This window comes from Sphingomonas sp. RIT328 (genome assembly GCF_000632225.1).
Lineage (GTDB): Bacteria > Pseudomonadota > Alphaproteobacteria > Sphingomonadales > Sphingomonadaceae > Sphingomonas > Sphingomonas kyungheensis.
In genome coordinates, this window is record NZ_JFYV01000001.1 from 1 (window position 1) to 53636 (window position 53636).

Annotated in this window: 62 protein-coding genes and 1 other RNA gene (1 of these 63 running past the window's edge); 32 read left to right on the top strand and 31 right to left on the bottom strand. The window is 68.4% G+C overall.

Going from position 1 to position 53636, the window contains the following annotated elements:
* Nucleotides 1–213: 213 nt before the first annotated feature.
* Entirely contained in the window at nucleotides 214–1287 is a 1074-nt protein-coding gene (locus BW41_RS00005) for an aldose epimerase family protein (protein WP_200870312.1), read from the top strand.
* Between the two features lie 24 nt (nucleotides 1288–1311).
* Here BW41_RS00005 and BW41_RS00010 read toward each other — a convergent pair whose 3' ends face one another.
* The 3 genes from BW41_RS00010 to BW41_RS00020 all read right to left on the bottom strand — a co-directional run bounded on the left by BW41_RS00010 (nucleotide 1312) and on the right by BW41_RS00020 (nucleotide 3220).
* Nucleotides 1312–1830, bottom strand: a complete 519-nt coding sequence (locus tag BW41_RS00010) for an Hsp20/alpha crystallin family protein (RefSeq protein ID WP_037530761.1) — start codon at nucleotides 1828–1830, stop codon at nucleotides 1312–1314.
* A gap of 32 nt (nucleotides 1831–1862) precedes the next feature.
* Nucleotides 1863–2327, bottom strand: a complete 465-nt coding sequence (locus BW41_RS00015; RefSeq protein WP_037530089.1) for an Hsp20 family protein — start codon at nucleotides 2325–2327, stop codon at nucleotides 1863–1865.
* Nucleotides 2328–2476: 149 nt separating this feature from the next.
* Entirely contained in the window at nucleotides 2477–3220 is a 744-nt protein-coding gene (locus BW41_RS00020; protein WP_037530091.1) for a phosphatase PAP2 family protein, read from the bottom strand.
* A 182-nt stretch (nucleotides 3221–3402) separates the two neighbouring features.
* On the opposite strand from BW41_RS00020, the gene BW41_RS00025 reads away from it, so the two are divergent.
* From BW41_RS00025 to BW41_RS00065, 10 genes are all read left to right on the top strand, one after another.
* Complete coding sequence (locus BW41_RS00025) at nucleotides 3403–5694, top strand: chemotaxis protein CheA (protein WP_037530092.1); 2292 nt, start codon at nucleotides 3403–3405, stop codon at nucleotides 5692–5694.
* Nucleotides 5694–6119, top strand: a complete 426-nt coding sequence (locus tag BW41_RS00030) for a chemotaxis protein CheW (RefSeq protein WP_037530093.1) — start codon at nucleotides 5694–5696, stop codon at nucleotides 6117–6119. Before BW41_RS00025 ends, BW41_RS00030 begins: the two co-directional genes overlap by 1 nt.
* Nucleotides 6120–6185: 66 nt before the next feature.
* Nucleotides 6186–6551 (top strand): response regulator, encoded by a 366-nt coding sequence (locus tag BW41_RS00035; protein WP_037530094.1) that lies wholly within the window; start codon nucleotides 6186–6188, stop codon nucleotides 6549–6551.
* Nucleotides 6552–6567: 16 nt separating this feature from the next.
* A complete protein-coding gene (cheB, locus tag BW41_RS00040; RefSeq protein WP_051583131.1) occupies nucleotides 6568–7668 on the top strand; it encodes a chemotaxis-specific protein-glutamate methyltransferase CheB in 1101 nt (366 codons plus the stop codon).
* Between the two features lie 2 nt (nucleotides 7669–7670).
* Complete coding sequence (locus BW41_RS00045) at nucleotides 7671–8519, top strand: CheR family methyltransferase (protein WP_037530765.1); 849 nt, start codon at nucleotides 7671–7673, stop codon at nucleotides 8517–8519.
* 41 nt (nucleotides 8520–8560) lie between these two features.
* Entirely contained in the window at nucleotides 8561–9250 is a 690-nt protein-coding gene (locus BW41_RS00050; RefSeq protein ID WP_037530096.1) for an N-acetylmuramoyl-L-alanine amidase, read from the top strand.
* A gap of 96 nt (nucleotides 9251–9346) precedes the next feature.
* An RNA gene (gene rnpB, locus BW41_RS19945) (RNase P RNA component class A) lies at nucleotides 9347–9729 on the top strand.
* Nucleotides 9730–9776: 47 nt separating this feature from the next.
* On the top strand, nucleotides 9777–11711 hold the full coding sequence (locus BW41_RS00055; protein WP_152542006.1) for a hypothetical protein: 1935 nt from the start codon (nucleotides 9777–9779) through the stop codon (nucleotides 11709–11711).
* A gap of 45 nt (nucleotides 11712–11756) precedes the next feature.
* Nucleotides 11757–12296 (top strand): J domain-containing protein, encoded by a 540-nt coding sequence (locus tag BW41_RS00060; RefSeq protein ID WP_037530100.1) that lies wholly within the window; start codon nucleotides 11757–11759, stop codon nucleotides 12294–12296.
* A complete protein-coding gene (locus tag BW41_RS00065; protein ID WP_037530102.1) occupies nucleotides 12281–12613 on the top strand; it encodes a hypothetical protein in 333 nt (110 codons plus the stop codon). Before BW41_RS00060 ends, BW41_RS00065 begins: the two co-directional genes overlap by 16 nt.
* Here BW41_RS00065 and BW41_RS00070 read toward each other — a convergent pair.
* The 9 genes from BW41_RS00070 to BW41_RS21930 form a co-directional block, all read right to left on the bottom strand.
* Nucleotides 12604–13008 (bottom strand): SufE family protein, encoded by a 405-nt coding sequence (locus tag BW41_RS00070; protein ID WP_037530103.1) that lies wholly within the window; start codon nucleotides 13006–13008, stop codon nucleotides 12604–12606. The two genes, BW41_RS00065 and BW41_RS00070, sit on opposite strands and share 10 nt — an antisense overlap.
* A gap of 317 nt (nucleotides 13009–13325) precedes the next feature.
* Nucleotides 13326–13559 carry a hypothetical protein gene (locus BW41_RS00075; protein WP_037530105.1) on the bottom strand — a complete coding sequence of 78 codons (234 nt, stop codon included), beginning with the start codon at nucleotides 13557–13559 and terminating at the stop codon, nucleotides 13326–13328.
* 173 nt (nucleotides 13560–13732) lie between these two features.
* Nucleotides 13733–14014, bottom strand: coding sequence for a hypothetical protein (locus tag BW41_RS00080; RefSeq protein WP_443026766.1), 282 nt, complete (start codon nucleotides 14012–14014; stop codon nucleotides 13733–13735).
* A gap of 10 nt (nucleotides 14015–14024) precedes the next feature.
* On the bottom strand, nucleotides 14025–14291 hold the full coding sequence (locus BW41_RS00085) for a hypothetical protein (protein WP_235199435.1): 267 nt from the start codon (nucleotides 14289–14291) through the stop codon (nucleotides 14025–14027).
* Between the two features lie 9 nt (nucleotides 14292–14300).
* Nucleotides 14301–14645: a hypothetical protein gene (locus BW41_RS00090; RefSeq protein WP_373276460.1), complete on the bottom strand. Its 345-nt coding sequence runs from the start codon at nucleotides 14643–14645 to the stop codon at nucleotides 14301–14303.
* A 48-nt stretch (nucleotides 14646–14693) separates the two neighbouring features.
* Nucleotides 14694–15068 carry an envelope stress response membrane protein PspC gene (pspC, locus tag BW41_RS00095; RefSeq protein ID WP_037530111.1) on the bottom strand — a complete coding sequence of 125 codons (375 nt, stop codon included), beginning with the start codon at nucleotides 15066–15068 and terminating at the stop codon, nucleotides 14694–14696.
* A gap of 1 nt (nucleotide 15069) precedes the next feature.
* Complete coding sequence (pspB, locus tag BW41_RS00100; RefSeq protein WP_051583132.1) at nucleotides 15070–15333, bottom strand: envelope stress response membrane protein PspB; 264 nt, start codon at nucleotides 15331–15333, stop codon at nucleotides 15070–15072.
* A 1-nt stretch (nucleotide 15334) separates the two neighbouring features.
* Entirely contained in the window at nucleotides 15335–16000 is a 666-nt protein-coding gene (pspA, locus tag BW41_RS00105) for a phage shock protein PspA (RefSeq protein ID WP_037530113.1), read from the bottom strand.
* A gap of 56 nt (nucleotides 16001–16056) precedes the next feature.
* Complete coding sequence (locus tag BW41_RS21930; protein ID WP_268747098.1) at nucleotides 16057–16191, bottom strand: hypothetical protein; 135 nt, start codon at nucleotides 16189–16191, stop codon at nucleotides 16057–16059.
* Between the two features lie 174 nt (nucleotides 16192–16365).
* On the opposite strand from BW41_RS21930, the gene pspF reads away from it, so the two are divergent.
* Together pspF and BW41_RS00115 are read left to right on the top strand one after the other, a co-directional pair.
* On the top strand, nucleotides 16366–17430 hold the full coding sequence (pspF, locus tag BW41_RS00110; RefSeq protein ID WP_037530115.1) for a phage shock protein operon transcriptional activator: 1065 nt from the start codon (nucleotides 16366–16368) through the stop codon (nucleotides 17428–17430).
* Between the two features lie 85 nt (nucleotides 17431–17515).
* Nucleotides 17516–18121, top strand: a complete 606-nt coding sequence (locus BW41_RS00115; RefSeq protein ID WP_037530117.1) for a superoxide dismutase — start codon at nucleotides 17516–17518, stop codon at nucleotides 18119–18121.
* A 140-nt stretch (nucleotides 18122–18261) separates the two neighbouring features.
* On the opposite strand, the gene BW41_RS00120 is transcribed toward BW41_RS00115, so the two are convergent.
* The 3 genes from BW41_RS00120 to mtaB are packed head-to-tail and all read right to left on the bottom strand — an operon-like array spanning nucleotide 18262 to nucleotide 21271.
* Nucleotides 18262–18900 (bottom strand): inner membrane-spanning protein YciB, encoded by a 639-nt coding sequence (locus BW41_RS00120; protein WP_037530120.1) that lies wholly within the window; start codon nucleotides 18898–18900, stop codon nucleotides 18262–18264.
* A 32-nt stretch (nucleotides 18901–18932) separates the two neighbouring features.
* Nucleotides 18933–19871, bottom strand: coding sequence for a signal recognition particle-docking protein FtsY (gene ftsY / locus BW41_RS00125; protein ID WP_037530122.1), 939 nt, complete (start codon nucleotides 19869–19871; stop codon nucleotides 18933–18935).
* A complete protein-coding gene (gene mtaB / locus BW41_RS00130; RefSeq protein WP_037530124.1) occupies nucleotides 19868–21271 on the bottom strand; it encodes a tRNA (N(6)-L-threonylcarbamoyladenosine(37)-C(2))-methylthiotransferase MtaB in 1404 nt (467 codons plus the stop codon). Before mtaB ends, ftsY begins: the two co-directional genes overlap by 4 nt.
* Nucleotides 21272–21311: 40 nt before the next feature.
* On the opposite strand from mtaB, the gene BW41_RS00135 reads away from it, so the two are divergent.
* The 5 genes from BW41_RS00135 to rimM all read left to right on the top strand — a co-directional run bounded on the left by BW41_RS00135 (nucleotide 21312) and on the right by rimM (nucleotide 24650).
* Nucleotides 21312–21845, top strand: coding sequence for a DUF924 family protein (locus BW41_RS00135; protein WP_037530126.1), 534 nt, complete (start codon nucleotides 21312–21314; stop codon nucleotides 21843–21845).
* A gap of 163 nt (nucleotides 21846–22008) precedes the next feature.
* Complete coding sequence (gene ffh / locus BW41_RS00140; RefSeq protein ID WP_037530128.1) at nucleotides 22009–23517, top strand: signal recognition particle protein; 1509 nt, start codon at nucleotides 22009–22011, stop codon at nucleotides 23515–23517.
* A 40-nt stretch (nucleotides 23518–23557) separates the two neighbouring features.
* Nucleotides 23558–23977, top strand: a complete 420-nt coding sequence (rpsP, locus tag BW41_RS00145) for a 30S ribosomal protein S16 (RefSeq protein WP_037530130.1) — start codon at nucleotides 23558–23560, stop codon at nucleotides 23975–23977.
* A 57-nt stretch (nucleotides 23978–24034) separates the two neighbouring features.
* Nucleotides 24035–24184, top strand: coding sequence for a hypothetical protein (locus BW41_RS21405; protein ID WP_200870313.1), 150 nt, complete (start codon nucleotides 24035–24037; stop codon nucleotides 24182–24184).
* A complete protein-coding gene (rimM, locus tag BW41_RS00150) occupies nucleotides 24150–24650 on the top strand; it encodes a ribosome maturation factor RimM (RefSeq protein ID WP_037530134.1) in 501 nt (166 codons plus the stop codon). Before BW41_RS21405 ends, rimM begins: the two co-directional genes overlap by 35 nt.
* Nucleotides 24651–25359: 709 nt before the next feature.
* Here rimM and BW41_RS00155 read toward each other — a convergent pair.
* Nucleotides 25360–26268, bottom strand: coding sequence for an NAD(P)/FAD-dependent oxidoreductase (locus tag BW41_RS00155; protein ID WP_051583133.1), 909 nt, complete (start codon nucleotides 26266–26268; stop codon nucleotides 25360–25362).
* Between the two features lie 51 nt (nucleotides 26269–26319).
* On the opposite strand from BW41_RS00155, the gene BW41_RS00160 reads away from it, so the two are divergent.
* The 4 genes from BW41_RS00160 to rplS are packed head-to-tail and all read left to right on the top strand — an operon-like array spanning nucleotide 26320 to nucleotide 28099.
* A complete protein-coding gene (locus BW41_RS00160) occupies nucleotides 26320–26592 on the top strand; it encodes an AbrB/MazE/SpoVT family DNA-binding domain-containing protein (protein WP_037530773.1) in 273 nt (90 codons plus the stop codon).
* On the top strand, nucleotides 26585–26980 hold the full coding sequence (locus BW41_RS00165; RefSeq protein ID WP_037530139.1) for a type II toxin-antitoxin system VapC family toxin: 396 nt from the start codon (nucleotides 26585–26587) through the stop codon (nucleotides 26978–26980). Before BW41_RS00160 ends, BW41_RS00165 begins: the two co-directional genes overlap by 8 nt.
* Entirely contained in the window at nucleotides 26977–27702 is a 726-nt protein-coding gene (trmD, locus tag BW41_RS00170; protein WP_037530142.1) for a tRNA (guanosine(37)-N1)-methyltransferase TrmD, read from the top strand. The genes BW41_RS00165 and trmD overlap by 4 nt, the downstream gene beginning before the upstream one ends.
* Nucleotides 27703–27706: 4 nt before the next feature.
* Entirely contained in the window at nucleotides 27707–28099 is a 393-nt protein-coding gene (gene rplS / locus BW41_RS00175) for a 50S ribosomal protein L19 (RefSeq protein WP_037530145.1), read from the top strand.
* A gap of 59 nt (nucleotides 28100–28158) precedes the next feature.
* On the opposite strand, the gene BW41_RS00180 is transcribed toward rplS, so the two are convergent.
* The 6 genes from BW41_RS00180 to BW41_RS00205 all read right to left on the bottom strand — a co-directional run bounded on the left by BW41_RS00180 (nucleotide 28159) and on the right by BW41_RS00205 (nucleotide 35086).
* Nucleotides 28159–28512: a hypothetical protein gene (locus tag BW41_RS00180; protein WP_037530148.1), complete on the bottom strand. Its 354-nt coding sequence runs from the start codon at nucleotides 28510–28512 to the stop codon at nucleotides 28159–28161.
* The gene (locus tag BW41_RS00185; RefSeq protein WP_051583134.1) at nucleotides 28505–30055 is read right to left on the bottom strand and encodes a PepSY-associated TM helix domain-containing protein; all 1551 of its coding nucleotides are present in this window, start codon (nucleotides 30053–30055) and stop codon (nucleotides 28505–28507) included. Before BW41_RS00185 ends, BW41_RS00180 begins: the two co-directional genes overlap by 8 nt.
* Nucleotides 30052–30366, bottom strand: coding sequence for a hypothetical protein (locus BW41_RS00190; protein ID WP_051583135.1), 315 nt, complete (start codon nucleotides 30364–30366; stop codon nucleotides 30052–30054). The genes BW41_RS00185 and BW41_RS00190 overlap by 4 nt, the downstream gene beginning before the upstream one ends.
* Nucleotides 30367–30509: 143 nt before the next feature.
* Nucleotides 30510–32546, bottom strand: coding sequence for an RNA polymerase sigma factor RpoD (gene rpoD / locus BW41_RS00195; RefSeq protein ID WP_037530151.1), 2037 nt, complete (start codon nucleotides 32544–32546; stop codon nucleotides 30510–30512).
* Nucleotides 32546–34426 (bottom strand): DNA primase, encoded by a 1881-nt coding sequence (dnaG, locus tag BW41_RS00200; protein ID WP_037530154.1) that lies wholly within the window; start codon nucleotides 34424–34426, stop codon nucleotides 32546–32548. Before dnaG ends, rpoD begins: the two co-directional genes overlap by 1 nt.
* Before the next feature lie 207 nt (nucleotides 34427–34633).
* Nucleotides 34634–35086 carry a GatB/YqeY domain-containing protein gene (locus BW41_RS00205; RefSeq protein WP_037530156.1) on the bottom strand — a complete coding sequence of 151 codons (453 nt, stop codon included), beginning with the start codon at nucleotides 35084–35086 and terminating at the stop codon, nucleotides 34634–34636.
* A gap of 144 nt (nucleotides 35087–35230) precedes the next feature.
* Here BW41_RS00205 and carA point away from each other — a divergent pair, with 144 nt between their 5' ends.
* The 3 genes from carA (at nucleotide 35231) to greA (ending at nucleotide 40341) form a co-directional block, all read left to right on the top strand.
* The gene (carA, locus tag BW41_RS00210; RefSeq protein ID WP_037530158.1) at nucleotides 35231–36418 is read left to right on the top strand and encodes a glutamine-hydrolyzing carbamoyl-phosphate synthase small subunit; all 1188 of its coding nucleotides are present in this window, start codon (nucleotides 35231–35233) and stop codon (nucleotides 36416–36418) included.
* 47 nt (nucleotides 36419–36465) lie between these two features.
* Entirely contained in the window at nucleotides 36466–39789 is a 3324-nt protein-coding gene (carB, locus tag BW41_RS00215; RefSeq protein ID WP_037530160.1) for a carbamoyl-phosphate synthase large subunit, read from the top strand.
* Between the two features lie 75 nt (nucleotides 39790–39864).
* Complete coding sequence (gene greA / locus BW41_RS00220; RefSeq protein WP_037530161.1) at nucleotides 39865–40341, top strand: transcription elongation factor GreA; 477 nt, start codon at nucleotides 39865–39867, stop codon at nucleotides 40339–40341.
* Nucleotides 40342–40419: 78 nt separating this feature from the next.
* Here the strand turns inward: greA and BW41_RS00225 are convergent, their stop codons facing one another.
* Complete coding sequence (locus tag BW41_RS00225) at nucleotides 40420–41988, bottom strand: alpha-N-arabinofuranosidase (protein ID WP_037530162.1); 1569 nt, start codon at nucleotides 41986–41988, stop codon at nucleotides 40420–40422.
* Between the two features lie 187 nt (nucleotides 41989–42175).
* Nucleotides 42176–42487, bottom strand: coding sequence for a hypothetical protein (locus BW41_RS00230; protein ID WP_235199436.1), 312 nt, complete (start codon nucleotides 42485–42487; stop codon nucleotides 42176–42178).
* 403 nt (nucleotides 42488–42890) lie between these two features.
* On the opposite strand from BW41_RS00230, the gene BW41_RS00235 reads away from it, so the two are divergent.
* Nucleotides 42891–43283, top strand: a complete 393-nt coding sequence (locus BW41_RS00235; protein WP_037530164.1) for a hypothetical protein — start codon at nucleotides 42891–42893, stop codon at nucleotides 43281–43283.
* Nucleotides 43284–43319: 36 nt separating this feature from the next.
* Here the strand turns inward: BW41_RS00235 and BW41_RS00240 are convergent, their stop codons facing one another.
* Together BW41_RS00240 and eno are read right to left on the bottom strand one after the other, a co-directional pair.
* The gene (locus BW41_RS00240; protein ID WP_051583136.1) at nucleotides 43320–43643 is read right to left on the bottom strand and encodes an FtsB family cell division protein; all 324 of its coding nucleotides are present in this window, start codon (nucleotides 43641–43643) and stop codon (nucleotides 43320–43322) included.
* Between the two features lie 32 nt (nucleotides 43644–43675).
* A complete protein-coding gene (gene eno / locus BW41_RS00245) occupies nucleotides 43676–44953 on the bottom strand; it encodes a phosphopyruvate hydratase (RefSeq protein WP_037530167.1) in 1278 nt (425 codons plus the stop codon).
* Nucleotides 44954–45090: 137 nt separating this feature from the next.
* On the opposite strand from eno, the gene BW41_RS00250 reads away from it, so the two are divergent.
* From BW41_RS00250 to BW41_RS00270, 5 genes are all read left to right on the top strand, one after another.
* Nucleotides 45091–45561, top strand: a complete 471-nt coding sequence (locus BW41_RS00250; protein ID WP_037530169.1) for a hypothetical protein — start codon at nucleotides 45091–45093, stop codon at nucleotides 45559–45561.
* A gap of 7 nt (nucleotides 45562–45568) precedes the next feature.
* Complete coding sequence (locus BW41_RS00255; RefSeq protein ID WP_037530172.1) at nucleotides 45569–45910, top strand: phage holin family protein; 342 nt, start codon at nucleotides 45569–45571, stop codon at nucleotides 45908–45910.
* A complete protein-coding gene (locus BW41_RS00260; protein ID WP_037530174.1) occupies nucleotides 45907–46242 on the top strand; it encodes a phosphatase in 336 nt (111 codons plus the stop codon). Before BW41_RS00255 ends, BW41_RS00260 begins: the two co-directional genes overlap by 4 nt.
* 24 nt (nucleotides 46243–46266) lie before the next feature.
* A complete protein-coding gene (locus BW41_RS00265) occupies nucleotides 46267–46650 on the top strand; it encodes a hypothetical protein (RefSeq protein WP_051583137.1) in 384 nt (127 codons plus the stop codon).
* A gap of 104 nt (nucleotides 46651–46754) precedes the next feature.
* Entirely contained in the window at nucleotides 46755–46985 is a 231-nt protein-coding gene (locus BW41_RS00270) for a DUF4170 domain-containing protein (protein WP_037530177.1), read from the top strand.
* A gap of 3 nt (nucleotides 46986–46988) precedes the next feature.
* Here BW41_RS00270 and BW41_RS00275 read toward each other — a convergent pair whose 3' ends face one another.
* The 4 genes from BW41_RS00275 to map are packed head-to-tail and all read right to left on the bottom strand — an operon-like array spanning nucleotide 46989 to nucleotide 50950.
* Nucleotides 46989–48308, bottom strand: a complete 1320-nt coding sequence (locus BW41_RS00275; RefSeq protein ID WP_037530180.1) for an ABC1 kinase family protein — start codon at nucleotides 48306–48308, stop codon at nucleotides 46989–46991.
* 13 nt (nucleotides 48309–48321) lie between these two features.
* Nucleotides 48322–49386 (bottom strand): SDR family oxidoreductase, encoded by a 1065-nt coding sequence (locus BW41_RS00280; protein ID WP_037530183.1) that lies wholly within the window; start codon nucleotides 49384–49386, stop codon nucleotides 48322–48324.
* A gap of 56 nt (nucleotides 49387–49442) precedes the next feature.
* Complete coding sequence (locus BW41_RS00285) at nucleotides 49443–50120, bottom strand: GNAT family N-acetyltransferase (RefSeq protein ID WP_037530186.1); 678 nt, start codon at nucleotides 50118–50120, stop codon at nucleotides 49443–49445.
* A gap of 2 nt (nucleotides 50121–50122) precedes the next feature.
* On the bottom strand, nucleotides 50123–50950 hold the full coding sequence (gene map / locus BW41_RS00290; RefSeq protein WP_037530187.1) for a type I methionyl aminopeptidase: 828 nt from the start codon (nucleotides 50948–50950) through the stop codon (nucleotides 50123–50125).
* A gap of 50 nt (nucleotides 50951–51000) precedes the next feature.
* Here map and BW41_RS00295 point away from each other — a divergent pair, with 50 nt between their 5' ends.
* Nucleotides 51001–51759 (top strand): competence/damage-inducible protein A, encoded by a 759-nt coding sequence (locus BW41_RS00295; protein ID WP_037530190.1) that lies wholly within the window; start codon nucleotides 51001–51003, stop codon nucleotides 51757–51759.
* A 292-nt stretch (nucleotides 51760–52051) separates the two neighbouring features.
* Here the strand turns inward: BW41_RS00295 and BW41_RS00300 are convergent, their stop codons facing one another.
* Nucleotides 52052–53636, bottom strand: the 3' portion of a protein-coding gene (locus tag BW41_RS00300) for an alpha-L-fucosidase (protein WP_037530192.1). Its footprint extends 326 nt past the window's final position; only the last 1585 of its 1911 coding nucleotides appear in the window; its start codon lies beyond the right edge, outside the window; the stop codon is at nucleotides 52052–52054.

The window sequence follows — 53636 nt, forward strand, 5'->3', positions numbered from 1 at the left end:
CGGGCCGTCGGCAGATCGCCGCGAGGGGTCGCGCCGAAGAGCGCCGTCATCTCGTCGGCAACGGCGCGGATCGCCGGGGCGGGAGCGGGGGCGGGCGTCTCGGAATCCATGGCGGTCCTGTTAAGCATAGCCGCTGAACCTCGGCTGTATTGCACGCAAGCGCAACGCCACGCGGGACTCGCCCACCTGCCGTCGCTGGCGTAGATCGCGTGGATGATGATTTTGCTCCCGCTTGCCGCGATCGCCGCCGCGACGCCACCCGCCGATCCGACGATCACGCTGCGCAACGCGCACGGCATGGTGGTGCGGCTGATCCCGCAGGGCGCGATCGTCACCGCGGTCGAGGTGCCCGATCGCGACGGCCATCGCGCCAATGTCGTGCTCGGCTATCCGACCCCGGCGGACTATCGCGCCAAGATCCGCAAGAGCGGCTTCGGCGCGACGATCGGCCGCTATGCCGGGCGGATCGGCGGTGCGCGCTTCGCCATCGACGGCCGGCCGGTGACGCTGGTCGCCAATGACGGCGCCAATGCGCTGCACGGCGGCGGTCCGCAGGGGTTCGACACCGTCGACTGGACGCCCGCCGCGATCCGCCGCGACAGCGTCCGCTTCACGCTCGTCAGCCCCGACGGATTCCAAAATTTCCCCGGCCGGCTGACGGTGAGCGTCACCTATCGGCTCGCCGACGACGATGCGCTGCATATCGACTATCGGGCGCAGACCACCCGGCCGACCGTGCTCAACCTCACCAACCACAGCTATTTCAACCTGGCGGGGGAGAGCAGCGGCAGCGTCGACGGCCAATATCTGCAACTGCGCGCGGCGCGGCTGGTCGACACCGACGCCGGCGGCATTCCGAGCGGCCGCTTCACCCCGGTCGCAGGGACGCCGTTCGACTTCCGCTGTCCGCACACGATCGGCGAACGGATCGCGCAGCCGCCGCTGACGCCACGCGGCTACAATCACGCCTGGCTGTTCGACAAGCCCGCCGGCACGCTGGCGCCGGTCGCGCGGCTGGTCGATCCCGGCTCGGGCCGGACGTTGACGATCGAGACGACCGAACCGTCGATCCAGGCCTATACTGGCGGCTATATCGACGGCAGCGATGCCGGTCCCGGCGGCCATGTCTACCGGCCGGGCGACGGCATCGCGCTCGAGATGCAGCATCTCGCCGACAGTCCCAACCAGCCCTCCTTCCCGTCGACGCGGCTGCGTCCGGGCGAGACCTATCGCCAGACGACGATCTGGCGGTTCGGGGTGGCGGCGAAGGGGGCGCCCGCCTGCTAGTTGGGCGGGCGCCGTCGCTGCGGCTCAGCCCGAGCCGGCGTGGATCGGGATGCGCCGCACCGCATCCCCGGCGGCGGCGGTGCGCGGTATCGTCACGGTGAGCACGCCATGGGCGAAGGCGGCGGTCGCCTTGTCGGCGTCGATGCCGCGCGGCAGGCCGATGCGGCGTTCGAAGCGGCCGTAGCGGCGTTCGGAATAGCCGCGCGCCTCGTCCGCCACCTCGGCCTTCTTATCGCCGCGCAACGTCAGCACCTGGTCCTCGATCGACAGCTCGACGTCCTTCCGTTCGAGCCCGGGCAGTTCCGCAGTGACGCGGATCGCCTGATCGGTCTCGCTCAGCTCGACGCTCGGCACGGCGAGGCGTTCGGTGGCGAAGGACGGCGCGCCGAAGCCGTGCAGCACGTCGTCGAACAGGCGGTTCATCTCGCGGTGAAGCGACAGCAAGGGAGGCGTGTCGCGGGCGCCCTCGGCATCGCGCAGGCCGATCGCCGGTACGGCGCGATGGTCCTGGCGGCTCCAGGGGATCAGATCACGGAAAGCCATCATCATTCTCCTGTCTGGCTGGGCTGTGGGGATCAGGCGGCCGCGGGCAGAGCGGCGCCGTCGTTGATCGCGATGCGGCGCGGCTTCATCGCGTCCGGCACGATGCGTTGCAGCGCGATGCTGAGCAGGCCGTCGCGGAAGTCGGCGGACTGTACCTCGACGTAATCGGCGAGCTGGAAGCGCCGCTCGAACGAGCGCGTCGCGATGCCGCGATGCAGGAAGCGGCTGCCGCTGTCGTCCGATCCATCCCGATCGGGTTCGGCGTGGCGACCGGTGACGGTCAGCTGGTTGTCGCGCGCGACGATCTCGATCTGCTCGGGCCGGAAACCGGCGAGCGCGATCGTGATGCGGTAGCGGTCGTCGCCCTCGCGGACGATGTCATAGGGCGGATAGCCGTCGCCGCCGTCGCCGCGGGTCCCCGTTTCGAGCAGGTCGAACAACCGGTCGTAGCCGACCGTGGCGCGCCGATACGGTGTGAAATCGAAATTGGTCCTCATCTCCAAATCCTCCTGACGAGCAATCTGGACCTGAGCTGCGCCGGAGCGAGAGCCGGCGCCCCCTACGTCCAACCGGACCCGAACACGGCGCCCGGCGACGGTGAATTAGAAAGCGCCGATTGCGGTTCAAGCCGACCGGCGCGAATTTTTTACGGAAGCATCTGCACCACGACGCGACCGCCGGCCGCGGCGGTGACGCGCGTCGTCTCGCCCGAGATCGACTCCTTGCCGAGCAAATATTTCACCAGCACGCGCTGATCCGCGAACAGCGTGCCGAAGCTCACCGCGACGAAGGCGAGAGCGGCGGTGATCGCCACCGGCGCGCGGCGATAGGCGAGGGCGACGATCCGGTTGGCGCGATGGCCGATATCGGTGAAGCGCCACAGGCCGGTGAAGGTCGCGACGCCGAGCCCGGCGCCGATCAGGATGTCGGTGGGATAATGGTAGCCGGCGAACATCTTGGCGATCGCGACCAGCACGCACATGGCGATGCCGACGATCCCCCAGCGCCGTTCCGCGGTCCACATCGCGGCGGTGAAGGACGAGAGGATGGCGAGCGTGTCGCTCGGCAGCGACGACCAGTCGAAGGGGAAATCCTGCCTGGTGAAGGGATACAGGCCGAGCGCGGCAGGACGGGGCCGCGCCGGCAGGAACAGCTTCGACGCCATCGCCAGCGCGACGACGACGATCGCGGCGATGAAGCCGGTCATGATGATGTCGCTGCGGCGGCCGTCGCGCGGCGCGGTCAGCCACATGGCGAAGGCGATCATCGCGATCGGCAGCGTCTGCACCGTATTGTAATGCAGACCATAGACGAAGACGTCGTCGAGCCCGCGATGGCCGTTCAGCCCGGCGAAGAAGCGCACGGCCGCCATGTCGAAGCCGTTCTGCATTGCTCTGCCCCCCTTACCCTCGTCGCGCCAAAACGTAGATCGGCCAGCGGGAATTGTCACTAATCTGTCATCTAAATGAAATGCGCCTGTCATGTGTCAGATCGGGCCGCGCCGCCCCCTCGCGAGTAAACGCAGCTTTAACGCATGTTCCGCCATGACCCAGGGATAACCCACGGGGACCCATGGACGACCTTCTGCAGGAATTCATCGCCGAGACCCGCGAGACGCTCGAGGCGTTGTCGGGGGAGATCGTCGCATGGGAGGCGGCGCCGACCGATCGGACGCGGCTGGATGCGATCTTCCGCTTCGTTCACACGGTGAAGGGCAGCTGCGGCTTCCTCGATCTGCCGCGGCTCGCCCGGCTCAGCCATGCCGCCGAGGATGTGCTCGCCGCGGTGCGCGACGGACAGCGCCTCCCTGACACCGCGCTGGTCGATGCGGTGCTCGCCATCGTCGACCGGATCGGCGAACTGGTCGAGGCGATTGACGCCGGCGCGCCGCTCGACGATTCGTGCGAGGACCTGCTGATCGCCGCGCTTGCCGAGGATGCCCGCCCCGCGGTCGTCGCGCAGCCGGCGGCGGCGATGCGTAGCAACGGCCGCTCGGTCCGCCTCAACGTCGACCTGCTCGACCGGATGATGAGCGGCATGTCGGAGATGGTGCTGGCGCGCAACGAGCTCGCCCGGCGACTGCGCGACGAACAGGTCGATCCGCTGGTCGAGGCGGCGCTGGAGCGGCTGTCGCTCACCGTCTCCGACATGCGCGACACCGTCACCCGCACCCGGATGCAGCGGATCGACGCGCTCTTCTCGGCTTTGCCGCGGATGGTGCGCGATACCGCGGGCGAGCTCGGCAAGTCGGTCGCGCTCAGCATTGACGGCGCCGATGTCGAGCTTGACCGCGAGATGATCGAGCTGATGCGCGATCCGCTCGTCCACATCATCCGTAACGCGGTCGATCACGGCATCGAGACGCCGGCCGAGCGCCGCGCCGCGGGCAAGCCGGAGACGGGCCGGCTGCTCGTCTCGGCGCGCCAGTCGGGCAACCAGATCCTCGTCGAGATCGCCGACGACGGCCGCGGCATCGACAGCGACCGGCTCGCCGCCAAGGCGCGCGCGCAGGGGCTGGTCAGCGACGCGGCGCTCGCGTCGATGGACGCGGCGGCACGGCTCGACCTGATTTTCCACGCCGGCCTGTCGAGTCGCGACACCGTCACCGCGATCTCGGGCCGCGGCGTCGGCATGGACGTGGTGCGGTCGAACATCGAACATATCGGCGGCCGCATCCAACTCGCCAACCGGCCGGGGCAGGGGCTGACGATCGTCATCTCGGTGCCGCTGACCCTATCGATCATGTCGACGATCGTCGTCGGCGTCGGCGACCAGCGCTTCGCGATCGCGCGCCAGTCGGTCGACGAGATCCTGCGCATCGGCGGCGAGACGGTGCGGATCGACACGGTCGGCGATGCCCAGGTGGCGACGGTGCGCGGACGGCGGCTGCCGCTCGTTTCGCTCGGCCGGCTGCTCGGCATCGGTACGGGCGGCGAGACCAATCTGGCGATCGTCGCCACCCGCGACGGCGATTATGCGCTGGCGATCGATGCGGTGATCGATGCCGAGGAACTGGTGGTCAAGCCCGCCGCGCCCGCGGTGATGGCGACCGGCGTCTATGCCGGCCATACCTTGCCCGATTCGGGACTGCCGATGCTGCTGCTCGACGCCTCGGGGATCGCCACCGTCGCCGGGCTGCGCTTCCTCCACGGCATCCTCGCCGAGGAGGAGGCCGCTGCCGCGGCACCGGCGCGCGGCGTGCTCGCGCTGATGTTCGAGGATCTCGACGACCAGCGCCGCGTGCTGCCGCTCGCCGCGATCGACCGCGTCGAGACGGTGTCGACCGCCGCGATCCGCCGCACCGGCGGCCAGTTGCGACTCGCGATCGGCGGCCACCTCGTGCCGCTCCACGCCGCCGCCGCGATCGGCGAGCGCGCCGACCTGCCCGTGCTGCGGCTGACCGACGGATCGACCGAGATCGCTTATGCGATCCACGAACCCGTCGAGATCGTGCAGCTGCCCGGCGAGGTCGCGCCGGCGCGCGGGGTCGGGCCGGTCGCCGGCGTCGTCATCATCGACGGCGAGCAGGTCGAATTGCTCGACGCGCACGCGCTGTTCGCCGGGGCGCTGCAACCCGCCGGCGATCGCCTGTGCTGGCTGCAACGCGATGCCGGCGGCTGGATGGAGACCTTCCTGCGGCCGATGCTCGAATCGATGGGCTATCGCTGCGTGATGCAGCCGCCGCCGGACGGACCGGCCGACGTGGCGCTGGTGATGGACGGAGCGACGATCGCCCCCGCCGCCGCGCGCAACGTCGTCCGGCTGCGCCAGGAGCGGCCGAGCGACGGCGATCCCGCCAGCATCTATCGCTATGACCGGCCGGCGCTGCTCGACGCGCTGGCGCATGCCGTGGGAGATCGCTGATGGGCCTGTTCCTGATCGCGCATATCGCCGGGCGCGGTGTCGCCATCGAGACCAGCCAGGTCGATTCGGTGGTCGATATCGCGCAGGTGATCGCGGTGCCGCGCACCGAGGCGGCGGTCCGCGGCCTCGTCGCGCTGCGCAGCCGCGTCGTGACCGTCATCGACACCGGCACCGCGCTCGGCCTCGATCCGACGCCGGCCAGCGCGCGCCGCGCCGTCATCACCCGTATCGACGGCCATCTCTACGCGATCCTCGTCGACGAACTGGAGGACGTCTCGGTCTTCGAGGCGCAGCCGCTGTCGCCGGGCCTCGCGCTCGACCATGGCTGGGCGCGCGCCGGCATCGGCCTCGTCGAGCGCGACGGCGAACCGTTGCTGATCGTCGATCTTGCCGCGCTCGTCCCGCAACAAACGCTCGCCGCTTAACGCGACGCTTACGCTTCGCTGCCACTGTCCCGAATGGCGAACACACGCCCGTATAAAGGCTTATCCATGAAGACCTGCCTCGTTGTCGACGATTCGAAGGTGATCCGGAAGGTCGCGCGCCATATCCTCGAAACGCTCGACTTCACCGTGTCGGAAGCCTGCGACGGGCGCGAGGCGCTCGACGCCTGTCTCGCCTCGCCGCCCGACGTGATCCTGCTCGACTGGAACATGCCGGTGATGAGCGGCATGGATTTCCTGCGCGCGCTGCGCGAGGCGCCGATCCCGACGCGGCCCAAGGTGGTGTTCTGCACCACGGAAAACGGCATGGCCTATATCCGCGCGGCGATCGAGGCGGGGGCGGACGAATATGTCATGAAGCCGTTCGACCGCGATACGCTCGAATCCAAACTCCAGATCGTCGGCATGGCCTGAGGCGGAGGCCGGCGTGATGGCCACCGCGATACCCCTCGACCGGCAGGAGGCCGCGACCGCCGGCGCGACTCCGGCGCGGGTGCTGATCGTCGATGATTCGGCGGTCGCGCGCGCGGTGGTCGAACGCATCCTGACCGCGACCGATCGCTATGCCGTCGTCGCCAGCGTCAGCACCGCCGCCGCGGCGCTCGACGTGCTGGCGCGGGCGAAGGTCGACGTGATCCTGCTCGACGTGCAGATGCCGGGCACCGACGGGCTGACCGCGCTGCCCGACCTGATCGTCGCCGGGGCGGGGGCGACGGTGCTCGTCGTCTCCGGCCAGGCGGGAGAGGGCGCCGCGACGACGGTGCAGGCGCTCGCGCTCGGCGCCGCCGACACGGTGTTCAAGCCGGCGAGCGGCGCGCGCCTCGGTCAATTCGCCGCGATCCTGATCGACAAGCTCGACCGGCTCGCCGGCGCCACCCCGTCACGCATGCCGTCGCCGCCCGCGCCGGCGCGCCCCGCACCGCCGCCGCGCATCGCGACCGGTGCCGGCAGCGACGAATTCGACATTGTCGCGATCGGCGCCTCGACCGGCGGCATCCATGCGCTGAGCGCCTTCCTCGCCGAGATCCCGGCGAGCTTCCGCCTGCCGATCCTCATCACCCAGCATCTGCCGACCGCCTTCATGCCCTATTTCGCCGCGCAGCTCGCGCTGATCGGCAAGCGCCCGTGCGAGGTCGCGACCGACCGGCTGCGGCTGCGTCCCGGCCGGATCGTCGTCGCGCCGGGGGATGCGCACATGCGCATCGTCGCGCTCGCCGACGGCTCCGCCGCGATCCGCCTCACCGCCGAGCCGGTGGCGAGCGGCTGCACGCCCTCGGTCGACCCGATGTTCGCCTCGCTCGCGGCGGTGTTCGGGCCGCGGCTGCTCGCCGTGGTGCTGAGCGGCATGGGCCGCGACGGATCGGACGGCGCGCGACGGGTGCATGAGGCGGGCGGCTGCGTGGTCGTCCAGGATCAGGCGAGTTCGGTGATCTGGGGCATGCCCGGCGCGGTGGTCGACGGCGGCAGCGCGGACGCCGTGCTGCCCCCCGCCGCGATCGGCCGCATCGCCGCCGCCCGGCGCCGGCCATGACCATGCCCGCGTCCGGGACGGTATCGCCCGTCGCCCTCAACGTCTTCAGCGCCTTGCTCGAGGCGCGCACCGGGCAGCAGATCGCCAGCTATCGTTCGTGGCGGATCGACGTCGCGCTCAAGCCGCTGCTGCGCGAACGCGGGCTCGACACGCTCGACCAATTGGTGACGCTGCTGCTCGACGGGCAGGACGTGCGGGTCGGCGATCAGATCGTCAACGCGCTGGTCAACCAGGAAACCTCCTTCTTCCGCGACGCGCCGGTCTTCGATCTGGTGCTCGAGGCGGTCGCCGGTGCCGAAGCCGCCGGGCGGCGGCCGCGCATCTGGTGCGCGGGCTGTTCGACCGGGCAGGAGCCGCTGTCGCTGGCGATGCTGTTCGCCGAACGCGCCGAAGGCGGGCGACCGATGCCGGAGATCATCGCCACCGACGTGTCCGAGGCGGCGGTCGCCCGCGCGCGCGCCGGCCGCTACAATCAGTTCGAGATTCAGCGCGGCCTGCCGATCCGCCGCATGATGCGCTGGTTCGACAGCGAGGGCGGCGACTGGGTCGCCCGGCCCGAGCTGACCCGGCTGGTGACGGTGCGCCGCCACAATCTCGTCGCCGATCATCCGCCGGGCGGCGCGTTCGACGTCATCCTCTGCCGCAACGTGCTGCTCTATCTCTCCCCGACGACCAAGGCGGCGGTCTTCGCGCGCTTCGCCGCGGCGATGCGGCCGGGCGGAACGCTCGTGCTCGGCGCCGGCGAGACGGTGATCGGCCAGACCGACGCCTTCGCCCCCAGCCGCCGGTTGCGCGGCCTCTACGAGCGGACCGGCGATAGGCCGGCACCGTCGCACGCCGCCGCGGCCTGATCCCCCTTACGCACCCGGCCCGGCTCGGCTAGGCTGACGCCATGACCATCCTCGACACGCCCTCGCCGAACTTCGACGAGCGGTCGCTGCCGATCTCCATGATCGTGCTGCATTATACCGGCATGCAGGACGGCCCGTCGGCGCTCGCGCGGCTGCGCGATCCGGAGGCCAAGGTGTCCGCGCATTATCTGGTCGAGGAGGACGGCACGGTCTGTCGGCTCGTCGCCGAACAGGACCGCGCCTGGCATGCCGGCCGCTCGTCGTGGCGCGGCATCACCGACGTCAATTCGGCGAGCGTCGGTATCGAGATCGTCAATCCCGGCCACGACTGGGGCTATCGCCCGTTCACCGAGGAGCAGATCGCGGCGCTGATCCCGCTGGTCGCGGCGATCAAGGAACGCCACGGCATCACCCGCGGCAATATCGTCGGCCATTCCGATATCGCCCCGGCGCGCAAGCGCGATCCCGGCGAGCTCTTCCCCTGGGGCAAGCTCGCCCGGCTGCGGCTCGCGCTGCCGCGCCCGACGCGCAACCTGCTCGACCCGATGTGGACGCAGGGCGGCTTCCTGCTCGCGCTCGAACGCTTCGGCTATGACGTCAGCGACGCGATGGCGGCGATCATGGCCTTCCAGCGCCGCTATCGCCCCGAGCTGATCGACGGCGAGATCGACGCCGAATGCCGGATGATCCTGCTCGCGCTGCTGCTGCCCAAGCCGCAGGGCGACCACTGAAGCGTCGTGCCGGACGCGGCGGCAGCGCGGCGTTCGGCATGGAAGCGCGCCGGCACCGCTTCCCTAGCGCGATTTCCCGCGCTAGGGCGCACCCGGTCAGAGGGTCGGGCGGCCGCGGGTATCCCAACGGATACGCGAGGAAAGTCCGGGCTCCGCGAAACAACGGTGCCGGGTAACGCCCGGCGGGGGTGACCCCAGGGACAGTGCCACAGAGAGCAGACGGCGACGGCTTCGGCCACGTCAGGGTGAAAGGGTGCGGTAAGAGCGCACCGCGCGCCTGGTAACAGGAGCGGCATGGTAAACCCCACCGGGAGCAAGACCGAATAGGGGCGACAGGGGGCTTCGTGCTCCGGGGCTTTGTTTCAGCTCGTCGCCCGGGTTGGTTGCTGGAGGCGGCGCGCAAGCGTCGTCGTAGAGGAATGGTCGCCCATCTTCCGTAAGGAAGAGGACAGAACCCGGCTTACAGACCCTCTGGCGTTTCATTGCCCCGTGGTGCAGGCTGCCCCCAAGGGACGGGGGACGGACGATGCGGATCGAAATGGGCGTGCTGGCGACGATGCTGGCCATCGGCAGTGCGGCCGTCGCGCAGCCCCAGCGGAGCGTCCAGCAGGATTTCGAGGCCGCCACGGCGCTGAGCGCGGGCGACGACCATGCCGCGGCGCTCGCGGCATGGCAGGCGCTGGAGCCCCGCGTTGCGGCCAAACCGCGCAGCCGCGGCATCGTGCTGGTGCGCAAGAGCCGGGATTTGGTCGCGCTCAAACGCTATGACGAGGCGGTCGCCGCGACCCGCGAGGGGCTGGCGCTGCTGCCGACCGGCGACAAGACGTTGAGCGCGGATCGCTTCGATGCCTATCTCAACCTCGCCGGGCTTGACCAGCAGACGCTCGATTATGCCAGCGCCGCCGACGCCTACCGCCATGCCGAGCAGGAGGCCGCGACCGCCGGCGAACGGCTTGCCGCCTTGCGCGGGCTGATCCGCACCGCGACCTTCACCGATCCCGCCACCGCAACCGCCGCAGCCGCACGCGCCGATGCGGTGATCGCCGCGACGCCGATCGACAATCCGCTCGCCGCCGATTTCGCCTCCGCCAAGGCGGTGCTCGCGCTCAACACCGGCAATCTGCCCGTCGCCACGGCCGAGGCGATGCGCGCCGTCAAGCTGCTCGGCGGACTCACCGAGAAGACCGACCTGCGCGATGTCGCGGCGCGATCGAACGTCGCCCTGGCGATGCTGCTCGCCGGGCGGAAGGACGAGGCGCGCCACTATATGGCGATGACCGGCGCGGGTCGGATGCCGGACGGCCAGTTCGATCTCGGCGCGGCGATGACCCCGCCCGATTGCGGCGGTGAGGCGGGGCTCAAGCCCGAGCAGCTCGCCGTCGTGCAATTCTCCATCGCCGACGATGGCAGCGTCCTGCTTGCCGAGCCGATCTATGCCGAAGGCGGGCGCACGGTCGCGCTCGCCTTTGCCCGCGCGGCCCGGCAGTGGGCGTGGAGTGCCGAGCAGGTCAAGGCGATACCCAGTTTCCTGCGCTACAATGCGCGGGTCGAATTACGCTGCAACATGGCCTTTCCGCGGCCGTCGATCACGGACGGGTTGCTCGCGGACCTGACGCGCTGGTCTGCCGAGCGCGGTGCTCCGATGGCCGACGCGCCCGAAAACCCGGCGCAGGCGCTGGCCGGCCAGCGTGCTGCACTGGCCGCCGCGCCGCCCGCGGGCAAGCTGCCGGCGCTGATCGCGCTGCTCAATTCGCCGGTGGTGCCGCGCGAGGAACGCGCCCAGTTCGCGGCCGAGGCCTTGCAGGCGGCGAGGGCGGCACAGGCGCCGGTGACGGGGCAGCTCGCGCTCGACCTCGACGCACGGCTCAACGGTGTCGCGGACCAGTGGCGCCCCGGCACCTTCCGCCGGGTGGTTGCGCCGCTGCTCGATCAGCAGCCCTATGCCGGCGATCCGCGTGCCCGCGCCGCATTGCGGTTGTTGCTCGCGGACGAGGAGCGGAACGCGAGCGACCGGATGGCGGCGTTGCTCGGCCAGGTCGTCGACGATCCGGCGCTGCCCGCGGACGATGCGCTGCGCACCGGCGCGCAGATCCGCCTCGCGTCGCTGGCGCAGCGGCGCGGCGACGACGCCGCGGCCAAGGCGGCCTTCGACAAGACCGGCCTTACCGCGAGCCAGTGCGCGCTGGTCGGCGATGCGCCGCGGATGCTCCACTCGGGCGGCAGCTTCCCGGAAGAGGCGCTGTCGTGGGGCTTCGAAGGGTGGACGCGGACGCAATATGACATCGCCGCCAACGGCCATGTCCTCAATGCGCGCGCGATCGTCTCCTATCCGCCGTTTATCTTCACCAAGGCGGGCGCGGCGACGGCGAGCGGGCTTGTCTATGCCAAGACCTATCGGCCCGAAGGCGCGCTGGCCTGCGGGGCGAACACCTCCAACGTCAAATTCCGGATACCCCACTGACCCCGTTCCGGTTGCGCCTTGGCGCCCAGGGCCTATGTGGTCCTGATGGCGCGCAGCACTTCACGCTCGAACGATTGGGGCTTTCCCCGCTGGCGTGGCTATGGCTCGGGTCGCGAGACGACGACGGTGCGGATCTGCGACCGGCACGGCTGTACCGAGCCGGGTGATTGCCCCGCGCCGAAATCGCCCAACAGCCCCGACCGCTGGTATTTCTGCACGACGCACGCCGCCGAATATAATCGCGGCTGGAACTATTTCGAAGGCCTGTCCGCGGAGGAAGCGGCGCAGCGCGAGGCGGCGGAGTCGCAGGATGCGTCGGGCTATGCCAATGCCAGCCATTATGCCTGGGGCGGCAGCGGCGACGGCAGCCGCTCGCGCGACGAGATGCGCGCGCTCGACGTGCTCGGGCTCGATACCGATGCGGATTTCGACACGGTGAAGGCCGCGTGGCGCAAGCTCGCCAAGGAAAACCATCCTGACATCCGCCCCGGCGATGCCGATGCCGCGGTGCGTTTCCAGACGGTGCAGGCCGCCTATGAGGTGCTGCGCAGCGCGGAGGAACGGCGCGAATGGCGCCCCCGCTGAAGCAGGTGCCGAGCGCCTGGCGCGGCGCGATCCTGGTCTGCGGCAAATGTTCGAAGAAGCTGGACGGCGGCTTCGGCAAGAAGGCGCAGACGCCGCTCGCCAAGCTGCTGCGCAAGCTGCTCGGCCTCGGCAAGGGGCGCAAGGCGACGCTCGGCGTGGTCGAGACGCGCTGCCTCGGCCTGTGTCCGCGCGGCGGCGTTGCGCTGATCGACGGCCGCGCGCCGGGGACGTGGCTGGTCGTGCCGCAGGGCGCCGACGTCGCCGAACTTGCCGCGCGGCTGGCGACAGTGCGGACCGTGCCCGCCGATCAGGCGTAGCGGCGCGCGGTTTCGCGGATCAGTGCGATCATGTTGGGGATGCCCTGCGTCCGGTTCGAGCTCAGCTGATTGGCGAGATCGAACGGCGCGAGTGCGCCCTCGATATCGGTCGCGACGATCGTCGCCGGCGTCTCGTCCTGCACGGTACGCAGCACGAGCGCGATGATCCCCTTGGTGATCGCGGCATTGCTGTCGGCGAGGAAATGGAGCGTGCCGTCCTCCGCCCGCATCGGATAGACCCAGACCGATGCGGAACAGCCGCGCACCAGCGTCGCCTCCGTCTTGAGCGCTTCCGGCATCGGCTCGAGCGACCGGCCGAGGTCGATCAGCAGCCGATAGCGATCGTCGGCATCGAGGAAGTCATATTCGTCGCGGATCTCGGCGATGCTGGTCATCACGGCGCGGTAGACCGGCGGCGGGGAGGAGGCAATCGGCCATCACCTTGGTGATGCCGCGCCGGTCCTGGCGAATCCTCTGCAACACCGTGTGTCATGCCGGACTGGTTCCGGCATCCACTGTTCCGCAAGAGCAGCCTCTGGGTTTGCGGGGCGGCAGACCCCGGAACACGTCCGGGGCGACGTTACGGTTCAGGGGAGGTCAGGACGTTCGCAGAGGTCTTGCCTGCGCGGAAACCAGGTGTCCGGTCAGGCAAGCGCCCCATCCGGGCTCCGCGTTGACGCGGGGTGGCGAACCGCAATCGCCACCTGCGTCCTCACAGATCCACACCGGCGGCGATCGCCTCCAGCTTGCGGATACGCTCCTTGAGATCGGCGATCTCGATCCGCGATCCGGCGGAGGGGCCGGCGGGGACGGGCTCGCGGGCGGCGAGCTGTTCGTGCTGGAGCGCGAGCCAGCCGCGCCAGCCCGACAGGCAGGCGCCGACCAGCATCGCCAGACCGGCGAGCGCCACCAGCGCGAGCGTAAGATAGACGTTGGGATCGTTCATGATCGGCCTCCGGTCAGCGGGCGTGCAGGCGGCGGGTCTCCGGACGGGACCGACGCTGCCGCGGGTTTCGGTACCGGCGCCACCCGGGGGAGGGCGCGCCGCGGATTGGTCCCACCCACAACAGCGGGTGGAAAGGGGGGGGCAGGCAGCTCCGGCCGCCTTGGCCCCCGTGGTCAGTTGATCGGCAGACGGCCGGGCGCGGTGCCGCGCAGCGCGTCGATCTCCTGCGCCAGGTCGGCGCCGCGATCGGTGACGATGCGTTCGAGCACGCGCACCCGTTCCTCCAGCCGCTCGGTCTGCGCGGCATATTGCGCGGCCTTTTCGGCGACCTTGTCGGCCTCGATCTCCATCCGGCGGTGCTGGAGCGCGAACCAAGGCTTGACGAAGATGCCGCCGAAGATCGCGAGCAGACCGCAACAGATGCCGAGGATGGGGATCATCAGAGGGCTCATCATCCTACTCCTGTCAGCAGCTGCGCAGCTGGTCGATTTCGTGGCCGAGCCGGTGGGCGCGGTCGGTGACGATGCTCTCCACCGTCGCCAGCCGCTCCTGCAGCCGGTCGATCTGGCCGATGCGGCGGGCGTTTTCGGCATCGAGCAGGTCGATGTTGCGGCGCGCCTCGACATCGGGGGCAATGATCGCCTGCCGCACCTTGCGGCGGCCGTAATATTGCACCGCCAGCGTCACCATCGCGCCGAAGATCATGCAGACGATATGATCGGGTCCCATCATCCGTCTCCCTTAGCGGTCGCGAAGCGCTTCGATCTCGCGGGCGGTGCGCTCGGCGGGATCGGTGGCGATGCGTTCGAGGACGGCGATCCGTTCCTCCAGCCGGCTGACCTGCCCGGTCAGCTTCTCGTTCTCGTTGGAGAGCAGCATGATCTTGCGCTCCGCCTCGATGTCGTCGCCGCCGTCGGGGCCGTAGCCCATCCACATCATCCGCTGCATGCGCCGCATCTTGCGGGCCTGGCGGTTTTGCGCCTCTTCCAGCGGATAGCCGTGCTTGGCCTTGACCCAGGTGGTGAAGGCGTGACGCGCGCTCACCGCTCCGACGATACCGACCGGCACCATCCAACCCATGTCCATCGTGATTCTCCCTGAACCCGTGATGCCTGATCCTGCCCCCGACGTTGCTCAGCGCAGGCTGTCGATTTCCTCGGCCAGTCGGCTGTTGCGGCTGGTGTAATGCAGCTCGATGTCGGCGAGCCGGCGATCGATGTCGCGGAACTTGCTGCGCACCTCGCTGGTCGAGCGCTTCGGATTGGTCCGCACGCCCTGCCAGAATTTGGCGTCTTCCTGCGTCTCGTAGAGGCCATAGGGCTTCTTCGGCGCGAGCAGCCCGGCGGCGACATAGGCGATGAACACCCAGCCCGAGGTGGCGATGGTCAGCACGATCATCGCGACGCGGACCAGCGTCAGGTCGAAGCCGGTATAGTCGGTGATCCCGGCACAGACGCCGAGCCACTTGGCTTCCTGCTTGTCGACGTAGAATTTGGTGCGGGTAGACATCTCAATTCCTCCGGTCGAGCGAATAGGGGGTTGCTTGCGGGCTGTTCAGACTGGCCCGAAAGTCGGGATTGTCGGCGGCGACGATCCGCTCGACGGTATTGAGCCGATCTTCGAGGCGACGGGCGAGATTGAACATCTCGTCCAGCAGACGTTCGTCTTCTTCCGTGATCTTGGGTGCCTGTTTCCACTTGGTGATGTAGTGGAAGATCAACCAGGGTAGGCCGATCAGGGCAAGCGAAATGGCAAGTACGCCTTCGATGTCCATTTCACCCCTCCTTCTTCAGGCGCGCCTTGAGCGCGGCGAGTTCGGCATCGACCTTGTCGCTCTGGCGCAACTCGGCGATCTCTTCCTCGAGGCTCTTCGGTGCGCCGAGACCCAGCGCCTCGGCGCGGCCTTCGGCATCGTCGACCCGGCGTTCGAGCACGTCGAAGCGGCTGAACGCCTCGTGCGTCTTGGGGCCGGCATACATCTCGCGCAGGCGGTAGCGGTTGTTGGCGCTTTCCAGCCGCGTCTGGACGTTCGACTGTTTGGTGCGCGCTTCGGTCAGCTTCTTCTGGAGCTTGGCGATATCCTCTTCCGAGGCGCGCAGCGCGTCGTCGAGCACCTTGATCTCGATCTTGAGCTGCTCGGCCATGTCGGCGGCCTTCTGCTTCTCGACCAGAGCCGCCTTGGCGAGGTCTTCGCGATCCTTGCTCAGCGCCAGCTCGGCCTTCTCGGTCCAGCTGTCCTGCAACTGCTCCAGCTTGCTGATATGGCGACGCATCTCTTTCTGGTCGGCGATGGTGCGGGCAGCGGAGGCGCGCACCTCGACCAACGTCTCCTCCATTTCGAGGATGATCATGCGGATCATCTTCGCCGGATCTTCCGCCTTTTCGAGCAGGTCGGCGAAATTGGCGGCGACGATGTCGCGGGTGCGGGAAAAAATGCCCATCGATTCTTTGCTCCTAAGACTGTCCGGCGCGACGGGGCGCCGGCTTTGCGACCATGTTACGCGCTCTGCTGCGTGGTCGCTACACTGTGGCTGGCCGCGGCGGGACCGACCGCGCCAGCGACACAGGTGGCGCTGAACAGGACGGTGCAGACGATCGCGGCGAGCTTGCGGCCGGTGTCGGAATTGAACATGGAAACCTCCTGATATCTGAACCTTGTTCCCGCCGTGTGGCGGTCTGTCCGATGCTTTGCAGGAGGCGTGCCAAATCCGAAAAGCACGCAAAAGCGTCACTTTTCGGTGTCATCTATATGTAAAACACCGGCGGATGCTTGCATAGTCTTGGCGTTTTGCGCCAGATGTTGGCGATGGAACGGACCTCGCAGGTGATCGGCCAATCGGGGGCCTTTCTCGACGCGCTGGAGCGTGCCAGCCGCGCCGCCGCGCTCGATCGCCCGGTGCTGGTGATCGGCGAACGCGGTACCGGCAAGGAGCTGGTCGCCGAGCGTCTCCACCGCCTGTCGCCGCGCTGGGACCAGCCGCTGGTGGTGATGAATTGCGCCGCGCTGCCCGAGTCGCTGATCGAGGCGGAACTGTTCGGCCATGAGGCGGGTGCCTTCACCGGCGCCACCAAGGCGCGCGCCGGCCGATTCGAGGAGGCACATCGCGGTACCTTGTTCCTCGACGAACTCGGCACGCTGTCGATGGCGGCACAGGAGCGGCTGCTGCGGGCGGTCGAATATGGCGAGATCACCCGGATCGGCGCGTCGCGGCCGGCGCGCGTCGACGTGCGGATCGTCGCGGCGACCAACGAACATCTTCCCGACAAGGTCGATGCGCACGAATTCCGCGCCGATCTGCTCGACCGGCTGAGCTTCGAGGTGGTGACGCTGCCGCCGCTGCGCGCGCGTACCGGCGATATCGCGGTGCTCGCCGACCATTTCGGCCGGCGGATGGCGTCGGAGATCGGCTGGGATCGCTGGCCCGGCTTCGGCCCGCGCGCGCTCGACCAGCTGCACACCTATCGCTGGCCGGGCAACGTCCGCGAGCTGCGCAACGTCGTCGAGCGCGCGGTCTATCGCTGGGACGGCGACGGCCCGGTCGACGCAATCGAGATCGATCCCTTCGCCTCGCCGTTCCGGCCGCAGGGCGGGGCGGGCGGCGGGCCGCGCCGGGCAACGCCCGCGCCTGCATCCGCGTCCGCGTCTTCGGCCGCCGATGCGCCGCCCGAGGACAGCCCGGTCGCCGCCTGCGAGGCCGGACCGTCCGACTTCAAGTCGCGCGTCGCGCAATTCGAACGCGAGCTGCTCGCCCGTGCGCTCGCCGACCATCGCTTCAACCAGCGCGCCACCGCCGAGGCGCTCGGGCTCAGCTACGATCAGTTGCGCCACGCGCTGCGCCGACACGAGCTGATCAACGCGACGGGCTCGTAACGCTTGCGTAACGGCGGGGGAGCATTAGGCAAAGACCTGCGTTAACGCCGGGACGACACTGTCCCTACCGAAAGGAGCCTTAGCCATGGCATTCGAACTGCCGCCGCTGCCGTATGACTATGACGCGCTGGAGCCGGTCATCTCCAAGGAGACGATGACCTTCCACCACGACAAGCATCATGCCGCCTATACCGCCAAGCTCAACGAAGGCGTCGCCGCCGACGCGAGCCTCGAAGGCCTGTCGATCGAGGACATCCTCGGCCGCATCTCGTCGCTGCCGCCGCTCGTCCGCAACAATGGCGGCGGCTATTGGAACCACGACTTCTTTTGGAAGATCATGGCGCCCAAGGGTTCGACGCAGCCGTCCGGCGCGCTCAAGGACGCGATCGACGCCTATGGCGGGCTCGACAAGCTCAAGGAGGATTTCAACACCAAGGGCGCGGGCCAGTTCGGCTCGGGCTGGGCCTGGGTGATCAAGGATTCGAGCGGCGCGCTCAAGGTGACGTCGACGCCGAACCAGGACAATCCGCTGATGGACGATGCCAAGGACAAGGGCACGCCGATCCTCGGCAATGACGTGTGGGAACACGCCTATTACCTGACCTACAAGAACGATCGCCCCGGCTATCTCAAGGCGTGGTGGGACATCGTCAACTGGGACGAAGCCGGCAAGCGTTTCGACGCGGCGTAATTCCCAAATTCCTCCCCGCTAGCGGGGAGGGGGACCAGCCGCAGGCTGGTGGAGGGGGGCTTCCGCAAGCGATGCGCTGCGTGAAGAGCCCCCTCCACCACCGGCTTCGCCGGCGGTCCCCCTCCCCGTGCCGGGGAGGATTATTCCGGCGGAATGCCCGCTTGCGGGTCTTCGGTATTCAGCCCGTGCCTGAGCAGCATCGGCACGTTGGCGAAGGCGAACAGCAGGGTGAGCGGGATCGCCCCCCATAATTTGAACCCGACCCAGAAATCCCAGCTCGTCGTCCGCCACACCGCCTCGTTGAGCGCGGCCATCGCGACGAAGAATAGCGCCCAGTTGCGCGTCAGCTTGCGCCAGCCGACCGCGTCCAGCCCCGGATAGGCGGTGCCGAGCAGGCCCTGCAGCAACGGCCGGCCGGTGATCAGCCCGAAAGCGAGCACGGCGGCGAACATGCCGTAGACGAAGCTCGGCTTCATCTGGATGAACTTGGGGTCGTGGAACCAGACGGTCAGCCCGCCGAACACGACGACGAAGCCGCCCGAGATCCACAGCATCGGCGACACCGCGCCGAGCTTCGCCTTCGATACCGCCATCGCGATCACCGTCGCGACGACGAAGGCGGTGGTGGCGACGATCACCTTGGCGATCACCAGCGCACCGGCGCGGTCGAGATCGGAGAGGAAGCCGGTGCCCGCCGCGACCAGCTTCATCGCCAGCGCCGCGGGGAAGAGGAAATTGACCGCGAAGAAGACGAGCAGCGGACCATATTCGATGCCCATCCGCAGGCCGGGGGAGGATGGCCGTGCCGCGGTCACTTGCGCGCCCCCTGATCGACGCCGGCGATGATCCGTGCCACCTCATTGGCGTCGAACGGCCGGAGGTCGGTCATCCCCTCGCCGACGCCGATCGCGTGGATCGGCAGGCCGTATTTCTCCGCCGCGGCGACCAGCACGCCGCCGCGCGCGGTGCCGTCGAGCTTGGTCATGACGAGGCCGGTGACCCCCGCCACCTCCTTGAACACCGCGATCTGGCTGAGCGCATTCTGGCCGGTGGTCGCGTCGAGCACCAGCACGACGTCATGCGGGCTCGCCGGGTTGATCCGGCCGAGCACGCGGCGGATCTTGGCGAGTTCGTCCATCAGCTCGCGCTTGTTCTGCAACCGGCCGGCGGTGTCGACGATCAGCACGTCGATGCCGGTCTCGGTCGCCTTCTTCACCGCGTCCCAGACGACGCCCGCGGCATCGCCGCCCTCCGGCCCGGTGACGATCGGCACGCCCACCCGGTCGGCCCAGGTGCGCAGCTGGCCGATCGCCGCGGCGCGGAACGTGTCGCCTGCCGCCAGCATCACGCCGTAATCCTGTTCCATCAGCAGATGCGCGAGCTTGGCGATCGTCGTCGTCTTGCCCGATCCGTTGACGCCGATGACGAGGATCACCTGCGGCCGCGGAAACGCCTCGATCTCGATCGGGCGGGCGACGCGGGCGAGCGTCTTCTCGACCTCCTCGGCGACGACGAGGCGGATGCCGAGCTCCTCCATGTTGCGCTCGAACGTCCCCTCGGCGAGGCGGGTGCGGATCTTGCCGGCGGTGTCGGGGCCGAGGTCGGAGGCGATCAGCGCCTCCTCGACCTCGTCGAGCGTCGCCTCGTCGAGCCGCGCGCCGCCGAGGCCGGCGAGATTGCCGACCAGCCGGTCCGACGTCTTCTTGAATCCGCCGAGCAGCCGCTCGTGCCAGGTGGGGGTGGTGCTCATATCATCGTCCCTAGCAGCTGGGTGTCGGTGGCGGCAGTGATGCGGACCGCGACGATATCGCCGGGGTTGCGGGTGACTGGACGCGAAAGCGCGGCGCTTGCGGAGGCCTGCCCTTCGACCGGCTCAGGGCGGCCGGGGGAGGGGGGCGCGGTGTCTTCACGACTGCCACCGCCAAAGTCCCCATGATCCGTCAGGGCTGAGCCTGTCGAAGCCCGGCCGTCCCCGTGCGCGACGCCGATCGGCGCAAGCGACACCTCCGCGAAATTTCCCGCATGGCCGCGGGTCCCCGGCCGTTCGAGCAGCACCTGCTGCACCGTGCCGACCTGCCCGTCGAGCCATGCCGTCCGCCGCCGCGCCGCCGCGGCGCGCAACCGTTCCGCCCGCGCCTTGATCGTCGCCGGGGCGACCTGCGGCATACGCGCCGCCGGCGTGCCGGCGCGCGGCGAATAGGGGAAGATATGGCCGTGGACGATATCGGCATCGTCGATCAGCGCGAGCGTGTCGGCGAACATCGCGTCATCCTCGGTCGGGAAGCCGGCGATCAGGTCGGCGCCGATCGCGAGATCGGGCCGCGCCGCCTTGAGCCGCGCCACCGTCGCCACCGCCTGCGCGCGGCTGTGGCGGCGCTTCATCCGCTTGAGGATCAGGTCGTTGCCCGCCTGGAAGGAGAGGTGGAGATGCGGCATGATCCGCGCCTCGCCGGTGATCAGCGCCTCGAGCCGCGCGTCGATCTCGATCGAATCGAGCGACGACAGCCGCAGCCGCGCCAGCGCCGGGACATGGCGCAGGATGCGCGCGACCAGATGCCCCAGCGTCGGCGCGCCGGGCAGGTCATGGCCATAGCTGGTCAGATCGACCCCGGTCAGCACGATCTCGCCATGGCCCGCGTCGACCAGCGCGGCGATCCGGTCGATCACCGCGCCCGCCGGCACCGACCGGCTCGGCCCGCGGCCGAACGGGATCGCGCAGAAGGTGCAGCGATGGTCGCAGCCGTTCTGCACCTCGACGAAGGCGCGGGCGTGGCCGGTGAAGCTCGCGGCGAGATGCGGCGCGGTATCGCGCAACTGCATGATGTCGCCGACCACGACGGGGGCGAGGCTGTCCCACGCCGCGCGCGACAGTTTCTCGCCATTGCCGATCACCCGGTCGACCTCGGGCATCGCCGCAAAGCCCTGCGGGTCGATCTGCGCCGCGCAGCCGGTGACGACCAGCTCGGCGTACGGCCGGTCGCGCCGCGCCCGGCGGATCGCGCTGCGCGTCGCCTTGACCGCGGCGTTGGTCACCGCGCAGGAGTTGACGACCACGGTATCGCGCCCGGCGACGAGCGTCCGGATCGTTTCGCTCTCGGCGATGTTGAGGCGGCAGCCGAGGGAGATCACCTCTGGCGCGGGAGCAGGCATGGCGGGCGATTTAGTCAGTGATGGAGCCCAAGTCCATGACATGGCGACGGCGGTCCTCGACTTCTGGTTCGGGCTGACCAGCGAACAGCAATTCGCCAAGGACGACGCCCTCGACCGGACGATCGCCGCACGCTTCGCGGCGATGCGCGATGGCGTGCTGCGCGCGCGGGCGGAAGGCTGGCGCGACGATCCCGATACGCTGCTGGCGGCGATCATTCTGCTCGACCAATTCTCGCGCAATCTGCATCGCGGCGCGGCGGAGGCCTATGCGGCGGACGGCCTTGCGCGCGAATTGACGCACACCGCGATCGGACGGGGCTGGGAGGGGCGCTATCCGCCAGAACGGCGCGTCTTCCTCTACATGCCCTTGATGCATGCGGAGGATCTGGCGGAGCAGGACCTGTCGGTGACGAAGTTCGAGGCGCTGGGGCTTGCGGATAACATCGCCTTCGCACACGATCATCGTGACGTGATCGCAGCCTATGGACGCTTCCCGAGCCGCAATGCCGCGCTGGGACGCGAATCGACCGATGCGGAACGCGCCTATCTCGCCCGGCCGGATGCCGGCTGGTAGGACCAAGCGGCCACTCTTGCCTCCATCGTCACTTTCGACTAACAGCGATGCACGTTCCTCCACGGAATGCGATCGATGAAGCGCCCATGGGTGCACGCTGGCCGGCGAGGTTTCGCCCGCCGGCGTCTTTTGCGTTGCGTGGCATGATAAGGGTTTCGAGGCGATGTTCGACAGTCTGAGCGACCGGCTTGGCGGCGTATTCGACCGCCTGCGTGGCCGTGGCGCGCTGACCGAGGCCGACGTGCGGACGGCGATGCGCGAAGTGCGCGTCGCGCTGCTCGAGGCCGACGTCGCGCTGCCGGTCGCGCGCCAGTTCGTCGACAAGGTGACCGAGGAAGCGGTCGGCCAGAACGTGCTGCGCTCGGTCACGCCGGGGCAGCAGGTCGTCAAGATCGTCAACGACGCGCTGGTCGAGATGCTCGGCGCCGACGCGTCGGAGCTGGACCTCTCCGTTACCCCGCCCGCGGTGGTGATGATGGTCGGCCTGCAGGGCTCGGGCAAGACGACGACCACCGCCAAGATCGCCAAGCGCCTCGCCGCCGGCGTCGGCGGGCGTGACCGCAAGAAGGTGCTGATGGCGTCGCTCGACGTCAATCGCCCCAATGCGCAGGAACAGCTCGCGACCTTGGGCACGCAGGTCGAGGTGGCGACGCTGCCGATCGTCCCCGGCCAGCAGCCGGTCGACATTGCCCGCCGCGCGCTCCACGCCGCCAAGCTCCAGGGCTATGACGTGCTGATGCTCGACACCGCCGGCCGGCTCCACGTCGACCAGGCGCTGATGGACGAGATGAAGGCGGTGGCGGAGATCGCCACGCCGCAGGAGATCCTGCTCGTCGTCGATTCGCTGACCGGGCAGGACGCGGTCAACGTCGCGCAGAACTTCTCCGAACAGGTGCCGCTGACCGGCGTCGTGCTGACCCGGATGGACGGCGACGCGCGCGGCGGTGCCGCGCTGTCGATGCGCGCGGTCACCGGCAAGCCGATCAAATTCGCCGGCACCGGCGAAAAGATGGACGCGCTCGAAGCCTTCCATCCCAGCCGCGTCGCCGGCCGCATCCTCGGCATGGGCGACGTCGTCAGCCTGGTCGAACGCGCCGCCGAATCGATCCAGCAGGAAGACGCCGAGCGGATGACCGCGCGGCTCGCCAAGGGTCAGTTCGACATGAACGACCTGCGCGGCCAGCTCCAGCAGATGCGCCGGATGGGCGGTCTCGGCGCGCTCGCCGGGATGATGCCGGGGATGAAGAAGGCGCAGGGCGCGCTCGCCACCGCCGGCGGCGACAAGATGCTGATCCACATGGATGCGATGATCGGCTCGATGACCGTCAAGGAACGGACCAAGCCTGAGCTGATCAACGCCAAGCGCAAGATCCGCATCGCCAAGGGATCGGGCACGACGGTGCAGGAGGTCAACAAACTCCTCAAGATGCACCAGGAAATGTCGACCGCCATGAAGAAGATCAAGAAGATGGGCGGTCTCAAGGGCATGATGGCGATGCTCGGCAAGGGCGGCATGGGCGGCCTCGGCAATGCGATCGGCGGCGCCGGGCTCGGTGACATGATGGACAAGGCCGGCGGCGGCCTGCCCAAGGGGCTGCCCGGCCTCGGCGGCGGCCAGGACGGCATGCCCAAGCTTCCGCCCGGTTTCGAAAATCTTCTCAAGAAGAAATAACACCTTTTACGCAAACGACTTAGAACGAAGGAAGATTATAATGGCACTCAGCATTCGCCTGTCGCGTGGCGGCTCCAAGAAGCGTCCCTATTACCGGATCGTCGTCGCCGACGCGCGCAGCCCGCGCGACGGCAAGTTCATCGAGAAGATCGGCAACTACAACCCGCTGCTCGCCAAGGACGCCGAGAACCGCATCGTCCTCGACGCCGAGCGCGCCAAATACTGGCTGTCGAACGGCGCGCAGCCGACCGACCGCGTCGCGCGCTTCCTCGACGTCGCCGGTATCCGTGAGCGCGCCGCGCGCAGCAACCCCAACAAGGGCAAGCCGGGCGAGAAGGCGACCGAGCGCGCCGAAGAGCGGGCCGAGAAGCTGAAGGCGCAGGAAGAGGCCGCCGCCGCCGCTGCCGCCGCCCCGGCCGAAGAGGCGCCTGCCGCCGACGCCGAGACTGCCGAGGCGTAAGCATCGAAGCCGGCCATGGTGCGTTGATAGCCTCTCATTCCGAGGAGTTGACGCATCATGGCCGCCGAACCCGATCCCCGTACCGCCGCCGACGAATCGACCGACGCGGCTGCGACCGACGATGCCACCAATCAGGGCGTCTCGGCCACCGAACCCGCAGAGGGAGACGATGATGCCCCAGCAGGAGACGGCGGATCGCCGGGCTGAGCCCAGCGTCACGCTCGCGGTGGTGATCGGCGCGCACGGCGTCAACGGCCAGGTGCGCCTCAAGGTCTTCGCCGAGGATTTCGGCAGCTACAAGAGCTTCAACCAGGGCGCGCTGACGCTCAAATCGGCGCAGGCCGGTAACAACGGCCTGATCGTCCGATTCGCCGAAGTCGCCGACCGCAACGCCGCCGAGGCGCTGCGTGGTACCGAATTGACCGTGCCGCGCTCGGCGCTGCCGCCGCTCGGCGACGGCGAATATTATCATGCCGATCTGATGGGCCTGCCGGCGGTGTCGACCGACGGCAGCGCGCTGGGCCGTGTGGTGCTGATCGAGAATTTCGGCGCCGGCGACGTGCTCGAGATCGAGCGGCCCGACGGCAAACGCTTCATGGTGCCGATGAACGCCGACGCGGTGCCCGAATGGAACGCAGACCGGCTGGTGGTGACCGCCGACTTCGTCGAATGACGCGGTGGCGGTGACGGGCGCAATCGGCCCAAGCGATCTGTCCTATAGTCCCCTGACGGGCTATCCTCGCGCACGCTCTTTCTAATGTGAGTCGCTCGTAGCGCAGGAATCGAAACGATCGCAGCGGATCGTTTCCGTTAAGGTGTCCAAGTTGTCCACGTCAGCGGGCTGACACGATCGCCGCGACACCCGCGCCGCGTGCCAAGCCGTCCCGTATTCCCGCGCAGGCGGGAATCCAGTGGCCAAGCAGAACAACGGCTTACCGGGTGAAGACCACAAGGATGCCGCCGCGCGGGAGCACTGCGAAGAGGCTCGGCGGCACCCAAAGCGGGCCGCGGCCTAGGGCGTTCGGTCACTCAAACGTGGCGTTACCCGAAGCGCACCGTCGCCCAAAGCGCTGCGTCAATCCAGACGTGTTCCGGGGTCCACCGTTCCGCAAAGTTAACGGCTTACGCTCCCGCGGAACCGTGGATGCCGGAACAAGTCCGGCATGACCAAGGGTGCAAGGGTCTCGCCTTAGCGCGGGCCAGGCCAAGGCCACCACCTTTCCCAACCGCCCATACCGGCGGAGGCCGGGGTCCAGTCGGGCGAACCTCTAGACGGACTCACGCCACCCGCCTGACTTCGCCACGGACAGCGGATATGCAAAAGACCCGCCCCAGCCGCCGCGCTACCCTCGCAGGAACGCCGCCGGCGGCGGACCCGGCCATCACCGCCGGATCGGCTGTCGCTCGGCGAGCGTGTTGCGGATCGTCGTCGCCGCGACCCCGGCCTCGCCCATCGCATGGCTGATCTGGTCGAGCCCCTTGACCACGTCCCCCGCCGCGAACAGCCCCGGCACGCTGGTGCGTTGGTGATCGTCGACCTCCAGGCAGCCGTCGCCATTCGCCCGCGCCCCCGCCGCCACCGCGAGATGCGAGCGGATACGCGATCCCAGCGCCGGATAGACGCTGTCGAACGCCATCCGCCCGTCCGCCGTATCGAGCGCGAGACGATTGCCCTCGATCTGCCAATTGCCGCACGGACCGGCGACGCGCGCGATCCCCGCCGCATCGAGCCGGGCGACGCATGCGGGGTCGAGCCGATGCTCGGCGTCCGGCGCGATCAGGGTGATGTCGCGGCTATAGCCGCGCAGGAAGATCGCCTCGCGCATGCCATGGTCGCCGGTGCCGATCACGCCGACGCGCTTGTCGGTCACCTCATAGCCGTCGCAGATCGGGCAATAGCGGAACAGGCCGCGTTCGAGCGCCGGGTCGTGCACCTCCGGCAGGATGTTGGGCCGGTGATTGACCACCCCCGTCGCCAGCAGCACGGTGCGCGCGCGATACCGGCCGTGATCGGTGACGATGGTGAAATCCTCGCCGTCTGGCTCGATCGCGGTGACCTTCTTCTCCTCGCGGTGCGCGCCGTAACGCTCCGCCTGGGCGAGCATCAGCCCCAGCAGGTCCTTGCCGGCGATGCCGTCCGGATAGCCGGCATGATTGTGCGTGCACGGGATCATCGCCGCGCGGCTCGACCCGCTGTCGAACAGCCGGATCGAAAGGTGAAAGCGCGCCAGATAGATGGCGGCCGTCAGCCCGGCGGGGCCGGCGCCGATGATGATGCAATCGTCGGTCACGCTTGAAGGCTCAGCTGCATGTATATACGTCCCGTAGATACGGAGATTGGCATGGCTAACGAATATCGCGCCAAGGTGTTCAAATCAGGAAATTCGGTTGCGTTGCGCTTACCCAAGGCGCTGGGTCTGAAGGAAGGGGACGAGATGATCCTGCGGGAGGAGCGCGGGGCCTTCGTGATCGAGGCTGCGCCGCCTGTGCGGAAGAAGATCGACCTGACCGGCATCTACGGTTCCTGTCCGGGATTGAAGCCCTTGGCACCGGAAGACCGGATGATGGAGCCGCGTGACCTCGATTGGGCCGGGGCGCTGTTGCAGCGTGACTGATCTCCGGGTCGCACCCCGTTTCCTGCTCGACTCGAACATCTGCATCTACCTGCTGGAGGCGCTGTCGGACCGTGCGCGTCACCGGGCGGAATCATGTGCCTTGGGTGAGGTCGTCACCTCCGCCGTCGTCTATGCCGAGGTGCTGCGGGGCGTCGATCCGGCGGACGGCCATGCGATGCGCGCCATGCGTGCGTTCTTCGATCTCATCACGCCGCTGCCGTTCGATACCACGGCCGCCGAGGCCTATCAGCGACTACCCTTCCGCCGCGGCCGGTTCGATCGGCTCATCGGCGCGCATGCGCTGGCGTTGCGGCTGACCGTCGTCACCGCCAACGTGTCGGATTATGCCGATATCCCCGGCCTCTCCGTGGAAAACTGGACCCAATGACCTTCGCTGCGACGATCCTCACCCTCTACCCCGAGATGTTCCCCGGGCCGCTCGGGGTATCGCTCGCCGGGCGGGCGTTGCGCGAAGGGGGGTGGCGGTGCGATCCGGTCCAGATCCGCGACTTCGCCACCGATCGGCATCGCTCGGTCGACGATACGCCGGCGGGCGGCGGTGCCGGGATGGTGCTGCGCGCCGACGTGCTCGCCGCCGCGGTCGACAGCGTCGCGGACGACCGCCCGATCCTCGCGATGACGCCGCGGGGGCGGCCGCTCTCCCAGGCCAAGGTCCGCGCCATCGCCGGCGGTCCCGGCGTCATCATCCTGTGCGGCCGGTTCGAGGGCTTCGACGAGCGCATCTTCGCCGGCCGTGCTATCGAGGAGGTGTCGATCGGCGACTATATCCTGTCGGGTGGCGAGATGGGGGCGCTGGTGCTGCTCGACTCTTGCATTCGGCTGCTCCCCGGCGTAATGGGCGCGGCTTCAAGCGGTGTGGACGAGAGCTTCGAAACGGGGCTGCTCGAATATCCGCAATATACCCGACCATTCGATTGGGAAGGGCGCACGATCCCCGAAGTGCTGCGATCGGGGGATCATGCGAGGATCGCGGCTTGGCGCAAGTCGATGGCCGAGACCGATACACGGCTAAGGAGGCCGGATCTGTGGGAGCGCCACGAGGGCGCTCGGGTCCGACCTCCCTCTGGCGCGCGGCACGAGAAGGACTGATGCGATGAACCTGATCCAGCAGCTCGAAGCCGAGCAGATCGAAAAGCTGACCGCGAAGCGTGCGATCCCCGAATTCCGTCCCGGCGATACGCTGAAGGTCGGCGTCAAGGTGGTCGAAGGCGAGCGGACCCGCGTCCAGAATTACGAAGGCGTGTGCATCGCCCGGTCGAACAAGGGCATGGGCTCGTCGTTCACCGTGCGCAAGATCAGCTTCGGCGAGGGCGTCGAGCGCGTCTTCCCGCTCTATTCGCCCAACATCGATTCGATCGACGTCGTCCGCAAGGGTGCGGTGCGTCGCGCGAAGCTCTATTATCTGCGTGGCCGTACCGGCAAGTCGGCGCGTATCGCCGAGCGTCGCGACACGCGTCCCGCCAAGGGCACCGTCGCCGCGGAATAATCCGTCGGTTCGGTGGAAAAATAAGGGCGTGGGAGGCTTCCTCCCGCGCCCTTTTCGCGTCAGCGGTCGGCGGCGGTGGCCGGGCTGCGCAGCAGCGCGGCGAGCGATGCGGCGGCGCGGCGCTTGGCCGCGAGCAGCCAGCGCGCCGGAGCGAGCGCGGCGATCGGCTGCGCCGACAGCGCCAGCACGACGATCACCGCGCCGATCGACGCGCCGGTCAGCGCGCGCACCCAGCGTTCGCCGCTCAGCGGGGCGCCGCAATGGAGCAGCGCGACGGCGAGCAGCGCCGCCGCGCCGCCGCGCAGCAACCATAGCTCACCACGGCTCGCCGTACCCGCCTCGCGGCGGAAGCGGAACGAGGCGCCGGCGAAGAGCAGCCAGGCGGTGGCGGAGAGCAGGATGGTCTCAGGCATGGATCGTCTCGGTCTGGCGGATACGGCGCGCGGCGGGCCGCGGCGGTCGGCCGGCGCGCCAGCTGGCGACGCCGAAGAGGATGGCGATGGCGAGCATCGCCAGGTCGAAGGCAGCGAACAACGTGTCGTCGCGCAGCAGCGAGCCCGGTAGCCCGCGCCCGGTCGTCACGGCATTGGCCAGCGGGATCGCGGCGAAGGCCAGTGCGCCGAGGGCGAAGCCCTCGCGCCAGGCGCGACGCGTCGGCCGCGCGAACTGGAGCAATGCCACCACGCCCCAGGTCCAGAACATCGCCGCGACCTCCCGGTCGGCGCGGCCGGGCAGATCGGCGGGGATCAGCCGGTTGGCGAGCAGGAAGGCGGCCATGCCGATCGGCAGCCCGACGATCGTCGCGATGTTGAGCCGCTCGACCAGCCGCAACCCGAAGAAGGGGGCGGCATTGGGGCGTCGCCGTGCCGCGGTCCACAGCAGCAGCCCGGTGCCGACCATCGCCGCGCCGGTCAGCCCGAGTCCGAACAGGGTCCAGCGCAACGCCGGCCGCGCGAATTGCGCGACGTGGAGGCCCAGCATCACCCCGGCGGTGGTCAGCGCCGGCCCGGCGTCACCGCTCGCCGCGATCAGCCGCCCGGTCGCGCCGCTGTAGGTCAGCGTCGGTCCGCGCGCATTGAGCGAGGCGCGGGGCGAGCGGTAGATGGTCACCGCCGCGGCGGCGTCATTGGGGTTGCGGATCGTCACGATCGCCGCCGGCGCGTGCCACCGGGCTTGCGCATCGGCGATCAGCGGCGCGACCGGCACGAGCGGCGCGGCGCGGCCCGCCGCCGCCGTCTCGGCCGGATAGCGATAGGCCGCCTGCGCGAAATCGGCCGGCTTGGCGTAGTTGCTGAGGATCGGATAGGGCATGTACATCACGACCAGCGTGATCAGCCCGGTATAGGTGATCACCGCGTGATAGGGCAGCGCCAGCACCGCCGAGACGTTGTGCGCGTCGAGCCAGCTGCGCTGCCCCTTGTTCCAGCGCAGCGTGAAGAAGTCGGCGAAGATGCGCTTGTGCGTCACCACGCCCGAGATGATCGCACCCAGCATGAACAGCGCGCACAGGCTGGCGAGCCAACGTCCCCAGGGATAGGGCAATTGCAGCTGGAAGTGGAAGCGATAGAAATGTTCGCCGCCGCGGGTTTCGCGGCCGTGCACCGGCTGGCCCGTCACGCCGTCGAGCGACAGTTCGTTGGGGCGATTGTGGCCCGTGTCGGCGGCCTTGGCATTGGGCGTGATGAAGACGCGGGTGACCGGCTCGCGGTCGGTCGGCAGCGAGAGGTACCAGGCTTCGTCGTCGGGACCGACCGATTGCAGATAGCGGACTGCGCTGGTCGCCGCGACCCCGGCCGGGACGGCATGCGCATCGACCTCGGGCTGCATCCAGCGGGTGATTTCGGGGCGGAAATAGCTCGCCGTGCCGGTCAGGAACATCGCGAACAGCAGCCAGCCGGCGACGAGGCCGAGCCAGCCGTGGATCCACGCCATGTTGCGCCGGAGCGAGCCGTTCACGCGCGCACTCCGAGCCACCAGAGCAGCGCGGCGCAGAGCAGGGCGCTGCCCCACACGCCGGCGAGAATGCGGCCGAGCCGCGGCTCGTGGAAGCACCACAGGGCGATCACCGGATAGAGCAGGATCGACAGGATCAGCGCCCAGCCGGTCGCCTCCGCCCGGTCGATCGGCAGCAGCCGCGCCGACAGCGCCGAAAGCCCCGCCGTCGCCGCATAGCCGCCGATCAGCGCGGTGAGGCAGCGCAGCACCATCGGCCAGCGCGCCTTTGACACCGCGGGCGTGGGGCAGGGCGGGGTCGCCTTCATCAGCATAGGGAGCGGGTCGTGCCGGCCATGCCGGTCGTATAGCCCGTCTTGCGAACGCCTATCAATAGCGTATTTCACGCGGCGGTGATTTGCCCGCGCGAGCCGATAGCGAAGGGGCCGCCGGATCGTCTCCGGCGGCCCCTGTCGGCTTACTGGTCGAGGAAGGAGCGCATCTTGCGGCTGCGACTCGGATGCTTGAGCTTGCGCAGCGCCTTCGCCTCGATCTGGCGGATGCGCTCGCGCGTCACGCTGAACTGCTGGCCGACCTCTTCGAGCGTATGATCGGTGTTCATGCCGATGCCGAAGCGCATGCGCAGCACGCGCTCCTCGCGCGGGGTCAGCGAGGCGAGCACCCGCGTCACCGTTTCCTTGAGGTTGGCCTGGATCGCGGCGTCGACCGGGATCACCGCATTCTTGTCCTCGATGAAGTCGCCGAGATGCGAATCCTCCTCGTCGCCGATCGGCGTCTCGAGGCTGATCGGCTCCTTGGCGATCTTCATCACCTTGCGCACCTTCTCAAGCGGCATGCTCAGGCGCTCCGCCATTTCCTCCGGCGTGGGCTCGCGACCCTGTTCGTGGAGGAACTGGCGGCTGGTGCGGACCAGCTTGTTGATCGTCTCGATCATATGCACCGGGATACGGATGGTGCGCGCCTGATCGGCGATCGAGCGGGTGATCGCCTGCCGGATCCACCAGGTCGCATAGGTCGAGAATTTGTAGCCGCGGCGATATTCGAACTTATCCACCGCCTTCATCAGGCCGATATTGCCCTCCTGGATGAGATCCAGGAATTGCAGGCCGCGATTGGTGTATTTCTTGGCGATCGAGATGACGAGGCGCAGGTTCGCCTCGACCATCTCCTTCTTGGCGATGCGCGCTTCGCGCTCCGCCTTCTGCACCATGTTGACGATGCGGCGAAATTCGGTGAGCGCCATGCCGGTCTGCTGCGAGATCTCGCTGATCTCGCCGCGGATGCGGTCGACCGCGTCGGCTTCGTTGTTGGCGAAGTTCGCCCATTTCTTGTCGAGCTTGCCGACCGTCTGCAGCCAGGTGTCGTCCATCTCGTGGCCGACGTAGCGGTCGAGGAAGTCCTTGCGGCTGACCTTGTGCCGTTCGGCGAGGCGCAGCATCTGCCCGCCCAGTGCGGTCAACCGGCGGTTGAACGCGTAGAGCTGGTCGACGAGATATTCGATCTTGGCGTTGTGGAACTGGACGCTCTCCACCTCGGCGGTGAGTTCCTCGCGGAGCTTCTGGTATTTGCGCTCGTCCGCCGCCGACAGCTCGCCGCCCGCCTGCATCGCGTCGAGCCGCGCCTGCTGGATCTTGCTGAACTTCTTGTAGAGCGCGGTGATGTTGGCGAACCGCTCGAGCGCCTGCGGCTTGAGCGTCTCCTCCATCTGCGCGAGGCTGAGCGTATTGTCCTCATCCTCGTCGTCCGAGGGACGCGGCGCGCGCGGCTCACCCGATTCGTCATCGTCGTCCGCGGACGGCTCCTCGGGCTCTTCCTCGTCCTTGAAACTGGCGCCGGCGGTCTTCTCGCTGATCTCGCCGGATTCGTCGTCCTCGGCCCCCTCGACCTGCTCGGCCGACGGACCCTTGGACAGCATCGCATCGAGATCGAGGATCTCGCGCAGCTGCATCGTGCCTTCGTTGAGCTGCGTCGACCAGTCGATGATCGCGTTGAAGGTGATCGGCGATTCGCACAGGCCGAGGATCATCGTGTCGCGACCCGCCTCGATCCGCTTGGCGATGGCGATCTCGCCCTCGCGGCTGAGCAGCTCGACCGCGCCCATCTCGCGCAGGTACATGCGGACCGGATCGTCGGTGCGATCGACGGTCTCTTTCTTCTTGGTCTCGAGCGCGGGCGCAGCGGAGCCGTCGCCATCGGCCTCGACGGGCTCGGCCTCGTCGTCCTCGGCCGGCTCCTTGTCCTCGCCGTCCTCGCCGGCTTCCTCGTTCTCGACGATGTTGACGCCCATCTCGTTCAGCGCGGACATGATGTCCTCGAGCTGATCGGACGACATCTGATCCTGGGGCAGCGCCTCGTTGAGCTGGTCGTAAGTGATGTAGCCGCGCTTCTTGGCGCGGGCGACCAGCTTCTTGATATCGGCGTCATTGAGGTCGATCAGCGGCGCGTCGGTCACGTCCGCACCCTCATCGCCACCGCTACCGTTAACCTTCGCCATCAATTACCCTCGGATCCAAACGATCGGGCGTCTTCGTTCGACTGCACCAGATTTGCAAGTCGAAGCTCCAAGCCCTGTTTCTCTTTCACCAACGCCACTTGCCGTTCGAACGCCTCGGCGGTGAAGTGCGCCTGCATCGAGGCGGTCGCTTCACCGAGCGCCATGTCCACTTCGGGGCGCGCCACCATGATGGCGATCGCTTCGTCGAGGTCGGCACGGGCGCGGGCGGGGTCGCCGCCGCTCTGCGTGAACGAATAGGGCATCGTATCGGCCCTCAGCAGATCGCTCGCGATCGCATCGAAACCGGACTTCGCCAATATGGTGCGCAGGCGCGCGCTATCAAGCGCCTGATCCTCCAGCGCGACGTCGACCACCGCCTCGAACAGCCGGCCGAGCGCGCCGTCGATCAGCTTGAGGCTGCCGAGCACCTCCATATGCCGCGCGATCTCGACCGGGTGGCGGATCAGCCCGGCGAGGATCGCCTTGGCGAGCACGCGGTCGATGCCGGCGGCGTGGAAGGCCTTGGCATCCTCGGTCGGCGGGGCGATCGGCGGCTTCCACTGGCCGTCGGCACCGCGCTTGCCCTGCGCGCGCGGCGCGGCGGGGGTGAAGGCGCGGCGTTTCGGGGCGAAATGTTCGTAGAAGCGGTTCTTGAAGTCGCTTTCATATTCCTTGCGCACCGATCCGTCGGCGATCGTCGCGGCGAGCTCGTGCAGCCGCTGCTTGAGCCCGGCGCGCTGCTCGGGCGTGTCGAGCGCGCCCGCGGCGACCTCGCTCTGCCAGAGGCGATCGACCAGCGGCTGAGGCTGCTGGAGCAGCGCCTCCATCGCCGCCCGGCCACCGCCGCGGACGAGGTCGTCGGGGTCCTGCCCCTCGGGCAGGGTGACGAAGGCGAGGCTGCGACCGTTGCCGAGCATCGGCATCGCGCGATGCGCCGCGCGCAGCGCCGCTTTCTGTCCGGCGCTGTCGCCGTCGAGGCAGAGGATCGGCACGTCGCTGATCCGCCACAGACGTTCGAGCTGCGCCTCGGTCAAGGCGGTGCCGAGCGGCGCCACCGCATCGCCGATCCCCGCCTGCGCCAGCGCGATCACGTCCATATAGCCTTCGACGACGAGGATGCGTGCCGACTTGCGCGCGGCGGGCGCGGCGCGGTCGAGATTGTAGAGCGTGCGCCCCTTGTCGAAGAGCGGCGTGTCGGGCGAGTTGAGATATTTGGGCTCGCCCTCGCCGATGACGCGGCCGCCGAAGGCGATCACCCGGCCGCGCGCGTCGCGGATCGGGATCATCAGTCGGCCGCGGAACCGGTCATAGGGCTCCTTGCCGTCGACCTGGATCAGCAGGCCGCATTCGATCAGCGCGGCGTCGCCATAGTCCTTGAGCGCGGCGCGCAGCTTGCCGCGGCTGTCGGGCGAGAAGCCCATGCCGAAGGCCCGCGCGGTCTCCGCCGAGATGCCGCGCCTGGCGAGCACCGCGCGCGCCTCGGCGCCGGCGATGCCATGGAGCTGCTCGGTGAACCAGGCGGCGGCATCCTCCATCGCCTCGTGCAGGCCCTTCGCCCGCTCCGCCTTGGCGGCAGAGGCGCGATCCTGTGCCGGCATCTCCATGCCGGCGGCCTGCGCCAGTTCCTTGACCGCGTCGATGAAGGGGAGGCCGCGCTGATCGGTCATCCAGCGGATCGCATCGCCATGCGCCGAACAGCCGAAGCAATGATAGAAGCCCTTGTCGTCGTTGACGTAGAAGCTGGGCGTCTTCTCGTTATGGAACGGGCAGCAGCCGCGCATCTCGCGCCCGGCCTTCTGCAGCTTGGTCGTCTTGCCGATCAGCGCGGACAGCGACGTGCGGGCACGCAGTTCGTCCAGAAAGGCCGGCGAAAGACTCATGCCGTGATTTTACCATGCGCGCTGGGGCGCCATTCGGCAAGGGCGCGTTTGATCGGAAAAGGAGGCTTTGACGGGCGGACGGGCCGGCGCCCATGACAGCCGCCGGAACTGCCCGATCGGGGAGGCTTCATCCTGCGCCCCTCGTCGTCCCCGCCTGCGCCCGGACGACGCAAGACGGAAAGGAAAAGGGTTGGAAGCAAAGCCCCCTTATGACAGCGCCGCCTTCACCAGCCCGCTCGCCTTGCTCATGTCGAGGCTCGCGGCGTGGCGCGCCTTCAGCTCCGCCATGACCTTGCCCATGTCCTTCATGCCGTTCGCGCCGAGCTCGGCCTTGATCGCCTCGATCGCGGCGACAGTGTCCGCCTCGCTCATCTGCGCCGGCAGGAAGCGTTCGATCACCGCGACCTCGGCCTTCTCCGCCTCGGCCAGCTCCTGACGGCCGCCGCTTTCGTACATGGCGATCGATTCGCGGCGCTGCTTGACCATCTTCTGCAGCACCTCGACCACCACGGCATCGTCGTCGGGCGTGGTGCCGCTGGTGCGCAGCTCGATGTCGCGGTTCTTGATCGCGGCCTGGATCAGGCTGATCGCGCTGCGGGTTTCCTTGTCGCCCGCCTTCATGGCGGTGACCTGGGCGGCCTTGATGTCGTCGCGAATCATGGGGAAGCTCTCGAAGATGGCGGTGAAGCGGACGAACCTAGCGGAGGAACGCTCCTTCGTGAACCGGTTGACCTGACGGGGGCGGGGGGCTAGCGGGCGCCTCTTAGCGACATAGACGAAATCTGTAGGAGTGCCCGCCAAGCCATGGCCGACGCCAAGCCCATTGCCATGCCTGCGAAGCCTGACGGCGCGACGGGTGTTCTGGTCCTCGCCACCGGTGAGGTGGCCTGGGGCCGCGGCTTCGGTGCGGAGGGGGCCGCGGTCGGCGAGGTGTGTTTCCACACCGCGATGACGGGCTATCAGGAGATCATGACCGATCCGTCCTTCGCCGGGCAGATCATCACCTTCACCTTCCCGCACATCGGCAACGTCGGCGCCAACCCCGACGATATCGAGGCGGATGCGCCGCATGCGCTCGGCATGATCGTGCGCGAGGACGTGACCGCGCCGTCGAACTTTCGCGCGGTCGAGCGGCTCGACGGCTGGATGAAGCGGCATACGCGCATCGGCCTCGCCGGGATCGACACGCGCGCGCTGACCCGCCGCATCCGCGCCGGCGGCGCCCCCAACGGCGTCGTCGCCCATTCGGCGAGCGGCGACTTCGACCTGCCCGCGCTGCTCGAGATGGCGCGCGGCTGGCCGGGGCTCGAGGGGATGGATCTCGCCAAGACGGTGTCGACCGAGGCGCATTACGCCTGGGGCGAGAGCCGCGAAGGCGGCATCTGGCGGTTGGGCTTCGGCTATGGCGGCAGCGATGCGGGGGCGCGTCCGCACGTCGTCGCGATCGACTATGGCAGCAAGCACAACATCTTCCGCAATCTCGTCCGCGCCGGTGCCAAGGTCAGCGTGCTGCCGGCCGAGGCGACGTTCGAGCAGGTGATGGCGCTCGACCCCGACGGCATCTTCCTGTCGAACGGCCCCGGCGATCCCGCCGCGACCGGGACATATGCGGTGCCGGTGATCCGCCAGTTGCTCGACACCGGCAAGCCGCTGTTCGGCATCTGCCTCGGCCACCAGTTGCTCGGCCTTGCGGTCGGCGCGACGACGACCAAGATGTTCCAGGGCCACCGCGGCGCCAACCATCCGGTCAAGCGGCTCGCCGACGGCGTCGTCGAGATCACCAGCATGAACCACGGCTTCGCGGTCGAGCGGGACTCGCTGCCCGCCAACGTCCGCGAGACGCACGTCTCGCTGTTCGACGGATCGAATGCGGGACTGGAGCTGACCGACCGGCCGGCGTTCAGCGTGCAATATCACCCCGAGGCGTCGCCGGGGCCGCAGGACAGCCTGTATCTCTTCGAGCGGTTCGTAGGATCGCTGTCGCCGCGGTGACGCTCTCTCCGACCGCCCCAGTCATGCCCGTTCCGGAATTCTGACCCATGCCCAAACGCACCGACATTTCCTCCATCCTCGTGATCGGCGCCGGACCGATCGTCATCGGGCAGGCGTGCGAGTTCGATTATTCGGGCACGCAGGCGATCAAGGCCCTGAAGGAAGAGGGCTATCGCATCGTCCTGGTCAATTCGAACCCGGCGACGATCATGACCGATCCCGAGTTGGCCGACGCGACCTATGTCGAGCCGATCACCCCGGCCGTCGTCGCCAAGATCATCGAGAAGGAGCGGCCCGACGCCGTTCTGCCGACGATGGGCGGGCAGACCGCGCTCAACACCGCGCTGGCGCTGTTCCACGACGGCACGCTCGACAAGTTCGGCGTCCAGATGATCGGTGCCGATGCCGAGGCGATCGACAAGGCGGAAGACCGCCTCAAGTTCAAGCAGGCGATGACCAAGATCGGGCTGGAAAGCGCGCGTTCGGCGATCGCGCATACCGTCGAGGAGGCGCTCGCCGGGCTCGAGGTCACCGGCCTGCCGGCGATCATCCGGCCGAGCTTCACGATGGGCGGGTCGGGCGGCGGCGTCGTCTACAACCGGTCCGAATTCGTCGACATGGTCCGCAAGGGGCTCGACGCATCGCCGACCACCGAGGTGCTGATCGAAGAATCGCTCCTCGGCTGGAAAGAATATGAGATGGAGGTGGTGCGCGACCGCAAGGACAATTGCATCATCATCTGCTCGATCGAGAACGTCGATCCGATGGGCGTCCACACCGGCGATTCGATCACCGTCGCGCCCGCGCTGACGCTGACCGACAAGGAATATCAGATCATGCGCAATGCATCGATCGCGGTACTCCGGGAGATCGGCGTCGAGACCGGCGGATCGAACGTCCAATTCGCGGTCAATCCGAAGGACGGCCGCCTCGTCGTCATCGAGATGAATCCGCGCGTGTCGCGTTCCTCGGCGCTGGCGTCGAAGGCGACCGGCTTCCCGATCGCCAAGGTCGCCGCCAAGCTCGCGGTCGGCTATACGCTCGACGAGATCGACAATGACATCACCGGCGCGACGCCGGCGTCGTTCGAGCCGACGATCGACTATGTCGTCACCAAGATCCCGCGCTTCGCCTTCGAGAAGTTCAAGGGCGCCGAGGCGGTGCTGTCGACCGCGATGAAGTCGGTCGGCGAGGTGATGGCGATCGGCCGCAACATCCATGAATCGATGCAGAAGGCGCTGCGCGGCCTGGAGACCGGCCTGTCCGGTTTCAACGAGGTCGACCGGCTGGTCGGCGCGCCGCGCGCCGAGATCGAGGCGGCGCTGGCGGTGGCCACCCCCGACCGGTTGCTGGTCGCGGCGCAGGCGTTGCGCGAGGGCTTCACCGTCGCCGAGATCCACGCCATCGCCAAATTCGATCCATGGTTCCTCGAACGGCTCGCCGAGATCGTCGCCGCCGAGGTGGAGGTGACGACCAACGGCCTGCCGATCGACGCCGCCGGGATGCGCCGGCTCAAGGCGATGGGGTTCAGCGACAAGCGGCTCGCCTATCTCGCACTCAAATCGGCGAACCTGCGCGGCAACGAGCGGGGGATCGCGCGCGGTTCGGGCCTGATCCACGAAGCGGTCAAGGCGATGACCGGCGGCGTCACCGAGGAGGAGGTGCGCGAGCGGCGCCACAAGCTCGGCGTCCGCCCGGTGTTCAAGCGGATCGATACCTGCGCCGCCGAATTCGATGCGCGCACGCCCTATATGTATTCGACCTATGAGGCGCCCTCGTTCGGCGAGCCCGAGGACGAGAGCATGCCGTCGGATCGCCGCAAGGTGGTGATCCTCGGCGGCGGCCCCAACCGGATCGGGCAGGGCATCGAGTTCGATTATTGCTGCTGCCACGCCTGTTTCGCGCTCGCCGACGCGGGCTACGAGACGATCATGATCAACTGCAATCCGGAGACGGTGAGCACCGATTACGACACGTCCGACCGCCTCTATTTCGAGCCGCTGACCGCCGAGGACGTGCTGGAGATCCTCCACGTCGAGCAGAGCCGCGGTGAACTGGTCGGCGTCATCGTCCAGTTCGGCGGCCAGACGCCGCTCAATCTCGCGCGGGCGCTGGAGAAGGCGGGTATCCCGATCCTCGGCACCAGCCCCGATGCGATCGACCTGGCGGAGGATCGGGAGCGGTTCGCCGCCTTGGTCAACAAGCTGCGCCTCAAGCAGCCGGCCAACGGCCTCGCGCGCAGCCGCGACGAGGCGGTCGCGGCGGCCGAGCGGATCGGCTATCCGGTGTTGATGCGCCCGAGCTACGTGCTCGGCGGGCGGGCGATGGAGATCGTCGATTCGCTCCAGCAGCTCGACGATTATATCCAGACCGCGGTGCAGGTGTCGGGCGACTCGCCGGTGCTGATCGACCAGTATCTGCGCGACGCGATCGAGGTCGACGTCGATGCGATCTCCGATGGTGACGAGGTGGTCGTCGCCGGATTGCTCCAGCATATCGAGGAGGCGGGGGTCCATTCGGGCGACAGCGCCTGCTCGATCCCGCCCTATTCGCTGAAGGCCGAGACGATCGCCGAGATCGAGCGGCAGACGGTGGCGCTGGCGCAGGCCCTGTCGGTCAAGGGGCTGATGAACATCCAGTTCGCGGTCAAGGACGGCGAGGTCTATCTCATCGAGGTCAACCCGCGCGCGTCGCGCACCGTGCCGTTCGTCGCCAAGGCGATCGGCGTTCCGATCGCCAAGATCGCGAGCCGGGTGATGGCCGGCGAAATGCTGCGCGAGCTGCCGCCGATCGATCGCCACATCGATTATTATGCGGTCAAGGAAGCCGTCTTCCCGTTCAACCGCTTCCCCGGCATCGATCCGGTGCTGTCGCCCGAGATGAAGAGCACCGGTGAGGTGATGGGGATCGACCCCGATTTCACCACCGCCTTCGCCAAGTCGCAGCTCGGCGCCGGCACCGTGCTGCCGACCGGCGGCACCGCCTTCGTCAGCGTCAAGAGCGGCGACAAGCCGCATATCGTCCCGGCAGTGAAGTCGCTGCTCTCGCACGGCTTCAAGGTGCTGGCGACCGGCGGCACCGCCGACTATCTCGCCAGCGTCGGCCTGCCGGTCGAGACGGTCAACAAGGTCGCACAGGGGCGGCCGCATATCCTCGACCGGATCATGGACGGCGAGGTGACGCTGATCTTCAACACCACCGAAGGGTGGCAGAGCCTCAAGGACTCCAAACCGATCCGTCAGGCGGCCTTGGCGCAGAAGATCCCCTATTTCACCACCGCCCCGGCGAGCGTGCAAGCGGCGGCGGCAATCGGGGTCACCTCTCTTGAAGTACGGCCTCTGCAATCCTACTATTCGCAGTCGCACAACTGATCCCGACATAATGACGTGATGTGCGGGGCGGGCCGGTGGTCCGTCGCGGGGTATGAGTGAATTGGGGACGTAGATATGGCGACCGTCGAAAAGATGCCGATGCTCCAGGAGGGCTATGACACGCTCACCGCGGACCTGAAGCGTCTGAAAACGGAACGTCCCCAGATCGTCGATGCGATCGAAGAAGCGCGGGCGCATGGCGACCTGTCCGAAAACGCCGAATATCACGCCGCCAAGGAACGCCAGGGCCAGATCGAGGCGTCGATCGCCGATATCGAGGACAAGCTCAGCCGCGCGCAGATCATCGATCCGCGCGATCTGTCGGGGGACAAAGTGGTGTTCGGCGCGACGGTGACCTTGCTCGACGACGACGACAAGCCGGTGAAATACCAGATCGTCGGCCAGACCGAGGCGAATGCCAAGACCGGCCGCATCTCCTACAATTCGCCGCTCGGACGCGCGCTGATCGGCCGCCGGGTCGACGACGAGATCGAGGTCTCGGTGCCGGCGGGGGACCGCTATTACGTCGTGTCGAAGGTCGAATTCATCTGATCGACCGCGCCGGCGCCGCCGCGGCGCCGTGGCGAGCTTTTATCGGGGCGGCACCCATCGGGTGCCGCCCTTCGCATGTCAGCGGATGTCGAGCATCACCACCGACTTCGCCGGCAGTGCGACCGACAACGTCCCGTTGGCGAGCGTCGCGCCGGTGAAGGCGACCGGCCTGATCGTATCGGGGGCGTCGAACGTGTTGTGCGCGTCCATCGTCGTACCCGTCAGGATGCGCCCGCTCACCGTCCCGCCGCTGATCCCGGCGAGCTGCACCGAGACGTTCGCCGCCTGATTGGGGTCGACGTTGGTCAGCGCGACATGGACGACGCCGTCGGTGCCGCGCACCGCGCTCGAACTCACCGCACGCAGCTCATGCCCGCCATTGCGATACCAGTGCGAGCTGACCTCGACCGGCAGCACCGTGCCGTCCTGATAGCCCTTGTACAGGTCGAACACCCAATAGGTCGGCGTCTTGACCATGCGATTGCCGTCGGTGAGCAGCATCGCCTGCAGCACGTTGACCATCTGCGCGATATTGGCGCCGCGGACGCGATCGGCATGGCGGGCGAAGATGTCGAGGTTGAGGCTCGCCACCACCGCGTCGCGCAGGCTGTTCTGCTGGTAGAGGAAACCGGGATGCGAGCCGGGTTCCTGATCGTACCACGTCCCCCATTCGTCGACGAGCAGCGCGACGCGCTTCTTGGGATCATATTTGTCCATGATGCGCGAATGGTTCTGGAGCAGTTCCTCCATCTTCATCGTCTTGACCAGGGTGCGAGCCCAGGCCTCCTCGTCGAAGCCGGTCGCGGCGCCCTTCTGCTCCCAGGTGCCGGGCACGGTGTAATAATGGACGCCGATGCCGGAGAAGGCGCTCGCCGCCTTCTGCATCATCACCTCAGTCCAGTTATAATCCTCAGAATTGGCGCCGCTCGCCACCTTCATGATCTGGACGCCTTCGGGCACCTTGATGAAGGTCGAATAGCGCCGCGTCTCGTCGGCGGCATATTCGGGCGTCATATTGCCGCCGCAGCCCCACAATTCGTTGCCGATGCCGAACATCGCCAGCTTCCACGGCGTCTTGCGCCCGTTGGCGGCGCGTTCCTTGGCAAGCGTCGATCCGGTCGGCGAGGTCATATATTCGACCCACTCGGCCATCTCGCGCGGCGGCGCCGAGCCGACGTTGCCCGAGACATAGGCCTCGGCGCCGAGCAGCTCGCTATAGTCCATGAACTCGTGCGTGCCGACGGCATTGTCCTCGGTGACGCCGCCCCAGTTGGTGTTGACCTTGACCGGGCGCTTGTTGCGCGGCCCGATCCCTTCCCGCCAATGATATTCGTCGGCGAAGCAACCGCCGGGCCAGCGCACCACCGGCACCTTGATCGCCTTCAGCGCGTCGAGCACGTCGGTGCGATAACCGCGGACGTTGGGGATCTTGCTGTTCGGGCCGACCCAGATCCCGCCATAGATGCCGGTGCCGAGATGTTCGGCGAACTGGCCGAAGAGGTGGCGGTCATATTTCGCGCCGGGATGATCGCCGCGCACCGACACGGTATCCGGCAGGGCAGGGGCTGGCGCCGCCTGCTGCGCCATCGCGCCCCCCGATACCAGACCCGCGAGCGCGGTACAGAACAGCAGCCTCGAAACCTTCATCTCTCTCCCCTGACGCGTCCCAGCGCGCGATGAAGAGGATGCTATCGGGCGGCGCTCGCCGCGTCAATTTGCCCGACAAATCCACGCGCCGGAATCCGGCGTCCAGAAGCCGGGATCGGGCCGAAAACCAGCCGCTGCCGGCCGCTCAACTCCGACAGAACCGGCCGCGGTCGCTCGGGACGATGGGTCAGGCGCGACCGCGCCGTGCCTCGGCCTGCCGTGCCGCAGCGATCGTGTCGACGACCAGCTCGTAGAAGGCGGGCGAATAGCCGGAGGCGAGGAAGGCCTTCACCTCGGCCGAGGCGATCGCATAGCCGCGCTTCCAGCTCAGCACCGCAATCCGGCGCAGCGCCTCCAGCTTGGGGTCGGCGAGCTGCGGGCTGATCCGCACGCCGAACACCAGCCCGAGCCAGCGCGTCAGCTGGCCCGGCTGCCGCAACGTCGACAGGCCGTCCTGCCGCGCGATGCCGATCACCGAGCGTTCGAGTTCCGTCAGCACGGGGCGCGGCTCCTCTATCGAAGCGGGGGCGGGAAGGGTGAGGGACGGGGCGGGCGTCGGCACAGGGGCGCTCACCCGCGCGTAACCGGCATTGCCCGGTTCGGCAAAAGCAAGAAAAGCCATGGCGTCACTCCCTTTTCGCATCCGCACGTCACCACGTCCGCATCCATGGCGATGCAGAGCTGTGACCGCGAATTGTTGCACCCCTTTTGCCGCCGCGTCGCGGAAGGCATCCGGTACCCGATCGATGCTGGCGTTTTCCGTCGCCCTCATCTTCTATACTGGTCGGTATAGAAGCGGGATTCCGGACCGTCAACGGCTTTTATACCGGTCGGTAGCAAAAAGTACGATGGGATATTCGGCGGTTGCAGGGCGTTGGCCCGGGACGACAGCAGGAGGTCCCATGTCCGATACGCCCCGCGACGCCAAGGTCGATCCCGAACGCGACCCCAGCGGCAATCCGTTCGACCGTCAGGACGGCAGCTTCGGACAGGATTATCATATCGCCCGCGAGGAAGCGCTGGGCGCCAAGATGCCGAGCGGCACCGTCGCCGCGCGCCCCGCCGATCCGGCTCCATTGCACGATCCGGCGATACCGCCCGACAATGGCCGCAGGGCGAGCTTCGATCCCGTGACGGGCGAGGTGCACGGCAGCGGCTCGGGCGCGGGTGGCGGCAATCCCGGCGAGGATTTCGACGGCGATGCCGCGACCGGCGACGGGTATCCCGTCACCGGCGGCGAGGGACGGACCAAGGGCGCGGAGCGCGATCTCGGCCCCAGCCACGTGTCGGAATAGCCCAGGGCCCCACCTCCGGTGAAGCGAGGCGGACCGTCACTTGAGGGGCACGATCACCTCATCCGGGTGGGCGACGTTGAGCTCGCGCCGGACCATCTCGTCGACCATGTCGGGATTGGCATGGTCGGGATCGAGCAGGGCGACGCGGTTCTTGAGCACCGCGCGCTTCTGGTCAAGCGCGGCATATTGCTTCTCGCGTCGCATCAGCTGCTTCTTGTAGTCACCATAAGCGAGGATGCCGTTCGGGCCGAGTACGGCATAGGCGCCGAAGAACGCCATGATCGTCAGCCCGAGCGCGGGCAAGGCGGCACGCCGCATCGTCCGCTGGAATGCCGATTGCCTGTGTCCGCGCGCCGCCATGCCGTGCATCCTCGCTCGTCGTTCGTGCCCGATCAAGCCTTCAGAACGTCGCGACCGGCGTAACGTGCCGAATCGCCCAGCTCTTCCTCGATGCGGATGAGCTGGTTGTACTTGGCGAGCCGGTCCGAACGGGCCAGGCTGCCGGTCTTGATCTGGCCGCAGTTGGTGGCGACCGCGAGGTCGGCGATCGTCGCATCCTCGGTCTCGCCCGAACGATGGCTCATCACCGCGGTATAGCGCGCGCGCTGCGCCATGTTGACCGCTTCCAGCGTCTCGGTCAGCGTGCCGATCTGGTTGACCTTGACCAGCAGCGAATTGGCATAGCCGCCGTCGATGCCGCGCTTCAGCCGCTTCGGGTTGGTGACGAACAGATCGTCGCCGACCAGCTGGACCGTGTCGCCGACGAGGTCGGTGAGCGCCTTCCAGCCCTCCCAATCGTCCTCGCTCATCCCGTCCTCGATCGAGAAGATCGGATAGCGGCGGGTCAGGTCGGCGAGATATTCGGCCATCGCGCCGCTCTCCAGCACCTTGCCCTCGCCGGAGATATTGTAGCGGCCGTCCTTGTAGAATTCGGTCGCGGCGCAATCGAGCGCGAGCATGACGTCGTCGCCGGGCGTGTAACCCGCCTTTTCGATGCTCTGCATGATGAAGCCCAGCGCCTCCTCGGTGCTGGCGATGTTCGGCGCGAAACCGCCCTCGTCGCCGATGCCGGTGGCGAGGCCCTTGTCGTGCAGCGCCTTCTTGAGCGTGTGGAAGATCTCCGAACCGCAGCGCACCGCCTCGACGATGTTCGCCGCGCCGACGGGAACGATCATGAACTCCTGGAAGTCGATCGGATTGTCGGCATGTTCGCCGCCGTTGATGATGTTCATCATCGGCACCGGCAGCACGTGCGCCGATACGCCGCCGACATATTTGTAGAGCGGCATGCCGCGCGCTTCCGCCGCGGCCTTGGCGGCGGCGAGGCTGACGCCGAGGATGGCGTTGGCGCCGAGCCGGCCCTTGTTCTCCGTGCCGTCGAGCTCGATCATCGCCGCGTCGAGATCCGCCTGATCCTCCGCGTCGAGGCCGAGCAGGGCTTCGACCAGCTCGCCGTTGACCGCCTCGACCGCATTGTCGACGCCCTTGCCGCCCCAGCGGCTCTTGTCGCCGTCGCGCTTCTCGACCGCCTCATGCGCGCCCGTCGAGGCGCCCGACGGCACCGCCGCACGTCCGAAGCTGCCGTCCTCCAGCAGCACGTCGACCTCGACCGTCGGGTTGCCGCGGCTGTCGAGGATCTGCCGGCCATGGATGTCGATGATTGCGGTCACGTAACGATGCTCCTACCTCTGGGGCGTGATGGGCGCGCTCTATCGTGCCGACCGTGTCGCGGCAATCTCCTCCACGGCGAGGGAACCGCGCCGGACGGGCCGGGGTTGAGCGTTGCGAACACAGGAAAGGGCGATCCATGGCCGATACCGATTTCACCACCGTTTCCGCCACCGACGCCGGTGCCACTACCACCGACGCCGCCGATCCGGCCGCCGCGCCGGCGAGCACGACCGAACAGGCCAAGCAGACGGTGAAGGACTATTCGTCGAAATATGGCGCGCAGGCGACCGACCGGATCCGCACCTTCGCCGATACCGGCAAGGAACGGGCGGTGGGCGGTCTCGACCAGCTGTCGCAGCTGATCAACGACGCGGCGGGGCAGGTCGATGACAAGCTCGGCGCGCAATACGGCGATTACGCCCGCACCGCCGCCGGTACCGTCTCGGGCTTTGCCGAGCAGCTCAAGGCGAAGGACGTCGAGGAGCTGCTCGACGAGGCACGCGAGTTCGTCCGCAAGAGCCCCGGCGTCGCCGTCGGCGTCGCGGCGGCGCTCGGCTTCGCGCTCGCCCGCCTCGTCCAGTCCGGCATCGACAGCAACAAGGCCTGATCGCACGATGGCGACGACCCAGCCGGTCACCGAGGACGAAAGCATCCCGACGTTGCTGTCGCAGCTCGTCGACGATGCGCGTGGCCTCGCCAGCGCGGAGATCGCGCTGGTCAAGGCGCGCGTCGGTGAACGCGCCAGTGCCTATCGCAACGCGGCGATCTTCTTCGTCGCGGCGGCGGTGCTGGCGCTTGCCGGTCTCATCGCCCTGCTCGTCGGGCTGATCCTCAGCCTGGCGACGATGATCGGCCCCGGGCTCGCCACCGCCGCGGTGGTGATCGCGGTGTTCGCGATCGCCGGTGTGCTCGCGATCATCGGCAAGGGCCGGCTGGCGCCGGGCACCGCGCGATGAGCGGTCCCGAACCCTCGCTGCGTCTCGCGACGGCCGAAGCCGAGGCAGCGGCGGCACGCGCGCGGCTCAACGCCACGCTGGGGCGGCTGCAGATCCGGCTCAACCCGCGCACGCTCGCGCTGCAGGCGGCGCGTGAGATCACCGACAAGAGCGGTGCCGCGGCGCAGGCCAGTCTCAACACCGCGGTGCGCAATCCGGGTGCCGTCGCCGGCGCCACCGCGGTCGCCGGCCTGTTCCTCGCCCGTCACCGTATCGCGGCGCTGTTTCGCCGCAAGCCCAAGCACAAGCCGGGCCACCGCGACCATGAACCCGGTCTCGGCCCGCAGGACTGACCCCGTTCGCAAAAGGATAGCCCCATGACCGACAGCCACGACATCCACGCCCGTATCGACGACGCCAAGCATGTCGCCAGCGATGCCGCACGCCGCACCGCCGATGCGGTCGAGCATAATCCGCTGGCGATCGTCGCCGGCGGCCTCGCCATCGGCGCGCTCGCCGGCGCGCTGATCCCGCGTTCGGCGAAGGAGAAGGAATTGCTCGCTCCGCTCGGCCGGACGCTCGGCGAGCGGGCACGCGGCGCCGTGCAGGCGGCGCGCGAGGCCGGCGCCAGCGAGTTGCAGAATGCCGGCCTGTCCAAGGATGCCGCCAAGGATCAGGTCAAGTCGCTGTTCCAGGGCATCGCCAAGGCCGCCTCGACCGCCGGCTCCGCCGCGGTGAAGACGGCCGCCAACAAGGCGTGATACCGGCGCGACGCCGCCGTTCGCGCGGCGGTGTCGCGGGGGTTCAATAGTGCGGCGCAACAGGCTAGGGCGCTGGGCTTGACCCTCACACCCGGGATACGCGCATGAGCAAGCTTCACCTCGTCTTCGGCGGCCGCGTCAAAGACCCCCGTACCCTCGAGTTCGCCGATCCGTCGCAGCTCGAGATCGTCGGCATCTACGCCGATTATGCCAGCGCCGAAAAGGCGTGGCGCGCCCATGCGCAGCGCACCGTCGACGATGCGGAAATGAAGTTCGTCGTCGTCCACCTCCACCGCCTGCTGGAACCCGAACTGCTCGCCCCGCCGGCGGCGTAATCGTCAGACCCGTCCGGCGACCATCGCCCTGATGTCGACCCGTGCCTTCAGCCGGGCGGCGAGCAGGGCGGTGCCGCTGATCTTGCGCTGGACGAACAAGGTGTCGGCGGGGGGCAGATGCCAGGTCGCACGGTCGCGTGCCATCTCGATCCCCTGTTCGCGCACGACGCCGACGAAGGCGCGGTCGCCGAAGTCGAACGGGCCGGGGCGGTTGAGTTCGCCGAGGATCACGTCGATCATCGCATCGACCAGCGGACGATGCCGCGCCGCCGCCGCCTCGCCGAGGAAGCCCGCCGCGATCGCCGCCGCGCGCACCGCGTCGCGCTCGCCCGACAGGCCGGCGGCGAGCAGCCGGCGATAGCCCGCCGCCGTCGCCGGCGCGACCGGTCGGGCCGCGCCGAAATCGAGCAGCACGATCCGGCCCGTCTCGGGCTGCCAGCGGTAATTGGCGAAATTGGGGTCGGTCTGCATCAGCCCCCAGTCGAGCAGTTCACGCAGCACCAGTGCGATCAGGCTGTGCATCGCATCGTCGCGCACCGATTGATCCGCCGTCTCCAGCGTCTCGATCGGCACGCCTGCGACATAGCTCATCGCCAGGACATTGGGGGTGGTGAGGTCGGGATCGAGTTCGGGTACGACGAACGCCGGCTCGCCCGCGAGCAGGTCGCGATAGCGCGTCATCATCGCGCCCTCGCGCAGATAATCCGCCTCCTCGTGCAGCTGCCGCTTCGCCTCGTCGAGCAGCGGCGCGATGTCGAGTTCCTTGGGCAGCAGGCCGGAGACGCGCAGTAGGGTCGCGACATTGTCGACATCGGCGTCGATGCTCTGCATCACGCCGGGATATTGCACCTTGATCGCCAGTTCGCGGCCGTCGGGCAGGCGGGCGCGATGGACCTGACCGATCGAGGCGGCGGCGATGGGATGCGCCTGGAAATGCGCGAAGCGCCGTCGCCAGTCGCGCCCCCAGGCGGCGGTGAGCACCGTGTTGAGCTGCGGCGGCGGCATATGGTGCGCGTCGTTGCGCAGCCGGGACAGGATCGTCGCGAGTTCGGGCGGCAGCATGTCGCCCGCATCCATCGAGATCATCTGGCCGAGCTTCATCGCCGCGCCGCGCAGATGCGCAAGCTGATCGGCGACGCGGGTCGCATTGGCGGGGGTGAGCAGAAGATCGCCCATCCGCGGCCGCTCACCCGCCGCCAGCCGCCGCGCGCCCTCGGCGACGACGCCGCCACCGACCCCCGCGGCAAGCCGCCCGAAGGCGCCGAGCCGCGACAGCCGGCCGCTCGGCACCGCACGGCCCTTGTCGGATCGCTCGTCGTTCATCGGCGTGGCGCCGTCACGGGATCAACCGATCGGCGCGCAGTCGCTCGAACAGGGCGAAGAAGGCGTCGTCGGTCGGCTGATAGGCGGTGAAGCCCAGCTTGCGGCTCTTCGACATGTCGGTGACGACTTCGATCGGCCGGCCGAGGTCGGCGTCGGTGTGCCATGGCGAGGCGAGGCGGGCGAGGTCGGGCTCAGCTAGTCCCTCGCGCGTCGCGATCTCGCGCCACAGGTTCGCGTCGTCCGCCATCTGCTGTTCGAGCGGCATCACCGTCCCGTCGAACGGCGCAACTTCCACGCCGAACCAATCGGCGATCCGCTGCCACATCCAGCTCCAGCGGAAGACATCGCCGTTGACGACATTGAACGCCTCGTTCGCCGCTGCCGGCGTGGTCGCCGCCCACAGCAGATGCCGGGCGAGCTGGCCGGCGTCGGTCATGTCGGTGAGGCCGTTCCACTGCGCCGCCGATCCGGGGAAGCGGAACGGTCGCCCCGTCTCGCGGCACATGGTCGCATAGACCGCGAGCGTCGTGCCCATGTTCATCGCATTGCCGACCGCCTTGCCGATCACTGTATGCGGACGGTGGACGCTCCAGCTGAACCCGTCGCGTTCCGCCGCGGCGAACACCTCGTCCTCCTGGGCGTAATAGAAATTCTCGACATCGAGCCGGCCCTGTTCCTCGCGGAACGGCGTCTGCGGCAGCGTGCCTTTGCCATAGGCCTCGAACGGCCCGAGATAATGTTTGAGGCCGGTGACGAGCGCGACATGGCGCGCCGCGCCATCATTGGCGCGCAGCCCGTCGAGCAGGTTGCGGACCATCGTCGCATTGACGCGGATATTCTCCGCCTCGCTGTCCTGCCGCAGCCAGGTGGTGATGAACACGGCATCGGGCCGCAGCCCGGCCAGCGCGGTGGCGGTACCCACCGCGTCGAGCAGGTCGGCGGCGACCGGGGTCACACCCTGCTGTTCGCCGGGACGACGGGCGAGGCCATGGACCTGCCAGCCCTGTTCGACGAGCAGCGCGGCGGTAGCGCTGCCGACGATTCCGCTCGCGCCGACGATCAATGCCTGTTTGGTCATGCTAAGCCTTTGATAGAACAGGCCGCTGCCAACGCAGGGGGACTGCCAAGGGTCCGTCAGACGCGGGCGAACAGATGGAAACGCAGCGTTGCTCGCGGCGTAAAGCCGAGCCGGCGATAGAGCGCGATCGCGCCGTCATTGTCGGCATAACTGGTCAGGAACGGCACGTCGCCCGCCGCGCGGATCGCCGTCGCGACGCTGGCGATCAGGCGCGCCGCTTTGCCGCCGCCCCGATGATCGGGATGGGTGCAGACGCCGCTGATCTCGCGAAAGCCGGGGAGCGCGAGCCGCGTGCCGGCCATTGCCACCAGCCGGCCGCCGCTGCGCATGCCGACGAAGCCGCCGAACCGGTGCGTCCGCCGGAAGAAGGGGCCGGGACGGGTGAGGGTGGCAAGGGCGAGCATCTCGGCGGCATCGTCCTCGCCCAACGGCAGGATCCCGGCATTGTCGGGCGCCGCCACGGGGGTTTCCGCTATCATCTGGAGGCAGGCGGCGCGGCTGGTGCAGTGAAAGCCGGGCAGGGTCGCGGCCGGCGCGACTTCGATCAAGCCGATCGTCTCGCCCGGCGCGACCAGTGCGGCCAGCGCCGCGCCGTCCGGTCGGGCACCGGGTGCCAGCGCCGCGAACAGGCCATGGTCGGGATCGATCCGCCGCGCGTCGCCGTCGCCGCTCGCCAGCGGCGCCAGCCGGGTCGTCAGCGCATGCCAGACCGGCGCGTCAAGCGGATGCGACACGCTCAGCCATAAGGTGGCTGGTGATAACCGGCGGGGGAGGTGGTGAAGATCTCGCAGCCGTCGTCGGTGATACCGATCGAATGTTCGAACTGCGCCGACAGCGAGCGGTCGCGCGTCACCGCGGTCCAGCCGTCGTCGAGCAGCTTGACGTCGGGGCGGCCGATATTGATCATCGGTTCGATCGTGAAGATCATCCCGGGCTTGAGCTCGGGGCCGGTGCCCGGCTTGCCGACATGCACCACCTCGGGCGCGTCGTGGAACAGCCGGCCGAGGCCATGGCCGCAGAAGTCGCGCACGACGCCATAGCGATGCTTTTCCGCATGGCGCTGGATCGCATTGGCGACATCGCCCATGTGGTTGCCGGGCCGCGCCTGTTCGATGCCGAGCATCAGGCATTCATAGGTTACCTCGACCAGCCGCCGCGCCTTCAACGGCACCTCGCCGATCAGGTACATGCGGCTCGAATCGCCATGCCAGCCATCGACGATCGGCGTCACGTCGACATTGACGATGTCGCCCGACTTAAGCGTCTTGTCCGACGGGATGCCGTGGCAGACGACGTGGTTGATCGAGATGCACGTCGAATGCGTGTAACCGCGATAACCGAGCGTCGCCGGTACGCCGTCGCGCGCGACGATGAAGTCGTAGATCAGCCGGTCGAGCTCCGCGGTGGTGACGCCCGGCACCATATGGGGCACGAGCATGTCGAGCGTCTCGGCGGCGAGCCGGCCTGCCTTGTGCATCCCGGCGAAGGCGGCCGGGCCGTGCAATTTGATCGCGCCGGTGCGGCCTTCGGGTGCGTCGGAGGTAACGGTCACATATTCGGTCATCGCCGCGATATAGCGTGGTCGCCGCGATTTTGCGAGGCTATGACCGGGGGATGGAGCAGGAACGTATCTGGACCGCCGCGCTGGTCGTGATCGGGGATGAAATCCTCTCCGGCCGGACGCAGGACAAGAATATCGCGCAGCTGGCAAGCTGGCTCAACGTCCAGGGCATCCGCCTCGCCGAGGTGCGCGTCGTGCCGGATCGCGAGCCGGCGATCGTCGAGGCGGTCAACATCCTGCGCGCGCGCAACGACTATCTCTTCACCACCGGCGGCATCGGCCCGACGCATGACGACATCACCGTCGACGCGATCGCCGCGGCGCTGGGCGTGGCGGTCGAGCACCATCCCGAAGCGATGGCGACGCTCGAAGCCTATTATGCGACGCGCGGCGGACTGACCGAGACGCGGGCGCGCATGGCGCGGGTGCCGGCGGGGGCGGGCCTCATCCCCAATCGCGTGTCGGGTGCGCCGGGTATCCGGGTCGGCAACATCTTCATCATGGCCGGCGTGCCGCATATCACCGCCGGCATGCTCGACGCGCTGACCGGGACGCTCGAAGGGGGCCGGCCGGTGGTGTCGGGCACGATCGGCTGCTGGGTCGCCGAGAGCGAGGTCGCCGATCTGCTGCGCGACTCGGAGAAGGCGCATGCGGGCGTCTCGATCGGGTCCTACCCCTTCTTCCGCGACGGGCGGACGGGGGCCAATTTCGTCGTGCGCAGTGCAGACGCGGATCTGGTCGCGCAATGCGTCGCCGATCTGACGCAGGCGCTCGAGGCGGGCGGGCGAACGGTGACGGTCGGCGGGATCTGAGCGGGCGCGCGGCGTCTCGCGGTGGCGGTGCCGTGTCGGTCTAGCACTCGCCCTCGTCGCGCAGATGTAGGTGCGCACAGAATTCCCACCTCGGCGTACACCAGTATTCCCGCGCAAGCGGAACTCCAGTGGCCAAGCAGGGCGAGATCTGGCGGCAGGAAGAACTGGGCTCCCGCCTTGGCGGGAGCCCTGGTGCGCTTTACCGGAAGCCTCGCACACGCAGAGAATAGCGGTCAAATCTTCGGGACTGCTGCGCGTAATTCCCTGCCGCTGCCCATGAGCCCGCCCCGCTTCACCCGCTGAACGCCCCGACATCGGCGATCGCCAGCTTCGCCGCCGGCACCGCGGTCGCCGGGAAGCTCAGCCGCAGGAAGCGCAGCTCGCGCGGCGCGGCGAACGGGATGCGCTGCGTCGCCAGCGCATAAGCGATGTTCTGGAACTCGCCTTCACCGGCGTCGGTCCAGTGCGTGCCGTCGAGGCTGGTTTCGGCATGATAGCCGCGCGGCGGCGCGCTGGCGGTGTCCGGGTGCCGCCATGGCGTCAGGCTGAACCCGGCGACGGTCTGCGCGCGGCCGAGATCGAGCGTCACGCTTGCCGGCGTCGCGGCGGGGGCGGGTTGCGACCAGATCGTGTCGCCATTGCCGTCGAGCAAAGCTTCGGCGCCCGGCGCGCTCGCCGTGACGACCTTCCAGCCGCGCGGTGACAGGGCGGTGGCATCGGCGACGCGCGGGGCGGCGACGGCGACCGGCGCGACGCTGTGGAACAGCGCGACTTCTCTGATCGCCGGGCAGGCGGGGGCGTCGAGGATCACCAGCCGCAGCCGGCGCGCGTCGATCGGCCGGGGCAGGCGGATGATCCGCTGCGCGCCGATGCAGCTCTTTTCGGCGAGCCGCTGCCAGCGGCCGCCGACCTCCGCCTCGACCGCGAAGCGGGTGACGCGGACGCCGAGCGGCAGAAATTCGCGCAACCGGATAAGGTCGAAGCGGCGGCCCGGCGGCAGGTCGAGCGTCAGCGTCGGCGTGGTGATGCCGTCGGGCGTCGACCAATAGCTGTCGCGATCGCCGTCGAGCACCTTGGCGGGGGCGAAGGCCGCGCCACGCGTCGCGCTCGCCGAAGCGACCGCGCCCTGCGCGAGATCCCTGGCGAAGCTCGCCTCCAGCGCCGCGCCGAAGCTCTTGAGCACCGCGACGTCGTGATCGGGGATGCGACCGCGCCGGTCGGGCGGCAGGTTGAGGTTGAGGTTGGTGCCCCGCCCGATCGATTCGTCGTGCAGCCGGATCAGCCGCTCCGGCGTCTTCACCGCGCCGTCCTCGTCGGGATGGTAGAACCAGCCGGGACGGATCGACACGTCGGTCTCCGCCGGCCACCACAGGACACCGCCGCGGACGCCGCTGTTGCCCTCGCTTTGCACATAGGGATGATCGGGCATCGTCGGCCAGCAGGGATCGCCGGCGACGCCATCCTCGTTGCCGACCCAGCGGATGTCCGCGCCGAGCGGATCGAAGGTGCAGGCCATCGGCTGATGCTGGTGGACGAGCGCGATGATCGACGGCCAGTTATAATATTTGGGCGCATCGATCTTCCGCGTCTCGCGGGCGCCGCCATAATAGCCGTCGCCGCCATTGGCGCCGTCGAACCAGAATTCGAACAATTCGCCATAGCGGGTGCACAGCTCGACCACCTGCTTGCGGTAATAGTCGATATAGGCGGGGCGGCCGTATTCGGGATGATTGCGGTCCCAGGGCGACAGATACAGGCCGAACGACAGGCCGGCGCGGCGCGTCGCCTGTTCCATTTCGCGGACGATATCGCCCTTGCCGTTCTTGTAGGGGCTGTTGCGGATGCAATGTTCGGTCAGCTGCGTCGGCCACAGGCAA

Bases quoted from the DNA above. Each gene is read 5' to 3' on its own strand.
- BW41_RS00005 (WP_200870312.1), top strand. From the start codon at position 214: ATGATGATTTTGCTCCCGCTTGCCGCGATCGCCGCCGCGACGCCACCC.
- BW41_RS00010 (WP_037530761.1), bottom strand. From the start codon at position 1,830: ATGGCTTTCCGTGATCTGATCCCCTGGAGCCGCCAGGACCATCGCGCC.
- BW41_RS00015 (WP_037530089.1), bottom strand. From the start codon at position 2,327: ATGAGGACCAATTTCGATTTCACACCGTATCGGCGCGCCACGGTCGGC.
- BW41_RS00020 (WP_037530091.1), bottom strand. From the start codon at position 3,220: ATGCAGAACGGCTTCGACATGGCGGCCGTGCGCTTCTTCGCCGGGCTG.
- BW41_RS00025 (WP_037530092.1), top strand. From the start codon at position 3,403: ATGGACGACCTTCTGCAGGAATTCATCGCCGAGACCCGCGAGACGCTC.
- BW41_RS00030 (WP_037530093.1), top strand. From the start codon at position 5,694: ATGGGCCTGTTCCTGATCGCGCATATCGCCGGGCGCGGTGTCGCCATC.
- BW41_RS00035 (WP_037530094.1), top strand. From the start codon at position 6,186: ATGAAGACCTGCCTCGTTGTCGACGATTCGAAGGTGATCCGGAAGGTC.
- cheB (WP_051583131.1), top strand. From the start codon at position 6,568: ATGGCCACCGCGATACCCCTCGACCGGCAGGAGGCCGCGACCGCCGGC.
- BW41_RS00045 (WP_037530765.1), top strand. From the start codon at position 7,671: ATGCCCGCGTCCGGGACGGTATCGCCCGTCGCCCTCAACGTCTTCAGC.
- BW41_RS00050 (WP_037530096.1), top strand. From the start codon at position 8,561: ATGACCATCCTCGACACGCCCTCGCCGAACTTCGACGAGCGGTCGCTG.
- BW41_RS00055 (WP_152542006.1), top strand. From the start codon at position 9,777: ATGCGGATCGAAATGGGCGTGCTGGCGACGATGCTGGCCATCGGCAGT.
- BW41_RS00060 (WP_037530100.1), top strand. From the start codon at position 11,757: ATGGCGCGCAGCACTTCACGCTCGAACGATTGGGGCTTTCCCCGCTGG.
- BW41_RS00065 (WP_037530102.1), top strand. From the start codon at position 12,281: ATGGCGCCCCCGCTGAAGCAGGTGCCGAGCGCCTGGCGCGGCGCGATC.
- BW41_RS00070 (WP_037530103.1), bottom strand. From the start codon at position 13,008: ATGACCAGCATCGCCGAGATCCGCGACGAATATGACTTCCTCGATGCC.
- BW41_RS00075 (WP_037530105.1), bottom strand. From the start codon at position 13,559: ATGAACGATCCCAACGTCTATCTTACGCTCGCGCTGGTGGCGCTCGCC.
- BW41_RS00080 (WP_443026766.1), bottom strand. From the start codon at position 14,014: ATGATGAGCCCTCTGATGATCCCCATCCTCGGCATCTGTTGCGGTCTG.
- BW41_RS00085 (WP_235199435.1), bottom strand. From the start codon at position 14,291: ATGATGGGACCCGATCATATCGTCTGCATGATCTTCGGCGCGATGGTG.
- BW41_RS00090 (WP_373276460.1), bottom strand. From the start codon at position 14,645: ATGGACATGGGTTGGATGGTGCCGGTCGGTATCGTCGGAGCGGTGAGC.
- pspC (WP_037530111.1), bottom strand. From the start codon at position 15,068: ATGTCTACCCGCACCAAATTCTACGTCGACAAGCAGGAAGCCAAGTGG.
- pspB (WP_051583132.1), bottom strand. From the start codon at position 15,333: ATGGACATCGAAGGCGTACTTGCCATTTCGCTTGCCCTGATCGGCCTA.
- pspA (WP_037530113.1), bottom strand. From the start codon at position 16,000: ATGGGCATTTTTTCCCGCACCCGCGACATCGTCGCCGCCAATTTCGCC.
- BW41_RS21930 (WP_268747098.1), bottom strand. From the start codon at position 16,191: ATGTTCAATTCCGACACCGGCCGCAAGCTCGCCGCGATCGTCTGCACC.
- pspF (WP_037530115.1), top strand. From the start codon at position 16,366: ATGGAACGGACCTCGCAGGTGATCGGCCAATCGGGGGCCTTTCTCGAC.
- BW41_RS00115 (WP_037530117.1), top strand. From the start codon at position 17,516: ATGGCATTCGAACTGCCGCCGCTGCCGTATGACTATGACGCGCTGGAG.
- BW41_RS00120 (WP_037530120.1), bottom strand. From the start codon at position 18,900: ATGGGCATCGAATATGGTCCGCTGCTCGTCTTCTTCGCGGTCAATTTC.
- ftsY (WP_037530122.1), bottom strand. From the start codon at position 19,871: ATGAGCACCACCCCCACCTGGCACGAGCGGCTGCTCGGCGGATTCAAG.
- mtaB (WP_037530124.1), bottom strand. From the start codon at position 21,271: ATGCCTGCTCCCGCGCCAGAGGTGATCTCCCTCGGCTGCCGCCTCAAC.
- BW41_RS00135 (WP_037530126.1), top strand. From the start codon at position 21,312: ATGGCGACGGCGGTCCTCGACTTCTGGTTCGGGCTGACCAGCGAACAG.
- ffh (WP_037530128.1), top strand. From the start codon at position 22,009: ATGTTCGACAGTCTGAGCGACCGGCTTGGCGGCGTATTCGACCGCCTG.
- rpsP (WP_037530130.1), top strand. From the start codon at position 23,558: ATGGCACTCAGCATTCGCCTGTCGCGTGGCGGCTCCAAGAAGCGTCCC.
- BW41_RS21405 (WP_200870313.1), top strand. From the start codon at position 24,035: ATGGCCGCCGAACCCGATCCCCGTACCGCCGCCGACGAATCGACCGAC.
- rimM (WP_037530134.1), top strand. From the start codon at position 24,150: ATGCCCCAGCAGGAGACGGCGGATCGCCGGGCTGAGCCCAGCGTCACG.
- BW41_RS00160 (WP_037530773.1), top strand. From the start codon at position 26,320: ATGGCTAACGAATATCGCGCCAAGGTGTTCAAATCAGGAAATTCGGTT.
- trmD (WP_037530142.1), top strand. From the start codon at position 26,977: ATGACCTTCGCTGCGACGATCCTCACCCTCTACCCCGAGATGTTCCCC.
- rplS (WP_037530145.1), top strand. From the start codon at position 27,707: ATGAACCTGATCCAGCAGCTCGAAGCCGAGCAGATCGAAAAGCTGACC.
- BW41_RS00180 (WP_037530148.1), bottom strand. From the start codon at position 28,512: ATGCCTGAGACCATCCTGCTCTCCGCCACCGCCTGGCTGCTCTTCGCC.
- BW41_RS00190 (WP_051583135.1), bottom strand. From the start codon at position 30,366: ATGCTGATGAAGGCGACCCCGCCCTGCCCCACGCCCGCGGTGTCAAAG.
- rpoD (WP_037530151.1), bottom strand. From the start codon at position 32,546: ATGGCGAAGGTTAACGGTAGCGGTGGCGATGAGGGTGCGGACGTGACC.
- dnaG (WP_037530154.1), bottom strand. From the start codon at position 34,426: ATGAGTCTTTCGCCGGCCTTTCTGGACGAACTGCGTGCCCGCACGTCG.
- BW41_RS00205 (WP_037530156.1), bottom strand. From the start codon at position 35,086: ATGATTCGCGACGACATCAAGGCCGCCCAGGTCACCGCCATGAAGGCG.
- carA (WP_037530158.1), top strand. From the start codon at position 35,231: ATGGCCGACGCCAAGCCCATTGCCATGCCTGCGAAGCCTGACGGCGCG.
- carB (WP_037530160.1), top strand. From the start codon at position 36,466: ATGCCCAAACGCACCGACATTTCCTCCATCCTCGTGATCGGCGCCGGA.
- greA (WP_037530161.1), top strand. From the start codon at position 39,865: ATGGCGACCGTCGAAAAGATGCCGATGCTCCAGGAGGGCTATGACACG.
- BW41_RS00225 (WP_037530162.1), bottom strand. From the start codon at position 41,988: ATGAAGGTTTCGAGGCTGCTGTTCTGTACCGCGCTCGCGGGTCTGGTA.
- BW41_RS00235 (WP_037530164.1), top strand. From the start codon at position 42,891: ATGTCCGATACGCCCCGCGACGCCAAGGTCGATCCCGAACGCGACCCC.
- BW41_RS00240 (WP_051583136.1), bottom strand. From the start codon at position 43,643: ATGGCGGCGCGCGGACACAGGCAATCGGCATTCCAGCGGACGATGCGG.
- BW41_RS00250 (WP_037530169.1), top strand. From the start codon at position 45,091: ATGGCCGATACCGATTTCACCACCGTTTCCGCCACCGACGCCGGTGCC.
- BW41_RS00255 (WP_037530172.1), top strand. From the start codon at position 45,569: ATGGCGACGACCCAGCCGGTCACCGAGGACGAAAGCATCCCGACGTTG.
- BW41_RS00260 (WP_037530174.1), top strand. From the start codon at position 45,907: ATGAGCGGTCCCGAACCCTCGCTGCGTCTCGCGACGGCCGAAGCCGAG.
- BW41_RS00265 (WP_051583137.1), top strand. From the start codon at position 46,267: ATGACCGACAGCCACGACATCCACGCCCGTATCGACGACGCCAAGCAT.
- BW41_RS00270 (WP_037530177.1), top strand. From the start codon at position 46,755: ATGAGCAAGCTTCACCTCGTCTTCGGCGGCCGCGTCAAAGACCCCCGT.
- BW41_RS00275 (WP_037530180.1), bottom strand. From the start codon at position 48,308: ATGAACGACGAGCGATCCGACAAGGGCCGTGCGGTGCCGAGCGGCCGG.
- BW41_RS00280 (WP_037530183.1), bottom strand. From the start codon at position 49,386: ATGACCAAACAGGCATTGATCGTCGGCGCGAGCGGAATCGTCGGCAGC.
- map (WP_037530187.1), bottom strand. From the start codon at position 50,950: ATGACCGAATATGTGACCGTTACCTCCGACGCACCCGAAGGCCGCACC.
- BW41_RS00295 (WP_037530190.1), top strand. From the start codon at position 51,001: ATGGAGCAGGAACGTATCTGGACCGCCGCGCTGGTCGTGATCGGGGAT.